This is a genomic window from Silvania confinis, from assembly GCF_025564085.1.
Lineage (GTDB): Bacteria > Pseudomonadota > Gammaproteobacteria > Enterobacterales > Enterobacteriaceae > Enterobacter > Enterobacter confinis.
In genome coordinates, this window is the sequence record NZ_JAMGZJ010000077.1 from 690,388 (window position 1) to 748,058 (window position 57,671).

Here is a 57,671-nt window from a genome sequence, read left to right on the forward strand (position 1 = left end):
CTGCTTCAGCGCTGCGCGATCCTCTTCGGTGATATCCAGCTCAAAGCCGCGACGGGCAAAGTAGTTGAGCAGATGCTGCGGATACGCACCGCGCACGTGCACGTCAGTGAACCAGTAACGGCGGTGCATGGCGTTCATCGCCATCATGATGTCGTTCGGCGCACAGCTCAGCGGATAGATCGGGCACATCGCTATCATGCAGCCAATCTGCAGCGACGGGTTGATCTCACGTCCGGCTTTTACCGCCAACGCGCTGGCGACCAGCTCGTAGTGCGCCGCCTGGAACATCACCGGCTCACGATCTTCGCCCGGCTGATACTTCAACCCGGAGTTGGTGAACGGGGCGAAATCTTCGTGGAAGTTAGCCTGGTTGTTGATCTCGTTGAAGGTCATCCAGTACTTCACTTTGTGCTGGTAACGTTCAAACACCACGCTGGCAAAGCGCACAAAGAAGTCGATCAGCTTACGGTTGCGCCAGCCGCCGTACTCGCTGACCAGGTGATAAGGCATCTCAAAATGCGACAGGGTGATAACCGGCTCGATACCGTGCTTACGGCACTCATCAAACAGATCGTCGTAAAACTGTAGGCCTGCTTCGTTGGGCTGCTGTTCATCGCCCTTAGGGAAAATACGCGTCCAGGCAATCGAGGTGCGAAAACATTTAAAGCCCAGTTCGGCAAACAGCTGGAGGTCTTCTTTGTAGCGGTGATAGAAATCGATGGCATCGTGATTGGGGTAGTTTTTGCCCGGCAGCACGCCGTCGGTAATTTCGCGCGGGACGCCATGTGCGCCAGCGGTCATCACGTCCGCTACGCTCGCGCCCTTCCCACCCTCCTGCCAGCCGCCTTCAAGTTGATGCGCCGCTACTGCGCCGCCCCACAGAAAACCTTCTTTAAATCCTGACATGCGATATCCCTCATTCAGCGTTAATTATCGGCAAAAAAGAGTACAGAAACCGGTTTCAGTGGAATGATGTGCATTCATCACAAGGGTTGCAAGAATAAGAATGTACCCGGTTTCATTTTCGTGAACGGGTTCAAGTTTGTGCAGCCATTCCCGATTTGGTGCCCATTTTTAGCCGCGTTGTTTTCTGTTGCAGAATGGGCTCGCAAACGTTTGCCTGGACTGTTAGAATTGCGCCGATTTTTCTTACTATCGCAATGCAATCGCGTGGGGACTCGAGCCGTGACCAACAAAACTTCTCTCAGCTACAAAGATGCCGGTGTTGATATTGACGCAGGTAATGCGCTGGTCGACCGTATCAAAGGTGTGGTGAAAAAGACCCGCCGCCCGGAAGTGATGGGAGGTCTGGGAGGATTCGGCGCACTGTGTGCGCTGCCGCAAAAATATCGCGAACCGGTTCTGGTCTCGGGCACTGACGGCGTGGGCACCAAATTACGTCTGGCGATGGATCTGAAGCGCCACGACACCATCGGCGTTGATCTGGTTGCCATGTGCGTTAACGACCTGGTGGTTCAGGGCGCTGAGCCGCTGTTCTTCCTCGACTACTACGCGACCGGCAAGCTGGATGTGGATACCGCTGCCAGCGTGATCACCGGCATCGCCGAAGGCTGTCTGCAGTCCGGTTGTGCGTTGGTGGGCGGTGAAACCGCCGAAATGCCGGGGATGTACCACGGCGAAGACTACGACGTTGCCGGTTTCTGCGTCGGCGTGGTCGAAAAATCCGAAATTATCGACGGCAGCAAAGTGACCGACGGTGACGTGCTGATCGCGCTGGCTTCCAGCGGCCCGCACTCTAACGGCTATTCGCTGGTGCGCAAAATTGTTGAAGTGAGCGGCTGCGACCCGCTGACCACCGAGCTGGAAGGCAAACCGCTTGCCGATCACCTGCTCGAACCGACCCGCATCTATGTGAAATCGGTGCTGGATCTGATCGCCAACGTCGACGTTCACGCCATCGCCCACCTGACCGGCGGCGGTTTCTGGGAGAACATTCCGCGTGTATTACCGGATAACACCCAGGCCGTGATTGACGAATCCTCCTGGCAGTGGCCAGCAGTGTTTAACTGGCTGCAGGATGCCGGCAACGTCAGCGATCACGAAATGTATCGCACCTTCAACTGCGGCGTGGGGATGGTTATCGCCCTGCCTGCCAGTGAAGTTGAGAGCGCCCTCGCGCTGCTGAACGCGAAAGGTGAAAACGCGTGGAAAATCGGTACTATCAAAGCATCTGATTCCGAAGAGCGTGTGGTCATTGCATGAAAAATATTGTGGTGCTTATTTCCGGTAACGGAAGTAATTTGCAGGCCATCATTGATGCCTGCAAACAAAAGAAAATTAGCGGCACCATTCGTGCAGTATTCAGTAATAAGGCCGGTGCATTCGGCCTTGAACGCGCCCGCGAGGCCGGTATTGCCGCGCATGCGCTCGAAGCCTCCCAGTTTGTCAGCCGCGAAGCGTTTGACCGCGAGCTGGTGCAGGAGATCGACGCCTACGCGCCAGACGTGGTGGTGTTGGCCGGTTATATGCGGATCCTCAGCCCGGCGTTTGTCGCGCACTATGCCGGGCGTCTGTTGAATATCCACCCTTCCCTGTTGCCAAAATATCCCGGCCTGCACACCCACCGTCAGGTGCTGGAAAACGGCGATGAAGAGCACGGTACTTCCGTCCATTTCGTTACTGACGAACTGGACGGCGGCCCGGTGATCCTGCAGGCGAAGGTGCCGGTATTCGAAGGCGACAGCGAAGAGGACGTTACCGCCCGGGTGCAAACCCAGGAACATGCCATCTACCCGCTGGTGGTGGGCTGGTTTGTCGACGGACGGCTCGGGATGCGCGATGGCGCGGCCTGGCTGGATGACGTCCTTTTACCCCCGCAAGGCCACGCAGCAGAAGAGTAGTCTTTCACCCGGCGGCACTGCGCCGCCGGGCAATCCCTTACCTCATTCCAACTGATTAATAACCCTCATAAAATAATTTAACTGTCATACTTTTCTGACACAGTTGGACATATTGTGGAAATGCTCGCCATAATAAGGGCGAGACGGATTTACCACGTCCTGTGATTGAACTGGAGTGTGAGCAGTAATGGGTCAGGAAAAGTTATACATCGAGAAAGAGCTAAGCTGGTTAGCATTCAACGAGCGTGTACTTCAGGAAGCGGCTGACAAAAGCAACCCGCTGATTGAGCGCATGCGTTTTTTGGGTATCTACTCCAATAACCTGGATGAGTTCTATAAAGTTCGCTTCGCTGAACTTAAACGGCGCATCATTATTAGCGAAGAGCAGGGGTTAGTCTCGAATTCACGCCATTTGCTGGGCAAGATCCAGTCCCGCGTGCTGAAAGCCGATCAGGAATTCGACGGCCTGTATAATGAACTGCTGCTGGAGATGGCACGCAATCAAATCTTCCTGATTAACGAGCGTCAACTCTCCGTCAACCAACAGAGCTGGCTGCGCCACTACTTCAAGCACTATCTTCGCCAGCACATCACCCCGATTCTGATCAACCGCGAAACCGACCTGGTGCAGTTCCTGAAGGATGATTACACCTATCTGGCGGTCGAGATTATCCGCGGCGACAGCATTCGCTACGCTCTGCTGGAGATCCCTTCGGATAAAGTGCCGCGCTTCGTCAACCTGCCGCCAGAAACGCCGCGTCGCCGCAAGCCAATGATCCTGCTGGATAACATTCTGCGCTACTGCCTGGATGATATCTTCCAGGGCTTCTTCGATTACGATGCGTTGAACGCATACTCGATGAAGATGACCCGTGACGCCGAGTACGACCTGGTGCACGAGATGGAAGCCAGCCTGATGGAGCTGATGTCGTCGAGCCTGAAGCAGCGCCTGACCGCCGAGCCAGTCCGCTTTGTTTATCAGCGCGATATGCCAGATGCGATGGTTGAGATGCTGCGTGAAAAGCTGAACATCTCGCGCTATGACTCCATCGTGCCGGGCGGTCGTTATCACAACTTTAAAGATTTTATTGGCTTCCCGAACGTGGGCAAAGCCAACCTGGTGAACAAGCCGCTGCCGCGCCTGCGCCATATTTGGTTCGATAAGTTCCGCAACGGTTTTGACGCGATTCGTGAGCGCGATGTCCTGCTCTACTATCCGTACCACACCTTCGAGCACGTCCTGGAACTGATGCGTCAGGCATCGTTCGATCCCAACGTGCTGGCGATCAAAATTAATATCTACCGCGTGGCGAAAGATTCACGCATCATCGATGCCATGATCCATGCCGCGCATAACGGCAAGAAAGTGACCGTGGTGGTAGAGCTGCAGGCTCGCTTTGATGAAGCAGCGAACATCCACTGGGCTCGCCGTCTGACTGAATCGGGCGTGCATGTTATCTTCTCCGCGCCAGGGCTGAAAATCCACGCCAAGCTGTTCCTTATCTCTCGTAAAGAGGGCGAGGATGTGGTGCGTTACGCCCACATCGGCACCGGTAACTTTAATGAAAAGACGGCGCGCATTTATACCGACTACTCGCTGCTCACCGCCGATGCGCGGATCACCAACGAGGTGCGCCGGGTGTTTAACTTTATCGAGAACCCGTATCGCCCGGTCAGCTTCGACTACCTGCTGGTTTCTCCGCAGAACTCGCGCCGCCTGCTGTACGATATGATCGATAAAGAGATCGCCAATGCGCAAAACGGCCGCCCAGCCGGGATCACGCTGAAGATCAACAACCTGGTGGATAAAGGGCTGGTCGATCGTCTGTATGCGGCCTCCAGCTCCGGCGTCATCGTCAATCTCCTGATCCGCGGCATGTGTTCCTTGATCCCCGATCTTGAGGGCATCAGTGAAAATATTCGCGTCATCAGCATCGTTGACCGTTATCTTGAGCACGATCGGATCTATATTTTTGAGAACGGCGGCGATAAGCGAGTGTATCTCTCTTCCGCCGACTGGATGACGCGTAATATAGACTACCGAATTGAAGTGGCGGCGCCGCTACTCGATCCGCGCCTTAAACAACAAGTTCTTGATATTGTTGATTTACTGTTAAGCGACACCGTGAAAGCACGCTATGTCGATAAAGAACTGAGTAACCGCTATGTGCCGCGCGGCAATCGCCGTAAAGTGCGCGCGCAGCTGGCGATTTACGACTATATCAAATCACTCGAGCAACCCGATTAACCTATGCCGATAAACGACGATAAGACCCCACGACCGCAGGAGTTTGCCGCGGTCGACCTTGGTTCTAACAGCTTCCACATGGTCATTGCCCGTGAAGTGGATGGCGCAATGCAGATCATCGGTCGTCTGAAGCAGCGCGTCCATCTGGCCGATGGACTGGGCGCAGACAACATGCTCAGTGAAGAAGCAATGGAGCGCGGGCTGAGCTGCCTGTCGCTGTTTGCCGAACGCCTGCAGGGTTTCACCCCGTCAAGCGTCTGCATTGTCGGCACCCATACGCTTCGCCAGGCATCGAACGCGACAGAATTCCTGAAACGCGCAGAAAAAGTGATCCCCTATCCTATCGAGATCATTTCGGGTAACGAAGAAGCACGTTTGATTTTTATGGGCGTGGAACATACCCAGCCGGAAAAAGGCCGTAAGCTGGTGATCGATATCGGCGGTGGATCCACCGAGCTGGTGATTGGTGAAAACTTTGAACCGCATCTGGTCGAAAGCCGTCGGATGGGCTGCGTTAGCTTTGCTCAGATCTACTTCCCTGGCGGCGCCATCACCCGCGAGAACTTCCAACGCGCGCGCATGGCAGCAGTACAAAAGCTGGAAACGCTCGCCTGGCAGTATCGTCTGCAGGGCTGGAACGTGGCGCTCGGCGCCTCCGGTACTATTAAAGCAGCGCATGAAGTGCTGGTTGAGATGGGCGAAAAAGACGGCTTTATTACCCCGGAACGTCTGACGATGCTGGTGGAAGAGGTGCTCAAGCATAAAAGCTTTGACGCCCTGAGCCTGCCGGGACTGTCAGAAGAGCGCAAGGCGGTGTTTGTGCCAGGGCTGGCGATCCTCTGCGGCGTGTTTGATGCGCTGGCTATTCGCGAGCTGCGTCTGTCTGACGGTGCCCTGCGCGAAGGCGTGCTGTATGAGATGGAAGGTCGTTTCCGTCATCAGGATATTCGCAGCCGTACCGCACAGAGCCTGGCTAACCAGTACAACATCGACCGCGAGCAGGCGAAGCGCGTGCTGGAAACCACCACCCATATTTACGATCAGTGGGAGGCCCAGAATCCGAAACTGGCGCATCCGCAGCTGGCCGCGTTACTCAAATGGGCGGCGATGCTGCATGAAGTCGGGCTGAACATCAATCACAGCGGAATGCACCGCCACTCGGCGTATATTCTGCAAAACAGCGATCTACCGGGCTTTAATCAGGAACAGCAAACGATGATGGCCTCGCTGGTGCGCTACCACCGTAAAGCCGTCAAGCTGGACGACATGCCGCGCTTTACGCTGTTCAAGAAAAAACAGTTTATGCCGCTGATCCAGCTGCTGCGCCTGGGCGTGCTGCTGAACAACCAGCGTCAGGCGACGACTACCCCGCCAACTCTGACGCTGACCACGGATGATAACCACTGGACCCTCAGCTTCCCGCACGACTGGTTCAGCCAGAACGCGCTGGTATTGCTGGATCTGGAAAGAGAACAGCAGTTCTGGAGCGCCGTCACTGGCTGGTGCTTAAAAATTGAAGAAGAGCGTTCCCCGGACGTGGCCGCATAGCCTCATACTCAGGCGCTCTTATTGAGCGCCTCATTTTTTAGCAACGTGTTCAGCGGTTCCGGTTTACCAATCAAATACCCCTGCAGGTAATCAATCCCCAGCGCCAGTACAGCGGTGCGGATCTCTTCGCTTTCGACATATTCCGCCACCACCTGCATTTTCTTCATCCGCGCCAGATGGCAAATCGAGGCCACAATCTGGTAATCCAGGCTGTTACTGACAATGTTACGAATAAAGCTGCCGTCGATTTTGAGGATATCTGCATCCACGCTTTTCAGGCGCGCATAGCTTGCATAGCCGGTACCAAAATCGTCAATCGCGATGCGACATCCCATCTGCTGCAATTGATTGACCGTCTGATTCGCCAGCCCGGCGTTGCCAAAACTGCTGCTCTCGGTGATTTCAAAAACCAGCTGCCAGGTTTCAACTGCATACTTGTGTAACAGGCGGTTGACCTCCAGCGGCAGCTGCGCCCGACAGACGGAAGTGGGCGAAAGATTGATGGCAAAGCGCAGCGCTGGCAGGGTCTCGCGATTGTCAGCCATAAACTTTAGCGTCGTTTCCAGTACCCACAGATCAATGCGCGACGAGAGGCCAAACTCTTGCGCCACGGGCAAAAACGTATCGGGCGAAATCAACTCCCCATCATCATTTTGCAGGCGGATCAGCACCTCATAATAGTTATCGCCCCGCACACCCAGCACCCGCTGAGCCATCAGGGTAAATTCGTCCTTTTCCAGCGCTTGCTGCAGGCGATTCATCATCGCCACTTTATCTTTAAGGCCGCGCTGCAGATTTATGGCGCCCCGCTGCAGCAGGTTTTCCGGATGATTCGTCGACAGAGAGAGATCCGCAATCGTACTCAGTTCGCCCAGCAGCAGATAAAGGTGCACCACGGGAGAGGTGACATAGCAGTAGCTCACCCCCACCTGCGGCTGGAGCGGCATCCCGTCCCAGTAAAAGCGGAAGTTTTTAATGTGCTGATCCAGTTCATCCATTCGCGACTGATGCGCTTCGGTATTCAGCCGCAGCACCAGGTCGTGCCCTGAAAGCTGGTATACGCACTCGTCAGGCTGTAAATAGTCGTTCAGCCACGCTGCCAGCTTCTGCTTATACTGGATACGCAGCAGTACGCCATAGTTGCGCCCAAGCACCTCCAGCTCCGGGATGCGTAAGAAACAGAGCACCGACCACGGCTTTTTGCCCAACGCACGGCTGAGGGCGCGCAGGTTCGGCATATGCACCACCGGGTCAAGAAACGCCAGCCGGCTGGCGCGCTGGGTGATTGCCCGCTGACGCGTCGCCAGCACCGCCATGTAGACCACCACGAAGGTGAAAACCAGATAGCTCGATGAGGTAATGGCGAGCTGCATGTCATAGCCCTGAGTCCAGGGAATATAACGGTAGAAGTAGTTGATGGCGATAATCAGCACCGGCGTCCAGATGAGCGACATCAGCCGGTAGCCATAGCGCATCGACCCCCAGAGCATCACCGGCATCAGGAGCGACAACGTATAGTTGGTGCTAAAGATGGTGCTGTTCTCGTTAATTGGCCACAGCAGCAAGGCCAGCAGCGCGCCGTTGACCAGCATCCAGACGACAATTTCGATAATCGTGACCTTGCGGTCTATCTGGATCAGGATCTGTGACAGCAGGCTGCGCAGATAGCGAGGATGGCGGATGATACGGATCAGCAGATAGCAAAACGGCACGCCGGTCAGACACCCGACCAACAATCCCTGATAGTTGATTAACGCACGGATACCCGGTTCACTGATGCCCGCCAGATTAAAGCGTTTTTCGTAGACACCCAGATAAACGGCAAACTGGAACAGCAGCAGAAAAAGGGTCGCCGGGCAGAGCATCTGCCAGATCAAGCGTTGCGCCATCAGCTGCCCGTCACCGTAGGAGATCATATTGCGTCGTGGGGAAAAGACCCGGTATCCCCCCCAACTGAGGATTATCGGGATCAGAAAGTGGCCGATCGCCACCGCCGTTTCGTAACCGCCAAGCGTGGGAAAATAGTGCAGGAAGAGCGCAATAATGATGCCGGGAACCGCCGCCATTCCGAAGAACAGCATCAGCGACAATAGCAGCGCCAGCGGCATGTAATACAGCACCACCAGACTTCCCTGAACCTGAGTGTAGGTGGTGGCAATGTGCGCCAGCGGTAACATAACGCCAGGCAGGATCAGCGGAAGTGCCCACCAGCGATCTTTATGTTTTTGGTAGAACGATAAGATAGTCATAGATGCCATAGTTAACCCACTCATCCAGGGGTAGTTCAGACAGGCATCCAACCTGACAACGTTGCCGTGCAGACGTAATACGGATTACACGAAGTGGAGCAAAGATTTTAGTGAGCAACGGCTGGCAACAGTTGACTTAAATCAAACATATTAATAACGAGAAAAGATAATTACATTTTTTAACCATACTTTTGTGCTAATTATCAATGGCGTAAATATTCTAATTATTATACATAACATTAAACTCATTAATCGTTGACGGAATTTTACATTACGAATAATTGACCCCTGTGCGCCCGTGTGCCTTAATGAGCCCATCGCCCGCAGGGCATTTCAGGAAATCCACAGTGAGTCAGGCCACACGTATGCGCAAACGACATCGGTTTAACACTCGAATGACGCGTATCATACTGCTAATCAGTTTATTCTTTTTCCTTGGCCGTTTTGTCTATTCCTCTATCGGCGCCTGGTATCACCATCAGGAAAAAAAACAGGCTCAACAGTCCGGCCTGTCTGTCGATTATGTCGAACCTTCCTCGCCGAAAATTAATTAGTGCATGAGTCATTAACCCATTCAATTAGCTGAGATTCTGTAAAAGTCGAATCACTTCTCCGATGCCCTTGCTCAAAATTTTATCCTGCCGCATCACTATCGCCAACTGACGCTGTAAAACCGGTGTAAGCGAACGCACGCACAATCCCTGGCGATCCTGCTCGCTGCTGACGGCCATCCGGGGAATAATGCTGTAGCCCAGCCCGACGCACACCATGCGTTTAATGGCTTCGATACTGCCTGACTGCATGATCGGAACGGCCTGCACGCCGCTGGCCTGAAACCAGCCGTCGATCATCAGTCGGGTGCTGCTGCCGGCACTGAACGCGATAAAGGGCTGTTGGTACAGATTCTCGGCGGTCAGCGTCGTGAACTGCTCCTGCTGATCCTCTGCGACGATAAACACAAACTCTTCCTCCAGCACGGGCGTAATCGCCAGCGCAGGCCCGGCGGCAGGTAACGTCACCAGCCCGAGATCGAGGCGGTTCTCCTCGATCGCACGGACAATATCAAGGGTATTGCCGGTCGTAACGCCTATCCTTAGCAGAGGGTGATCCTGACGAAGCTGCTGCAACAGCGGCGGTAAAAGATGGATGCAGGCCGTCGCCCCCATGCCGATCGCGAGCGTTCCGCTCACCTCATCACTGAACCCGGCCACCGTACGGATCGCTTCATCTACCGCCTGCTCAATTCGCTCGCCGTGCGTCACCAGCGCCAGCCCGGCGGCCGTGGCTTTGATCCCCCGCCCGGTGCGCTCGATTAAACGCGCCTGCAAAAATTGCTCCAGCTGACGGATCTGCAAACTGACCGCCGGCTGCGAAAGCCCCAGCACATCCGCAGCCGCCGAAAAACTCCCCCGCTGAACGACCAACCGAAAGGTCGCCAGATGTCCCAGATTGAGCGTCGTCATCGCAAAGTTTCTCTTATAGGAGTCATAAACATACAGGCCTGCCAGCACCATACCGCGCAGGCTATGCTCAGGACAACTCTCTAACGGAATGAAAAATAATGACATCCCCGGTCCTGACACGCGCGATCCCCTTTACTCTCGGCTGTAATCAGCTTATCAACTGGGGGATTTCATTTTATATGCCGGGCACATTGGCCCGCGCGCTGGCGGCCGACACGGGCTGGTCGTCACCTGAAATCTATTCTGGCCTGACGCTCGCCATGCTGGTAATGGCCGCCCTCTCCCCGCTTGTCGCACACTTACTGGCACTTATCGGCGGGCAGCGCACGGTGATGATCGGTACGCTGCTGATTGCTACCAGCTGCGTGGCGATGGCGTATTGTCAGTCGCTGGTGGGCTGGTATCTCGCCTGGGCAGTAACCGGGATCGGCATGCGCCTGTCGCTGTATGACGCGCTGTTCGCCGCGCTGGTCAATCTCTACGGTCAGCAGGCGCGACGGACAATTTCCCGCGTGACGCTGGCGGGCGGGCTGGCCTCGGTGGTGTTCTGGCCGCTGGGCGAAGCGCTGCTGACGCTGATGAGCTGGCGTGAGGCGCTGCTGGTCTATGCCCTGTTTGGTTTGCTAAGCGCGGCGCTGACCCGCTCGCTGCCTAACCAGACCCTTCCGGCAGTGAGTAAGCACCAACCCACTGCGCCTGTCGGGGTCAAAACCCGGCGTAACGGCTGGCTGTATGCGGCGTTTATCGCGCTGATCACCTTTGTCTCTAACGGCACCTCCACGCACCTGCCGGAGTTTATCGCAAGCGTTGGTCTGCCGGTGGCCATCGGTATGTTGTGGGGAATTGGGCAAACGGGGGCTCGTTTTCTGGAAGTAGTGGCAGGCAACGGACTCACGCCGCTGCGCCTGGCCCTCGTCACAGCCCTGGCGATGCCGGTCTGTTTTTTGCTCGGCCTGAGCAGCTCGTTTTACCTCTGGTCGGCAGCCGGTTTTGTACTCGGCTATGGGGCGATAAACGGGCTGGTGACGATAGTCAAAGCCACCCTGCCATTACAGCTGTTTGCGCCGGAAGAGTACGCGAAGCGCACCGGGGTATTACTGATCCCCGCTCAGTTGATGGCCGCAGCTTCCCCGCTGGCGTATGCATGGTTGAACCGGATATCAGGAACGATTGGCGCGATGTGGGTATCGTGGGGGCTGACGCTGGTGATTGCCGGACTGGCGGTGATGCTGTGGATGGGGCAGCGGGAAACAAAAAAGCCCCCGGAAGGATCCGAGGGCTTTATTTAACGGTCAGAGGGAGGTTATTCCCACTCGATCGTCGCAGGTGGCTTACCGCTGATGTCATACACGACACGCGAGATGCCGTTGACTTCATTGATGATGCGGTTAGACACGCGGCCTAAGAAGTCGTACGGCAGGTGCGCCCAGTGGGCAGTCATAAAGTCGATGGTCTCGACGGCACGCAGGGAGACAACCCAGTCGTACTTGCGGCCATCGCCCATCACGCCCACAGAACGGACCGGCAGGAACACGGTGAACGCCTGGCTCACTTTGTTGTACAGGTCGGCTTTGTGCAGCTCTTCAATGAAGATCGCGTCCGCACGACGCAGCAGGTCGCAGTACTCTTTCTTCACTTCGCCCAGCACGCGCACGCCCAGACCTGGACCCGGGAACGGGTGGCGGTACAGCATGTCGTACGGCAGACCCAGTTCCAGACCGATCTTACGCACTTCGTCTTTGAACAGCTCACGCAGCGGTTCAACCAGGCCCATCTTCATCTCTTTCGGCAGGCCGCCCACGTTGTGGTGAGATTTGATGACGTGCGCTTTACCGGTCGCGGATGCCGCCGATTCAATCACGTCAGGATAGATGGTGCCCTGTGCCAGCCACTTCACGTCCTGCAGACGCAGCGCCTGCTCGTCGAACACTTCGACGAACACGCGACCGATGATTTTACGCTTGGCTTCCGGATCGTTCTCGCCTGCCAGCGCAGTCAGGAAACGCTCTTCGCCTTCAACGTGAACGATGTTCAGACCGAAGTGGTCGCCGAACATGTCCATCACCTGCTCCGCTTCGTTCAGACGCAGCAGACCGTTATCCACGAAGACGCAGGTCAGGTTTTTACCGATGGCACGGTGCAGCAACATCGCGGTCACGGAGGAGTCAACGCCGCCGGACAGGCCGAGGATGACTTTATCGTCACCGACCTGCTGACGAATACGCTCGATGGCGTCGTCGATGATTTTTGCCGGGGTCCACAGCGCTTCGCACTGGCAAATGTCACGCACAAAGCGATCCAGCATGCGCATACCCTGACGGGTGTGGGTTACTTCCGGGTGGAACTGCACGCCGTAGAAGCGTTTCTCTTCGTTGGCCATAATCGCAAACGGGCAGGTCTCGGTGCTGGCGACGGTGACAAAGTCGGACGGGATAGCCGTCACTTTATCGCCATGGCTCATCCACACGTCGAGCAACGGTTTGCCGTCGGCGGTCAGGGAATCTTCGATACCGCGGATCAGGGCGCTGTCGGTCTGCACTTCGACCTGTGCATAGCCAAATTCACGTTCGTTAGAGGCTTCAACGTGGCCACCCAGCTGCATCGCCATGGTCTGCATACCGTAGCAGACGCCGAATACCGGAACACCGGCTTCGAACACATACTGCGGCGCGCGCGGGCTGTTGTTCTCGGTGGTGCTTTCCGGGCCACCGGAAAGAATAATGCCGCTTGGGTTGAATTCGCGAATTTGTGCTTCCGTGACATCCCATGCCCACAGCTCGCAATAAACGCCGAGTTCACGTACGCGACGTGCAACCAGCTGAGTGTACTGCGAACCAAAATCGAGGATAAGAATGCGATGTTTATGAATATTTTCCGTCATTGACGCTAATTCCGAGGCAAGTGAAACAAAATCGCCCGGCATGAAGCCGGGCGTGGAAATTATCAGGAGCCCATGCGGTAGTTCGGGGACTCTTTGGTGATGGTCACGTCGTGGACGTGACTTTCCTGAATACCCGCACCGCTGATACGTACGAATTCCGCCTTAGTACGCAGCAGGTCGATGGTACCACAGCCGGTCAGACCCATACAGGAACGCAGGCCGCCCATCTGCTGGTGAATGATCTCTTTCAGGTAGCCTTTATAGGCCACACGACCCTCGATCCCTTCCGGTACCAGTTTGTCAGCTGCGTTATCGGTCTGGAAGTAACGGTCAGACGACCCTTTGGACATCGCGCCCAGCGAGCCCATCCCACGATAGGATTTGTAAGAACGGCCCTGGAACAGTTCGATCTCGCCCGGGGACTCTTCGGTACCGGCCAGCATGGATCCGACCATCACCGCTGCCGCACCGGCAGCAATCGCTTTAGCGATGTCACCTGAGAAGCGGATACCGCCATCGGCGATAACCGGAATACCTGTGCCTTCCAGCGCTTCAACCGCGTCGGACACTGCGGTGATCTGTGGAACGCCCACGCCGGTCACGATACGGGTGGTACAGATGGAGCCAGGACCGATACCGACTTTCACCGCGCTGCAGCCGGCTTCTGCCAGCGCGCGCGCGCCGGAGCCCGTCGCCACGTTGCCGCCGATGATTTGCAGATCCGGGTATTTAGCACGGGTTTCACGAATGCGTTGCAGCACGCCTTCGGAATGGCCGTGAGAGGAGTCGATCAGCAGTACGTCAACGCCTGCGGCAACCAGCGCATCAACGCGCTCTTCGTTGCCCGCACCTGCGCCAACCGCCGCACCGACGCGCAGACTGCCATGCTCGTCTTTACAGGCGTTCGGTTTACGTTCTGCTTTCTGGAAATCTTTAACGGTGATCATGCCGCGCAGGTGGAAGCCGCTGTCGACAACCAGTGCCTTTTCAACGCGCTTTTCGTGCATCTTCGCGAAGACCACGTCGCGGGATTCACCTTCACGTACGGTCACCAGACGCTCTTTTGGGGTCATGTAGACGCTAACCGGCTGGCTGAGGTCGGTAACGAAACGCACGTCACGGCCGGTAATGATGCCCACCAGTTCGTTATCCGCAGTCACAACCGGGTAGCCTGCAAAGCCGTTACGCTCGGTCAGGGCTTTCACTTCCTGCAGCGTGGTGGTTGGCAGAACGGTTTGCGGGTCGGAAACGATGCCAGATTCATGCTTCTTCACGCGGCGAACTTCTTCCGCCTGGCGCTCGATAGACATGTTTTTATGGATAAAGCCAATGCCGCCTTCCTGCGCCAGAGCGATAGCCAGACGCGCTTCAGTCACGGTGTCCATTGCCGCGGAGAGCATAGGAATGTTCAAACGAATGGTTTTAGTCAACTGGGTGCTGAGATCGGCAGTATTCGGCAGAACGGTGGAATGAGCTGGAACAAGGAGGACGTCGTCAAACGTCAGTGCTTCTTTAGCGATACGTAGCATGGGCAATATCTCTGACCTGGGTGGTTAAATATTGCCGTGGCATTATACAGAGCGTAACCGATTGCATCTACACTTTTTTATAAAAAATGCTTGCGATTGCCTCTCATCAGGTTACTATCGACTGAATAACTTGCTGATTTAGAATTTGATCCCGCTCACATGTTATCCTCTCAGACCCCCTCAATTTTTACCGTTAGCCGCCTTAATCAAACGGTTCGTTTGCTGCTCGAGCAGGAAATGGGACAGGTTTGGATCAGCGGTGAAATTTCTAATTTCACGCAGCCGTCGTCCGGCCATTGGTATTTTACGCTGAAGGATGACAACGCCCAGGTGCGCTGCGCGATGTTCCGCAACAGCAACCGCCGGGTGACATTCCGCCCTCAGCACGGGCAGCAGGTGCTGGTTCGCGCCAATATTACCCTGTACGAGCCGCGCGGTGATTATCAAATCATTGTCGAGAGCATGCAGCCCGCGGGTGAAGGCCTGCTACAGCAGAAATACGAGCAGCTTAAAACAGCGCTGGCCGCCGAGGGCCTTTTCGATCAGCAGTTCAAAAAACCCCTTCCCTCGCCTGCCCGCTGCATCGGAGTGATCACCTCCAGAACCGGTGCCGCGCTGCATGACATTCTGCACGTGCTGAAACGCCGCGACCCTTCCCTGCCGATCATTATTTATCCGACGGCAGTTCAGGGCGATGACGCACCGGGGCAAATCGTGCGCGCCATTGCGCTGGCTAACGCCCGCAAGGAGTGTGATGTGCTGATCGTCGGACGCGGTGGCGGCTCGCTGGAGGATCTGTGGAGTTTTAATGATGAGCGCGTGGCGAGAGCGATTTTCGCTAGCCTCATTCCGGTCGTCAGCGCCGTCGGGCACGAAACAGACGTTACCATCGCCGATTTTGTTGCCGACCTGCGCGCGCCTACTCCATCAGCCGCCGCCGAAGTGGTGAGCCGCAACCAACAGGAGCTGCTGCGTCAGATTCAGAACGGTCAGCAGCGCCTCGAAATGGCGATGGATTACTTTCTGGCCAACCGCACGCGGCGCTTTACCCAGCTCCACCATCGCCTGCAGCAGCAACATCCCCAGTTGCGTCTGGCACGCCAGCAAACCGTGCTGGAACGTCTGCGCCAGCGGATGAACCTGGCGGTGGATGCTCAGCTTAAGCGGGCGGGGCAGCGCCAGCAGCGTACGACCCAGCGCCTGAATCAGCACAACCCGCAGCCGCGTATTTATCGCGCACAAACGCGGATCCAGCAGCTGGAGTATCGTCTTGCCGATAACCTGCGTGCGCGACTTGGTGCCACGCGCGAGCGTTTTGGTAATGCGGTCACCCATCTGGAAGCCGTCAGCCCGCTCTCGACGCTGGCACGCGGCTACAGCGTCACTACCGCCACCGACGGCAGCGTGCTGAAACAGACCAAACAGGTTAAAGCCGGGGATGTGCTCACCACCCGGCTGGCCGACGGCTGGGTCGAGAGTGAAGTAAAAGGCGTCACCCCCGCCAAAAAAACGCGCAAGAAAAAGCCGGTCTAAACCGGCACAAATTCCACGCGTTTTTTCGAAATCAATCCGTGGCCGTTCTGGCAAAAGTAATCGACTGCACCGCAGGCTTTTAATACCTGGAGTGGCTTATGGCACTCCGGGCAGCGCGGCTCAAGCGGAAGGTCCTTATTGCAGGTCTCGCAGTGTGCCAGTCCGTTTTGCGCTACCAGCGGTGCCTGACAGTCCGGGCAAGTAATCGACATGGTGACTCCTTTTCTGCAAATTGATGAATACGATAATTTTACACGATGCGCTCAGTGCGGGCCACGCAGCTGCTGCTGTAGGGTCAGCAGCAGTTCGACCTCTTCAAGCCTGCGCCGGGTCGTGCGGGGAACCTCCTGTGGGTCGCGCTCAAACAGACTTTTCGCCCCCAGAATATGTTCCGTTAGACAGCGCTCATAGATCGTGCCAGGGATGTGCCAGCGTTCGATAGCCTCGCCCTTAATCCGCTCCAGCACATCTTCTGCACCCTGTCTGTCGTGGCTGATGATTGTGCCATCGCGCAGGGACAGCCGGAGCCCTTTTTGCCCGCCTGACGGTCCCGCATATTTGTTGAGCCAGATGTCCACCGGCACGCCGCTAATCCGCCCCTGAAGGTGTGCTTCACCTTCTGCGGTGATCAGGTCACCTTTGGCAATATCCTGCCCCAACCGGTCTTTGGCGGTCATCACCTGCAGGTCCATCTCGTCGCTACCGCCCATAAAGCGCATCGTTTCACGCAGCATCGCCAGCACATGCGTACCGATATCCAGAATCACGCCATCAGGGTGGCGAAGCGTGCGCGTATCTGGCTCGCCGGTGGCAAAGTTCAGGGCGATGGGCTCACCCGCAGCGTTAAACCCGCTCGGCTCCTGGAGGAACCCTTCAATTTTTACGATGTCGGTGACGTTATCGACTTGGGCCAGTTGCACTGTACCGAGGCGTGCCATCCAGTGATCGAGCGCCAGCACGCGGGCGGCAACGTCGGACGCTGTCAGCAGGGTTTTCAGTGTTGCGATTTGCGAAAGCGTCGCGACGATGGGTTTTTCCACCACAATGCGGGGAATCGAGCTACTTATCGCCTGTTCAAGCACCTCAAGATGCTGCAGCGATGCCGTAGTGATAAACAACGTGTCCAGGGGCTGTGCGAGGAGTTCTGCCAGCGAAGCACAGCGGGTGACGCCCGCCAGCGTCCTTTCCGGCTGAATATCAAACCCGACACAGCTAAGTGAAGGGCCAAAGGTGCGTTGTAATGCGGGTAAGTACGCCGTTTCCACCACCGCGCCCAGCCCGACAAAGCCAATCTGCATGTGTTTACCTCGTTCGTTGCATTACCGTGATAATCGTCATTTACTCGGTTCAGACATAAAAAAAGCCCGCGACAGGCGCGAGCTTTCCAGGCAATCAGCAAAAATTACTTGCCTTTCTTAATGTGTTTAATCAAACGCTTACGCTTACGCATCTGGTTCGGGGTCAGGGTGTTACGCTTGCCAGCAAACGGGTTTTCCCCTTCCTTAAACTGGATGCGGATCGGCGTACCCATCACGTCCAGCGATTTACGGAAGTAGTTCATCAGGTAGCGTTTGTAAGAATCCGGCAGATCCTTCACCTGGGTACCGTGGATAACCACGATTGGCGGGTTATAACCGCCGGCGTGGGCGTATTTCAGCTTCACGCGACGACCGCGCACCAGCGGCGGCTGATGGTCTTCTGCCGCCATGGTCATGATACGGGTCAGCATCGCGGTACCGACACGGCGGGTCGAGCAGTCGTAGGCTTCGCGTACGGATTCGAACAGATTACCTACGCCGCTACCGTGCAGGGCAGAGATAAAGTGAACGCGGGCAAAGTCGATGAAGCCCAGACGGAAGTCCAGCATCTCTTTGACCTGCTCACGCACTTCATTACTCAGGCCGTCCCACTTGTTGACAACGATAACCAGTGAGCGCCCACTATTGAGGATAAAGCCCAGCAGCGAGAGGTCCTGATCGGAAATGCCTTCACGGGCATCAATCACCAGCATCACCACGTTGGCGTCTTCAATCGCCTGCAGGGTTTTGATCACCGAGAACTTTTCGACCACATCTGTGATTTTGCCGCGCTTACGCACCCCGGCAGTATCGATCAGAATGTATTCGCGCTCGTCGCGCTGCATCGGGATGTAGATGCTGTCGCGGGTGGTGCCCGGCATGTCGTAAACGACCACGCGATCTTCACCGAGGATACGGTTAGTCAGCGTGGACTTACCCACGTTCGGACGACCGACGATGGCCAGCTTGATCGGCAGATCCTGCGGGTTGAAATCGTCTTCAGGCTCTTCTGCGCCCTCTTCGCTTTCTTCGAACTGCGCCCAGTATGCCGCATCTTCATCGACTTCTTCTGGCGGGTTGATCTCGTCAACATATGGCAGCAGTGCGGTTTCCAGCAGGCTGGTGACGCCGCGACCGTGAGAAGCAGCGATCGGGTAGATATCACCCAGACCCAGCGACCAGAAGTCGGCTACCGCCTGATCGGCATCGATGCCGTCAGTTTTGTTGGCGACCAGGAAGGTGGCTTTTTCACGCGAGCGCAAGTGCTTGGCAATGGCGGTATCCGCAGGCATCAGGCCCGCGCGCGCATCAACCATAAACAGCACAATGTCTGCCTCTTCGATCGCCAGCAGGGATTGTTCCGCCATGCGAGTTTCGACGCCGTCTTCTGTCCCATCGATACCACCGGTATCAATACAGATAAACTCGCGACCTTCCACTTCTGCACGACCGTACTTACGGTCACGCGTGAGCCCCGGGAAATCCGCAACCAGCGCATCTCGGGTGCGTGTTAAACGGTTAAACAGAGTGGATTTTCCAACGTTCGGGCGCCCGACAAGCGCGACCACAGGTACCATGATTAAAGCCTCATAAAATTCGATATCACGTCGCGTTTGCGGCGTTTTTTAAAAAATCAAAACGGCCCCTGAAGCAACAGGAGCCGTTGAGTATACTACAACCGCGGTGATTAACGCGTGATCGCGTACAGCGTGCCGTCTTTTGCCTGAATCAGCAGTTTACCGTCAGCCACCACCGGATCGGTCAAGAAACCAGAGCTGTCGACTTTTTCCTGCGCAACAAAACGACCGTTGGTCGGGTCAATCCAGTGCATGTAGCCTTCGCTGTCACCGACTACCAGGCTGCCGTTATACAGCACCGGAGCGGTCAGCAGGCGGTGCAGCAGATCGCTTTGCGTCCACAGCGTCACGCCACCGTCGGTGCTGAGCGCCAGCAGGCGGTCGTTCTGGTCAACCAGGAAGATGCGGTTACCTTCAACCACGAAATCATTGACTGAACCCAGCTCGCGTTTCCACATTACCTGGCCGCTACGCAGATCCATCGCCGTCATGTTGCCATTGTAGGCCAGCGCATACACAACGCCATTGGCAATGACCGGCGTAGTGTCCACATCGCTCAGACGGTCGATTTCGGTCGGACCGGTTGCCTGAGAGATACGCTGCTGCCAAATCAGCTGGCCCTGCTGCATCAATACGGCACTCACACGACCGTTATCACCGCCGACAACAGCCGCACCAAACGCGATAGCCGGGGCAGATTCGCCGCGCAGGGAGAGCGCAGGCATATCCAGGTTGACGGTCCATTTCACTGCACCGTCAGCTTCATTAAGCGCCTGCAACTGACCGTTCGCCGTATGAATCAGCACCATGCCATCGCTGACAACCGGACGTGAAAGGGCTTCGCCTGCCACGCGGGTTTGCCATGCAATAGAGCCATCGCTGGTGTTCAGGGCATAAACCTGCGCCTTCTCGCTGCCCACGTACACATGGCCGCCAGCAACGGTCAGGCCACCAGAGAGCAGTGCAGGCGTGCGGGAGATCCAGCCGCTTTTTTCAGCGAGGTTTATCGACCACACTTCTTTGCCGTCGTCCGCATTTACCGCTTTGACGGTACCTTTACGGTCAGCAGCATAGACAACGCTGTCAGCAAACGCCGGATGCAGGTTGGAATAAAAATCACCAATACCACCGCCGACGGAGGTGCTCCAGGCGGTGGACGGTGCAAACTGATTTTCAACCGTTGGCAACGGTGACATGGTGACAATATCTTCTTCACCATTAAACAGTGAACAGCCACTCAATAACGTAACGGAAAGCAGTCCTGGCAGAAGTAATTTACGCAATTGCATTGGGTCCCTCTCAGACGGACAAATTATTTATTTTCATCTGCATCATTTCGCTCAGTGCGGGTGAGGCGTTGCTTTTCACGCCCGCTTCCCATGCGCTGCGCGCGCCTTGTTTGTCGCCCTTGCTGAGCAGTGCTTCACCGCGCAAGTCGGCCACAATCGAGGCAAAACCTTCACCTTTCACGGTCTCCAGCGTTTTCAGTGCTTCATCAGTTTTCTTCTGCTGAACCTGAATACGGGCGAGACGCAGGTTAATCACCGCTTTGAGGTTGGCGTCTTTTGTTGCGGCCAGCCCCTGCTGCAGCTGTGCTGCCGCTTTATCCAGTTCGTTCTTATCAACGAACTGCTGAGCCACTTCAAGCGAGGCCAGTGCGCCATAGGTATTTTTGGTTTCTGCCGCAAATTTCTCTGCCGCCGCCAGCGTTTGTGGCTGATCGGCACGAATAGCGCTCACCGTATTTTCATACTGTAAAGAGGAACCGCGCGCAGAGTCGACCTCATGACTGTTCCAGTAACGCCAGCCCATCAGCGCGCCAATACCTAAAACCACCCCGACAGCCAGCGCTTTGCCGTTTTCAGCAAAGAAGCGTTTAACCGCGTCGACCTGGTCGTTTTCGTTCTCGTACATTTCCACGCTGTCTTTCTCCTTAGCCCAGTAGAGTGCGCAAGTGCGCCGCAACGCCGTCCTGCGTTACCGTTGTTTGCTCACCAGAGCGCAGATCTTTCACTACTACTTCGCCGTTAGCCACTTCTGACTCGCCAAGTACCAGTGCGACACGCGCGCCCCATTTATCGGCACGCGCAAACTGTTTTTTAAAGTTGCCGCCGCCATGGTTGGTCATCAGCTTAGCGTCCGGCAGCGCATCGCGCACGCGTTCGGCAAGCTGCATTGCCGCAGACTGCGTTTCCGCGCCTGAGGCCACCAGGTATATATCGACAACAGGATCGGCTTTAAATTCCGGATTAACTGCCTGAACTAACAAAACAAGTCGTTCAAGGCCCATCGCAAAGCCAACCGCAGGTGCTGCGCGACCGCCTAACTGTTCGACCAGGCCGTCGTAACGACCGCCCGCACAGACCGTACCCTGCGAACCGAGGCTGGTGGTAACCCACTCAAACACGGTGCGGTTGTAGTAGTCCAGACCGCGAACCAGGCGCTGGTTTACTGTATAGGCAATGCCTGCGGCTTCCAGCTGCTTGCACAGACCGGCGAAGTGTTCACGGGATTCTTCGTCCAGATAATCGCCGAGGGCTGGCGCATCATTCAGCAGAGCCTGCACGTCCGGGTTTTTGGAATCCAGCACGCGCAGCGGGTTGCTGTACATGCGACGTTTGCAGTCTTCGTCCAGTTTATCCTGATGCAGTTCCAGGAACGCCACCAGCGCATCGCGATAGTTCGCGCGCGCGTCCAGAGAACCGATAGAGTTCAGCTCCAGCGTGACGTGTTCAGAGATGCCCAGCGCACGCCACCAGCGGGCGGAGAGCATAATCAGCTCGGCGTCGATGTCAGGTCCTTGCAGACCAAACACTTCCACACCCAGCTGGTTAAACTGGCGATAGCGTCCTTTTTGCGGACGTTCGTGGCGGAACATTGGACCGATATACCACAGGCGCTGCTCCTGATTGTACAGGAGACCATGCTCGATGCCGGCGCGTACACAGCCCGCCGTACCTTCCGGACGCAGGGTCAGGCTGTCGCCGTTGCGGTCCTCAAAGGTATACATCTCTTTTTCAACCACGTCGGTGACTTCACCGATGGCGCGTTTGAATAACGGGGTCTGCTCTACAATCGGCAAACGGATTTCGCTGTAACCGTAACCGCCGAGCACCTGCTTCAGGGTGCCTTCAATGCGTTGCCAGATGGCGGTCTCGCCAGGCAGGTAATCGTTCATGCCGCGAATGGCTTGAATGTTCTTTGCCACGTTTGTTCTCTTTCTATAGACAAAAATGAACCCTGGGGTTCATTAACCGAAGGGTTCAATCATACACAGGAAGCATACCGCTTCCCATCACGTTATTTTTCTACTTGTAGCACGCTGATGCGCTTCGCTTCATCCAGCATCGCTGCTTTGGCGCGAATACGGGCTTCAAGCTGATCGATCATGTCGTTATTATCCAGACGATCTTTGCGGACACCATCTTCATAGAGACCACTTTTCTTGTTGCCACCGGTAACGCCCAACGTCGAGACCAGCGCTTCACCCGGACCGTTCACCACACAACCGATAATCGAGATATCCATCGGCGTGATGATATCTTCCAGACGCTGCTCGAGAGCATTGACCGTACCGATCACGTCAAACTCCTGACGCGAACAGGTGGGGCAGGCGATAAAGTTGATCCCGCGGGCACGAATGCGCAGCGACTTCAAAATGTCAAAACCGACTTTGATCTCTTCGACCGGATCGGCGGCCAGCGAAACGCGCAGGGTGTCGCCAATGCCTTCATTGAGCAGCAGACCGAGGCCAATCGCCGATTTCACCGCACCGCTGCGGGCGCCACCGGCTTCGGTGATCCCCAGGTGCAGAGGTTGATCGATCTGCTTCGCCAGCAGACGATAAGACTCAACGGCCAGGAAGACATCAGAGGCTTTAACGCTGACTTTGAACTGATCGAAGTTCAGGCGATCGAGATGATCCACATGGCGCATGGCGGATTCCAGCAGCGCCTGGGGCGTCGGCTCGCCGTACTTTTCCTGCAGATCTTTTTCCAGAGAACCGGCGTTGACGCCGATGCGGATGGGAATATTTCTGTCGCGGGCACAATCCACTACCGCGCGGATACGCTCTTCACTGCCGATGTTGCCGGGGTTAATGCGCAGGCAATCTACACCGTATTCCGCCACTTTAAGTGCGATACGGTAGTCGAAGTGAATATCGGCAACCAGCGGAACAGAGACCTGCTGTTTGATGAGTTTGAACGCTTCTGCCGCATCCATTGTCGGCACGGAGACGCGGACGATGTCTGCGCCAACGCGTTCTAACGCTTTGATCTGATTGACCGTCGCCGCCACATCGGTGGTGCGGGTGTTGGTCATTGACTGAACGGCGATAGGGGCACCATCGCCAATCGGCACATTCCCGACGTAAATACGTTTCGATTTTCTACGTGGAATAGGAGCCTGGTTATGCATGAAAAATCTCCCGCGTTGCCTGACTGTTACTGTGCTGCTGATTGTTCGGCATTGAGGGTCAGACGCGCAACCTGGTTAGTTCTGATAAAACGGCTCAGATCGACAGGTTTTCCCTGAAATTGAATCTGCACCGCTGACGGAGCACCAATCTTAAGTTTATACGGTGCCTGGCCTGCCAGATTTAAGCTGCCATCTTTACGCTGCAGACCACTGAACAGTTTTTTGCCGGTCGCGTCGGTCACTTCAAGCCAGCAATCGGCAGAGAAGTTCATCACCAGCGCATTGGGATCGGCAGGGGTAGCAGACACGCCAGCCGGATCGGCTGGCAGCGACTGGGCGGCGTTATCCGCCGTGACCGCGGGTGCGGTCTCGACGTTAACCTGAGAAGGTGAAACAACGGCGTTATCGGCAGGCGCTTGCGCAGTCTGGCCGGCAACAGGCGCGCTATTTTGCGCCGTGACCGCATCAGGCGTATCGCTGGCAGGTGCCTGCGGTTCGTTCGCAGTGACGGACTGGTCCGTATTCAACGGGATGCTCTGTGCGCCATCGCCCGCCGAGCCGTTCAGCTCAGCGGTGGACTGGTCGGCCATGGTGGTGATCTCTTCCTGCTGCGCTTTGTGGTTTTGCCACCACCACGCGCCCGTCAGGCCAATCACCACAAACAGCACCAGCCAGGTAAAGCTCATCAGCCAGCCATCTCGTTTTTTACGGCGTTTACCCAGCGAAAAACTCTGCATCGGTGCGACTTTCGCCGGTCTGACCGGTGCCTGCTTTTCCATCATCGGCAGCAGTTCATTTTCGGGGATATGCACCAGTTTCGCATATGAGCGGATATAGCCACGCAGGAACGTCGAAGCAAGATCGGCAGGAGCCTTATCCTCTTCAATATCGCGGACCGTGGAAACCTTCAGACATAAGCGTTCAGCAACATTCTGCTGGCTCAGGCCGAGTTGTTCACGGGCGTTGCGAAGACGAACGCCAGTGGAAAGTGCTGCATTTTGGTCGTGAGTGGCTTCAGTATTCATTCGCTACAACTACTGGTACGTGAGAATTGAGGATCCAGGCGCCGGTGAATCACAATGCGCCTGCACCGCGAAACTTCTGGTCAGTTAACCTTAGTAAAGCAGCACATAACTGTCAGCTTTTCATTTGACAGAATCGGCTTGTCAGTAAGGCTAAACTGTTGTTGCGTCGCTACATACTGCCTTAAAGTCATATAAAACGCACCGTAATTATTACCCATACCACAGTGCTTTGACTTTTTATTCGTGCAATCAGCAGCAACGGTGCAGATTACGCACCGCAGCGGCATAAAAATCACACGGTCTTGACGTCGATTGCCTCGCCCTGCATACGTTTACGCAGCGTGCGCTTGGTACGGTCGATGACCTCACCCGCCAGCTGACCACAGGCGGCATCAATATCGTCGCCGCGGGTTTTACGCACAATCGTGGTAAAACCGTAATCCATCAGAACCTTGGAGAAGCGGTCGATACGGCTGTTAGAACTACGGCCATACGGTGCGCCCGGGAACGGGTTCCATGGGATCAGGTTGATCTTACACGGCGTATCTTTTAACAGCGCGGCCAACTCATGCGCGTGATCGGTGCCATCATTAATATGATCCAACATGACGTACTCAATGGTGACGCGACCCTGATTAGCGTTGGACTTCGCAATGTAGCCCCGCACCGAGTTCAGGAAGGTCTCGATATTGTACTTCTTGTTGATTGGCACGATTTCATCGCGAATCGCGTCATTCGGCGCATGCAGAGAGATCGCCAGTGCCACGTCAATCATGTCGCCCAGCTTATCCAGCGCAGGAACAACGCCTGAGGTGGACAGGGTTACGCGGCGTTTGGACAGACCGAAACCGAAATCATCAAGCATGATTTCCATCGCCGGAACCACGTTAGTTAGGTTCAGCAGCGGTTCGCCCATCCCCATCATCACCACGTTGGTGATCGGACGGGTACCGGTCACTTTCGCCGCACCGACGATTTTCGCCGCGCGCCATACCTGGCCAATGATTTCTGAAACACGCAGGTTACGGTTAAAGCCCTGCTGCGCTGTTGAGCAGAATTTACACTCCAGCGCACAGCCTACCTGAGAAGAGACGCACAGCGTGGCGCGGTCTTCTTCCGGGATATAGACGGTTTCAACGCGCTGATCGCCCACGGCAATCGCCCATTTGATGGTGCCGTCAGCTGAACGCTGCTCTTCCACCACTTCCGGGGCGCGAATTTCAGCCACTTCTTTCAGCTTATTGCGCAGAACTTTGTTGATATCAGTCATGTCATCAAAGTCGTCGCTGCAATAGTGGTACATCCATTTCATCACCTGATCGGCACGAAACGGCTTCTCGCCCATATTGAGGAAGAACTCACGCATCTGCTGACGGTTCAGATCCAGCAGGTTGATTTTACCGTTTTTATTCGCAACGACAGGAATGACAACTTCGGAGGTGTTTACTAATTCAGACATAATAGATTCCGGCCTCGTTGTTACACGTTATGGCCCCTGGAGGGTTAAAAAGAAACGCCCCGGAAAGCAGTCGGCTCATCCGGGGCGTTGCATTGTACAAAGTCTGGCGCATTGATGCCACGTCTGCACGTGGCATTTACGAAATAAAGTGTAAACCTGCGCGATTAGCGCTTACGGGCACACACTTCGCCTTCTGCGAAGAAGAAAGCGATTTCGCGGGCAGCAGATTCCAGGGAATCGGAACCGTGGGTGCCGTTCTCGGTGAAGCTGTCTGCGTAGTCAGCGCGCAGCGTACCGGCCAGGGCATTAGCCGGGTTGGTTGCACCCAGCAGATCGCGGTGACGCTGAACAGCGTTTTCGCCTTCCAGGACGGATACCACGATTGGGCCAGAGGTCATGAACTCAACCAGACCATCAAAGAACGGACGACCGTCGTGTTCTGCATAGAAACCGCGCGCCTGCTCAACGGTCAGGTGCAACATTTTGGTGCCGACAATCTGGAACCCTGCCGCTTCAAAGCGAGCAAAGATGCTGCCAATAACGTTTTTTGCCACCGCATTCGGCTTGATGATGGAAAAAGTACGTTCAATAGCCATGATAACCCCTGTGATTTGTTCTGTTGTTTTGCATAACTGCGAAATATGGCGCGGATTATAATGAGCATTCCGGTCATTGCCTATGGATGTATGTAACATTTTTTTAAAATAAGACGAATATTAACAACAGATCGGCGCTGGATCGTGTTTTCTATTCTGGCAACGCACTATTGCAGCAAAAAGTTAACCGTTGCCACCTGTCCCACCTCATCCATCACCAGCAGTTGATACTCTCCAGCCCTGTCGAGCCGCAGCGTATATGCCCGCCCCTCTGCATTCAGGGGTTCGCCATTGAGAAACCACCAGCGCACGCCATCGCTACCACTGGCCACCAGCGGCAGTGACACCTGCGATTCACCCGGCAGACGCCGGATGACCGCCCCTTCGCGGATCCCCGAGAGGATCAGCGGTGCCGGGAAAGCCTGACTCAGTGGCGGGCAGGTTTGAGACGCGGGCGGGATCCGCGCCGCACGCCGTTCTGCCTGCGGCAGCCACGGTTCCAGCGGTAGCGGCCACACTTCAACAGTCGTTTCTTTCGCCACCGGGCAGTCGGGCGCCACGCGTTGACCGGCGTTATCGAGCCAGACGGGGAAGCGAAGGCCGCGGATCCCTTCCTGCTCCGGCAGCAGTAAAGTTGGCGGCTGGCTACCGTCGAGCAGCCAGGTCGAGAGCCGCCTGCGGCAATTGGTATCGCCTTGTGGCAACGATTGCCCGCCCGGCCAGCAAATCACGCCGCGCCCCACCGATGCCGGGCGCGGGTCACGAGGCAGACGCGCCTCGTCCACCGCCGATCGCGACTGCAGCAAATTGTTAACCTGATTGAGCAGCGGCACGGCGCTGGCAAAACCAAACTGCCCTGCCACCGGGGTGCCGTCAGGCCTGCCGGTCCAGATGCCGATCACGTAGCGCGCATTCAGCCCTATCGCCCAGGCATCGCGATAGCCGTAGCTGGTGCCGGTTTTTATGGCCAGCGGGACCACCTGCGTCAGCGCGCTGTCCGGCAGCGGCTGCGCTTCATTGGCGAGGATGCGACGAATAATCCACGCCGCCCCCGGCGATAACAGCGGGCGTTCAAGCAGCGGGTCATTGGGCTGCAGACGCAGCTTGCCCACGTTGCCGTGTCGGGCGAAGGCGCTGTACGCGGCAGCGATATCCTCAAGACGTGCCCCGGCACCGCCCAGAATCAACGAGAGATTGGGCTGGGCACCCGCCGGAAGCAGCAGCGGTAGCCCGGCGTTACGCAACATGCCGGCAAATTTTTTCGGCCCATAGGCCTCGAGCACCTGAACTGCGGGCAGGTTCAGCGAGCGAACCAGCGCTTCGCTCATGCCGATCGGCCCGTGAAAACCGCTGTCGAAATTGCCGGGACGATAATCCCCCGTCCGCCGGGGAACATCCTGCAGCAGCGATGCCGGGTGGATCAGCCCGTCATCCATCGCCATCCCATAGATAAAGGGCTTCAGTACCGATCCCGGGGATCGGATCGCTGAGATCATATCCACGTGGCTGAACCGGGTATCGTCGTGGATGTCGACGGAACCGACCCAGCCGCGCACTTTCATGTCGGTGTGATCAACGACGATCATCGCCAGCGAGCTGCGCGGCGCTAGCCGTGACTTCCAGTTGAGGGCCAGCTCTTCAAGCTGACGTTGCAGGGTGGCATCCAGGGTAGTGACCACTTTGCTGTCGCGGCTTTTACCCAGCATCATGCGTGAGAACAGCGGTGCCAGCTGCGGCATTTGCCGGGGTGCCAGCCACACCGGCTCTTCCCGCGACTCGCGAACCTGGCTGACTTCCCAGACGCCCTGCGAGGCCATCCTGTCGAGGACTTTGTTGCGCGCCGCTTCTGCACGCTGAGCCCAGCGATCCGGACGCAAACGACTCGGGGCCTGCGGCAGGACGGCCAGCAGCGCGGCTTCGGAGTAGCTCAGCTGCGCGGGCGCTTTGCCCAGATAAACCCAGCTTGCCGCCCCCACCCCCTGTAACGTGCCGCCAAACGGCGCGCGGTTCAGATAGAGGGTGAGGATTTCGCGTTTGGACAGGTGCCACTCCAGCTGGAGCGCCCGCCAGAGCTGACGCACTTTACCGCCGAGCGTGCGGGGATGGGGATCCAGCAGGCGTGCCACCTGCATGGTGAGGGTACTGCCGCCGGAGATGACCTTTCCGGCGCGAAGATCCTGCCAGGCCGCACGCAGCACGGAAAACGGGTTGACTCCGGGATGTTCCCAGAACCAGCGATCTTCGTACTGGATCAACGCCTCAAGATAGCGGGGGGAGACCTCTTCGAGGGTGACCGGATAGCGCCAGATGCCCTCCTGGTCGGCAAAACGCCACAGCGGGGTGCCGTTTTCATCCACCACCACCCGCGCGGGATTGACCTCCTGCAACGGTAGCGGCCACAGCCGATCGGCCGCAACCACCATTCCCCACAGGATAAGCAGCGCGCCCGCCAGCCACCACAGCCAGCGGGCGCGCATCAGACGTAAACCTCGCACGTTACGGCACGACAATCAGCGGGCCGCTGGCCGCACCTGTTGCCCGCCATTGCGGAACGTACATCGATTCCACCATCGGCACCGGCACCGTATAGGTCCCCGGCGTCACGGCGCGCGCCAGATAAACCAGCGTCACCGGCTGGCCTTCGTTCACCGGCACAGCGGCAACAAAGCGATCGTCGCGGAACTCCATATGCTGAATATCCGCCTGCTGCATCTGGTTAAGCAGGTTTTGCACTTCTGCTCCACTCTCCTGCAGGCTGGCGCTGCTGCTGGCGAGGTTCTGGTTTTCCAGCTCCAGCCCGGCAGGCAGTAAATCCACCACCAGCGCATCCGGCACGTTTTGACTGGCCGTCACTTCCAGCCAGACCAGCACCAGTTCGCCGCTCTTCAGTGAAGAGAGTGACTTGCTGCTGCCGTCCGTCGCCAGGATCTGACGGTTGATTTTCAGCACATTGGATGCAGGCTGCGGAGCGTATTGCGGGTATCCGCTACTGTCGAGGCGCACCCACAGCGGCGCGGTCCCGGTATTGGTCACCTGCAGCGCGGCCAGCTGGTCGGCATTCAGGTTTTGTACCTGCGGTTTGTCACCGCGCAGCCCTTCACCCGCGAGGCTGGTCGTCGCCTGCCACGCCCCGGAAAGGGTCTGCAGGGAACGGCCCGCGAGGAACAGGGCATTGCTTTCCTGAGTTGAGAGCCAGCGCTGGCTGAATGCCTGCTGCGACAGGATATTCAGCAGGGTGTTTTGCGCATTCGGCAGCAATTTATTCTCTTCCAGCAGGCTGAGCATCATCGCGTTATCGCGCAGCGGGCTGCCGTAATCGGCCATCCAGCCTTGCGAGTCGCTGCGCGGAGTGTTGATCGCCAGATCCAGCGCCTGCTGGCTGCGCGGCGCGTCCCCCATCAGCTTCAGGGCCAGCCCCAGCTGCATAATCGGCAGGCCGGATTTGGCCTCAGCGTGTCGCTGCCAGATCTCGCGCAGCGCACCCAGCGGCGCTTTTTGCTGACGCGCCAGCACCAGCGCGGCATACGCCTGCACGGCAAACTTGCTGGCCTGCGTCTCTTCGCTGTAGCGTACGGAAATCATGCCAGGGTCCTGCAGGTAGCGCAGCAGGCGGGTATTGGCATTGTTAATGGCTTCAGCAGAGACGCTGTAACCTTGTTCCCCCGCACGCACCAGGAAATCGGTGACGTAGGCGGTCAGCCAATACTCTTCCGGGCCATTTTTATCCCACAGCGCAAATCCGCCGTCACTGCGCTGCATCTGCAACAGGCGAGAGATGCCAATCTCCACCGCCGCCCGGCGTTTATCATCGCTGTCGCCTTTAATGCCGAGAGCGGCCAGCTGAGCGGAATTAGTATAGAGCGACGGGAACAGGCCGCTGGTAGTTTGCTCCAGACAGCCATACGGGTAGGCCTGCAGTTCACGAATATAGCGGGCCAGGTTGAGCGGCGGCTTGCCGCTGAGCAGCAGCTGCCCTTGTAACGTCACCGGTGAGAAATTAGCGAGATGCTGTTCCGGCGCATGCCAGCTTTCCCCCGGATTCAGCATCGTGCCGGTATTGACGGTCTGCGCCGGGAATGCCGGACGGACGCCAATTTTCCAGCTCTTTTGCTGTGGAGCGAAGGTTTCACCCGGCAGCGTAAGACCGCTGACCTGGGCGGCAATTTCACCCTCGCCGTAGCCGTCCAACGCCCGCACCGGGATAAACAGCGTGGCGCGAGCGCCCGCAGGCAGCTTCACCGGCTGCGGCTGCGCGCCCTCCAGCGCCAGATTGCCTCCGGCGGTCAGGGCCACCGTCAGGGTCTGCGGCTGGTCGGTGAGGTTGGTCAGGTCCAGCGTCAGCCGGGCGTTATCATTGCTTGCCAGGAAGCGCGGGGTGTTCAGTTCGGCGATCACCGGCGCGGCGACGATAATTTTGCTTTCGCTGCTGCCAAAATCGTCCTCTGTCCAGGCCTGCGCCATCAGACGCAGTTCGCCGTTGAAGTCGCCAATCGGTAACGAAACCGTACCTTCACCGTTGGCATCCAGCGTCACCGGCTGCGCCTGTTGCGCGATAATGGTGACATGGTTGACCGGCGGTTTGCCGCCACGCTTGAGCTCATCACCATCGCCACCAAAGCGCAGCGATGCCAGTCGGCCCTGGCCTTCAATCACCTGGCCGTAAATATCGTAGATATCCGCGCCATAGCGCTTCTGGCCAAAGAACGCCTGCCACGGATCGGGGGTGACGTAGTCGGTGATGTTCAACACCCCGCTGTCCACCGCCGACACCAGCACATTCACTTTTTGCGGCACAGCGCCCTCTTTCACGCTGGCCTTCACTTTGACGGTCAGCGTCTGGTTCGGACGCATTTTTGGCGGGTTTTCCAGCGCCAGGCTCAGACGGCGATTTTCATCCCCCATCGGCAGATGCAGTAAGCCCACCGCCCGTTTTGGCGTTGCCGATTTGGATTTGTCTCCAGGACGCACCACCAGCGTGGAGAGATACAGATCGTGTCGCTTCCAGGCCTTATCGACCGGAATGGTCATCTCCAGCCCGTCTGCCGGGACGTCGATCTCTTTCCACCACAGCGGCCCTTCGCTGGATTCGATCATCGCATAGCCTTTCCCTGCCGCCGGGGCGGCAATGTGCAGCTTGATGGTATCCCCAGGCTGATAGGACGGTTTATCCAGCTTCATGGTGACGCGATCCGGGCGGGCCGCGCCGGTGCCGTCGCTGTTATCCTGCCAGCTGTAACCGGCCCAGAAGCGCAGGCTGCTGACCGTCTCATTCGGGGCTTTGACCTCCAGACGATAAGAGCCCCATTCAACCGGGAAGCTCACTTTGCCGGTTTCATCCGCGGCCAGATTCAGGATCTGCTCGCCTTCGACCAGATCTTTTTGATCGAACTGCGACTGCCAGCCCTCGCTCTCTGACCAGTTCCACGCGTAGTCGCGGCGCTCACGGATCAGGCGTACCTGCAGATCTGACACCGCCTTTTTCGCCCCTTGCGCATCGGCATAGACAATATCGAACCCGGCCAGGCTGTTCTCTTCGACAATGGGCTGGTTAACGGTGGTATCGGTGCGGTAGTCGTATACCGCTTTACTGGCGAACTGCGCCCGGATACCCGGCAGCGTAGCCGCTGGCCATACCGCCTGCTCCACCCGGCGGGTGATCGGACGCCCGCCGGACTCCAGCAGGCTGGCCTGCAAAATCACCTGCAGCGGGGAGTGAGCCTCTTTCCACTGGCTTTCGGTGGTAATTTGCCCGCGCCCCTTTTCGTTCAGCGTCAGTTGCACTTCATCCAGGCTGCGGCTCAGGTTCTCTTCGGCAATGTCACCGAACTGGAAGCCAGGCAGTGCGGCCACGGCTTCACGCAGTGGGCGCAGGAACAACTGCCCCTGCAGGTTGTTGCCGTTGGCGGGCGCACCGTACAGGTAATAGCCGGTCACGTCGAAAGCGACGTCATCCGCTGGCGCAATCGGTGTTTTTTGCGCGCTCAAATTCAGCGCCATCCGCTCGGGCATAAAGTCTTCGACGTGGAAATCCCACAGCCGCTGCTGGTTATCGCCGGTGCTGGCACGAACGTGCCACATGCCCGTTTTTGCCCCGCTTTCAAGCGGGTAGTTAAAGCGGTAGAGACCGTTTTGCGGCTGGCTGACCACCGTACGCGCCACCTGGCCGTCCGGGCGGAGTACCTCCAGCTTGACCGGTTGATCCGGCAGCGGTTTGCCGTCGCTGTCGCGCAGCAGCCCGTTCAGGATCAGGGTTTCGCCCGGGCGATAGAGATCGCGCGGGCCGAACATAAAGAACTGTTTGCTAAAGCCTGGCGCGCCGCTGATAGCAAACTCCGCCAGGTCCAGCGCCGGGAGGGTAAGGTCCAGCAGCGTGGTTTGCCCATCCTTGCGGGCCAGCAGCAGCGCGGCTTCTTTGTCGGTTTGAAGCGTGGCGTGGCCATCTGCGTCGCTGGTGCCCTGCGCCAGGGTCTGCCCTTTGTCGTTGAGCAGCATGATGTCGATGGCAGACTGCGCCGCGCCGTTTTCCAGGCTCTGGGTAAAGACATCCAGCCGGTTATGGTAGCGGTGTGCGGACAGACCAATATCACTGAGGGTAAACAACGTGGCCGCATTGCTATAGGTGTAATGCCCGGCCTGATTCATCACCGCGATATAGACCCCCGCCTGCTGTAACGGCTTGATATCACGCAGCGGCAGGAGCAGCTTTTCGCGGGTATTGCGCGCAGGATTAAGGTCGAAACGACCGGTGTACACCAGCTCCGCCAGCTTCAGCAGATTGTCGGATTCCCAGTTAGTGAGGGAACTGCGGTACTCCCACTGGCTGATAAACGCGGCCAGCGACTCGGGTTTAACGCGGAAAAAGTTCACGTCGACGTTATTGACGTTCAGCGCCATCACCGGCAGCCCTTCGACGACCTTACCCGGCAGCAGCGAGCCGCGGCTGGCAAAACCGACGCTTGGTTGGATGTCGCGCGTGTCGATTGTCTTTTCGTAATCGATACCAAAGGTACTTTTGTTCAGCCCCAGCAGGCCGCGCTCGACGGTCACCACCAGGTTACGGTTTGGCTCCAGATGGCGCAGGCGCAGCTCTTTCAGGTTGGGCGCCAGCTCCCATGCCCCATCGACCTTGCCGCTTTTTTTGTCTACCACATGCACGGTATGTGCAAAGTCCTGTTTCGGATCGAGCGGCACAGAGAAAGTCAGCACCAGCGCGGCCGCGCCGTCGAGCTGAATTTCCGACGCATCCAGCAGGGTCAGCGCTTTGCCCTGGCTAAGCGCAGCCAGTTTCGCAAGCGTAGCGTCGTCCGGTTTGGTCGCTTCAGGCTTTTTGGCGGTAATTTCGGCAGCCGCAGCGGGCGCCTTTGTGCTGGGTTTATCGTCGCTGTTGTCACAGCCGACAAGTGCCATGGTGGTAAACAGCGCTATTGAAAGCGCGGCAAGGCGAAACGGTTTCATCCTTTATCCCTGGCCTCACGGGCCTGTTGATCGTCGTCGGGGTAATTATTATCCGCAACGTTCATTAATACAAAAGAACAAAAGTCCAATGTGAGATTCCGGACAGTGCCTCGCAAATCTGCCTGTCATGCACGATACGCCCTGTTACCCGGATCACAGCCTGAAACGTTACATGTTACCTTTTACGTCATTTGTTTTTAAAACAATAAGATAGCTGGATAAGGCGTCGCTTGACCTGCTAATTTTAATGCTGAGACGCACCCTGAGTGCGCGGTTCACTAAGAGAGAACGTCATGAAACGAGCCGTGAACGCCCTACAAAATTTTGGAAAATCCCTCTACGGACCGGTCCTCATTCTACCGATTGTCGGTCTGTTCATCGCCTTTGGTAATGTGTTGGGTAACGGTGCCCTTGCCGGGTATCTGCCGTTCCTCGGTCATCCCCTGATCCAGAGCATGGGTCTGCTGATATCGAAGTCAGCCGTCTCGGTGCTGGTCAACCTCGCGCTGGTATTTGCCGTGGGCATCCCCATCGGTCTGGCAACGCGAGACAAAGGTTACGCCGCGCTGATCGGTCTGGTGACCTTTGTGGTGTTTATCAACGCCATGAACGTCACGCTCCAGCTACAAGGCGCGCTTGCCCCGGCAGACCAGATGAAGGCCGCCGGGCAAAGCATGGTACTGGGCGTGCAGGTGCTGGAGATGGGCGTATTCGCCGGGATCCTCACCGGGGCGCTGTCAGGCTATCTTTATAACAAATACTCCAGCGTGCAATTCAACGGGGCGATGGCGATCTACTCGGGCCACTGCTTTGTCGCCATCATTATGCTGCCGGTTTCAATGCTGCTGGGCGTAGTGATGAGTGAACTGTGGCCATTTGCTCAGCACGGGATCAGCACACTGGCGCTCGCCATTAAAGGCTCCGGGCCGTTTGGGGTGGCGATTTACGGCTTCCTCGAGCGCATCCTGGTGCCGACCGGTCTGCACCATCTGGTTTACACCCCGTTCCTGTATACCGAACTGGGCGGCACCCAGGACGTCTGCGGCGCAACGTACCAGGGCGCGCGCAATATCTACTTTGCCGAGATGGCCTGCCCGGACGTGAAGCAGCTCAGCAGCACCGTGGTCTGGGATGCGCGCGGCATCAGCAAAATGTTTGGCCTGCCGGCGGCGGCACTGGCGATGTATGTCACCGCCAAACCGGAACGAAAAGCCGCAGCCAAAGCGATTCTGATCCCGGCGGCGCTCACCTCGCTGCTGGTGGGCGTCACCGAGCCAATTGAGTTTTCCTTCCTGTTCGTTGCCCCGCTGCTATTTGTGGTGCATGCGGTACTTACCGGGATTGGCATGATGCTGTTCTCTCTGCTGGGCGTTCACGCCATCGGGGCTAACGGCATTATCGATTTCATTCTGTATAACCTGCCGCTGGGCACGGAAAAGTCCAACTGGCCAATGTACATCGTGGTCGGGCTGATTATGTCGGTGCTCTACTTCGTCATCTTCCGCTTCCTGATCCTTCATTTCCGCATGAAAACGCCGGGCCGCGAGGAGGACGATCAGGAGACGCGTCTGTACAGCAAGCAGGAGTATCAGGCGAAAGGCAGCAATGACGGATTAGGCGAGGCGATCGTCGTCGGTCTGGGTGGGCGCGACAACATCGAGGTCGTGGATAACTGCTACACCCGCCTGCGCGTCACAGTCAAAGATGTCGCGATCGTCGACGAGCCACGGCTCAAAGCGACGGGCGCGAAAGGCATTATCAAGCAAGGTAACAACGTTCAGGTGGTCTACGGGCTGCACGTCAAAAAAATGCGAGAAGCCGTTGAGACGATTCTCTGAAGGAGACAAACATGTTTACACCCCCCTTTATTCTCTCTATCGCCGGTGGCGGCAGCACCTATACGCCGGGCATTGTGAAAAGTCTGATGGTGCAGCTGGACAAGTTCCCGCTGGCAGAAATTCGCCTCTACGACATCGATGTAGCGCGGCAGAACACCATCGCGCCGGTCGTCGAAAAGGTCATTCGCGATCACAGCCAGAGCATTAAATTTACCGTCACCGGCGATCCGGAAGTGGCGTTCAGTGGAGCCCATTTCGTCTTCGCTCAGATGCGCGTCGGTCAGTACAAAATGCGCGAGCAGGATGAGAAGATCCCCCTTCGCCACGGCGTGGTCGGCCAGGAAACCTGCGGCCCCGGCGGGCTGGCGTACGGCTTGCGTACCATTCTGCCGATGGTCGAGCTTATCGATATGGTTGACCGTTATGCCCACGAGAAAGCGTGGATCGTCAACTACTCCAACCCGGCGGCGATTGTTGCTGAAGGCGTGCGCCGCCTGCGTCCTGATGCCCGGGTGCTGAATATTTGCGATATGCCGGTGGCGGCGATGCGCAATATGGGTGCCATTCTCGGCGTGGATCGCCACAAGCTGGAGGTGGACTACTTCGGTCTGAACCACTTCGGCTGGTTTACCCGCGTGCTGGTGGACGGCGTTGATCGCCTGCCGGAACTGCGTCGTCATATCGCAAAATTCGGCCTGTTGACCGAAGATGCCGCCAAAACCGATCCGCAGCACTCGGATCCGTCGTGGGTGAAAACCTGGCGCAACATCAAGCCGATCATGGATAACTTCCCGGAGTATCTGCCGAACCCGTATCTGCAGTATTACCTGATGCCAAACCAGATCGTGGAGCATCAAAACCCGGACTATACCCGCGCCAACGAAGTGATGAACGGCCGCGAGAAAAAGCTGTTTGCGGCGGCGGAGGAGTATAAAAAGACCGGAATTTTATCAGACGCCTTCCACGTGGGGGTCCACGGCGAGTTTATTGTGGATGTGGCCCGCTCGCTGGCGTTTAACCTGCGTCAGCGCCATCTGGTGATGGTCGAAAACCGCGGCGCAATCGTCAATCTGCCCTATGACGCAATGGTTGAGGTACCGGCATATATCACCAGTGAAGGGCCAGAGCCGGTCCGCATCGGCAAGGTGCCGCTATTCCATCAGACCCTGCTGCAACAGCAGTTGGCTTCTGAGCAGCTGCTGGTGGAAGCCACCATCGAAGGGAGCTACGAAAAAGCGTTGCAGGCATTCACCCTTAACCGCACCGTGCCGACCATGGAACACGCCAAAGCCATTCTCGACGAGATGATTGAGGCCAACCGTGATTACTGGCCAGCGCTGCAGCAGGCGTGGCGAGACGGGGAAGCAGTGAAAAATTAGGCGACGGCTCGCGAGTTGGACGTGGTTTGCTTGTCGATGTCAGAAAAAACATCGACAATCCATTGATGATTTCATTGCTGGAGGCAACCATGTCCACCTCATATTTTGTCGCAGCCGACTGGCTGACTGAACACGCGAACGATCCTGAAGTGCAACTCCTCGATGCGCGCATGGCGCCACCGGGCCAGGAGCATCGTGACGTACCCGCTGAATACCGCGCCGGGCATCTGCCGGGGGCGGTTTTTTTTGATATCGAAGCCCTCTCCGATCACACCTCTTCCCTGCCGCACATGATGCCGCGTCCCGAGTCGTTTGCCGTGGCAATGCGCGAGCTGGGGATTAGCCGCGATAAGCATCTGGTTGTTTACGATGAGGGCAATCTGTTCTCCGCCCCGCGCGCGTGGTGGATGCTGAAAACCTTCGGCGTCGAAAACGTGTCGATTCTGGCGGGCGGGCTGGCAGGCTGGCAGCGCGCTGAACTGCCTCTCCAGCAGGGAAATGTTGACCTGCCGGAAGGGGATTTTGACCCAAGCATCGACGCCAGCGCAATCAGACGCCTGACCGACGTGCTGCTGGCAAGCCATGAACAGACTGCGCAAATTATCGATGCCCGCCCTGCCCCGCGCTTTAATGCCGAGGCCGACGAGCCGCGCCCTGGCCTGAAGCGTGGACATATTCCCGGCGCGCGCAATGTCCCGTGGGGGGATCTGGTGTTTAACGGCGAGCTGAAAACCGCCGACGAACTGCGCGAGATTTTCGCCCGCCAGGGTGTGGATCTGCACCAGCCCACCATTACCAGCTGCGGCTCTGGCGTCACCGCCTGCGTGGTGATTCTGGCGCTGGCGACGCTCGGTAAAACCGACGTGACGCTGTACGACGGGGCATGGAGCGAATGGGGCGCACGCGACGATCTGCCGATTGAACCGGCGCATTAATGGATAACCGACTGGCAACTTTGCTGACGCGCGGGGAGTCACTGACCCGCGCAGAGTATCGCGTGCTGGCGCATCTGACCGAGCATCCGCTGCTGGTGGGGAACATCACGGTGCGGGAGCTGGCGCAGGCCACGTTTGTCTCTACCGCCACCATTATGCGCCTGTGCCGTAAACTGGGGTTCAGCGGCTTTAGCGAGTTCACCTGGCACTGCAAGCAGTTGCTGTCCGATACGCCGCACATTGCCGCCGAAGCCAGCCCGTCAACTGAATTACCGGCGCTATTTAACCAGTTTATCGCCAACTATCAGCAAACCCTGCAGTGGGCGACGGCGGAAAAACGCCGCCGCTTTGCCGATCTGCTGCGTGAAAAAGAGCACTTTTTTCTCTACGGGGCGGGCTTTTCCTACCTGTTTGCCGAGTATCTGACTAAAAAATTACAGGTGCTGGGTAAGACAGCGTTTATCTCCGGCCCCGGCGATAGCCGCAATATTTTTCTCAGCAACGCCTCGCGCTATCAGGTGTTTATTGCGGTGTCGCGCAGCGGCGAAACGGAACAGGTACTGGATAAGGCGCGCATCGCGAAAAACGTGGGGATGACGGTGGTGGCGTTTACCCGCGCCTCGGCCAATACGCTGGCAGGAATGGCAGATCTGCATTTTGCCTTGTACGACGAAGCAGTACATTTCGCCGCCGAAGCCGCCGGGGTGACGTCTTTTGAGTCGAACCTGGTGTTGCTGATGGATTTACTGCTGCTGGAAGCGACGGGGTGAAGCCTCACCCCGTCAGCGTCAGATAATGCGGTTGTTTTTGAAATCGCGCAGGAAACCACCCCAGCGACGTTCATAGAACGGCGTGATGTGTTCGGTGAGAAAGTGGCTGACGCCCTTCTCGCCTTTGATCACCCTGCAGATATCAATCGGCTCATCGCCCGGCAGGGTATCGGTTGCTACACTGCCTGTCGCCTGAATGATCTCGTCGATCTCACCATCCGCTTCGATGCCGATCAGCAGCACCGGCTGTTCGTCAGCCTGCTCTTTGATCGAACACAGAAACGCGCGTTTCACTGGCTTGATGGTTTTAAAAAGCTGGGTCAGGGAGTCGATCATCTGCGCCGGAGGTTCGGCCACTTCCGACAGCAACAGTGACGCACCGCCCTCCAGCACCTCCTGGGTGCTGAGTGGATTCCCCTCTTCCCCGATCAGATGGCTGATTTCACGCGGGGTGAACTCTTTGCCGGTCGGCAGTTTGGCATTCAGAAACAGGGTTTCGCCGAGCGTCATTTCAAACAGCGTGCGCACCGGCATCACCACGAACGCCTGCTCATCTTCAACAGCCTGCTGCAACGTTTCAAGGGAAGAGAAAAACGGGATCACCGAGGTGCCGTCATCTTTTTCCCAGTGCAGCAGATCCAGCGCGCTGTCATCCACAACCTGTTCGCCTTCGGCGGCGGTGCCAAGCACCCAGACGGTGGACTCCAGCAGAGTGCGGAAAAATGCCGGACGATGGGCGGGTTCGTTCGCCGCTTTCTCCAGCAGGGTTTCTAATTCGTTTTTGGTTTCAGACATAATTTCGCTACTTCAAAAAAGGCCGGGTGGCGCTTCGCTAACCCGGCCTACAAAACCCGTAGGCCCGTGCAAGCGCAGCGCCGCCGGGCAAACCCATTACTCAGCCGTCAACAGATTGGCAATCGTGCGCACGCCCAGACCGGTCGCGCCTGCTGACCACTGCTCAACGGCAGATTTACGGTAGGTTGCTGAACAGTCGATGTGCAGCCAGCCTTCGCGGTAGTTGTCAACGAAATGCGACAGGAATCCAGCAGCCGTGCTGGCCCCCGCCGGATAGGTGGCGGGAGCGGTATTGTTCAGCTCGGCAAAGTTAGACGGCAGCTGGCTGCGGTGGAACTCGGCCAGCGGCAGACGCCAGAACGGCTCGTTTTCTGCCGCCGCGCTGGCCATCAGTTTACCTGCCAACTTGTCGTCGAAGCTGAACAGTGCGTGATAGTCGTTACCGAGCGCCGTTTTCGCAGCCCCGGTCAGGGTTGCCATGTCGATAATCAGCTCTGGCTTTTGTGCAGAAGCGTCGATCAGGCCATCGGCCAGCACCAGACGGCCTTCGGCGTCGGTGTTCATCACTTCAACATTCTTGCCGTTGCGGTAGCGAATGATGTCGCCCAGCTTGAACGCGTTGCCGCTGACCATGTTGTCCGCACAGCACAGGTACAGCTTCACGCGCTTGTTCAGGCCACGGGTGATGGCAAACGCCAGCGCGCCAGTAATGGTGGCCGCGCCGCCCATGTCGGATTTCATCGAATCCATAAAGGCGCTCTGCTTCAGGCTGTAGCCGCCGGTATCGAAGGTAATACCTTTCCCGACCAGGCAGGCATAAACCGGAGCCTGTTTGTCGCCGGTTGGGTTGTAATCCAGCGCCAGCAGAACCGGCGGACGCTCAGAACCGCGACCCACAGTGTGCAGACCCATATAGTTCTGTTCACGCAGATCTTCACCTTTGGTGATGCGGTAAGAGACCTTCTCGCCGCCCACGCCGTTCAGCAGATCCACCGCGCGCTGCGCCAGCTGCTCCGGGCCTAACTCTTCTGCCGGGGCGTTAATGGTGTCGCGCACCCAGTCGATAATTTTCAGACGGCTTTCGAGCTCTTTCTTCGCGTCGGCATCCAGATCAGCCCACTCAACCTTGCGCGTGCCTTTCGGGCCTTTGTAACCCGCCCAGAACGCCCAGCTGTTGTCAGTGTTCCAGCCTTCTCCGGCAAGTAACACATGCTTAATGCCTAAACCGTCGATTTTACGCGCCGCACGCTGAATCAAACCGGTATCGTCGCTGCCGTTCAGGTGCAGGGTTATGCCGTCGTTATTAATGCTGTAAGTGGCTTTTTCGCCCCAGCGCGCATCCGCAGGCTGAGTAGTAAGCGTAATCTTCATCGCTTCGGTCATTTTATTTATCCTTATTAGCAACAAGCAAACGGGCCGCCGAAGGCAGCCCGTTACATTAACTATTCTGCTTCATCTAACCAGACTAGCAGAATCGCCTCCAGAACTTTTTCATTGGAGGCGTTAGGATCGTCATCAAACTCTTCCAGATCGCAAATCCACTGATGCATATCGGTGAACCGTACGGTTTTCGGATCGAGATCCGGATTGGCGTCGTACAGCGCCTCGCCGATTTCACGGCTGTCTGTCCACTTCAGTCCCATATCAATGCTCGCGTGCGTGGTTGAGGGTATAACGCGGAAGTTCGATCACCAGATCTTCATCGGTGACGAGCGCCTGACAGCTCAGACGGCTTTCCGGCTCCAGACCCCATGCTTTATCCAGCATGTCGTCTTCATCTTCCGTGCTCTCCACTAAAGAGTCGAACCCTTCGCGGACGATACAGTGACAGGTTGTGCAGGCACAGGATTTTTCACAGGCGTGTTCCACTTCGATACCGTTACGCAGGGCAACGTTAAGGATGGTTTCGCCGGTCTCAGCTTCCAGAACTGCGCCATCCGGACAGAGGTCCGCATGTGGCAGAAAAACAATCTTTGGCATATTAAACCTCGTCCACGGAGTGGCCTTTCAGCGCAGAGCGAACCGACTGGTCCATACGGCGAGCGGCAAACTCCTGGGTTTGTTTATCAACGTTTTTAATCGCTTGTTCTATGGCGTCAGCGTCATCGCCGTCCGCTACCTCGCGCAGTTGCGCGATGGCGTCGTCAATGGCCTGACGTTCAGCGGCGCTTAACAGCGCGGCATCGGCAGCGAGCGCGCTATGCACACTTTCCAGCACGCGAGCCGCTTCGACTTTCTGTTCAGCCAACATACGCGCCTTCACATCCTGCGCGGCGTAGCTCATTGAATCCTGGAGCATGGTGGCGATTTCGCCATCGGTCAGACCGTAGGACGGTTTCACCTGAATGGAGGATTCGACACCGGTTGATTTTTCCATTGCCGTGACGCTCAGCAGGCCGTCCGCATCCACCTGGAAAGTGACGCGAATATGCGCCCCACCGGCAGGCAGTGCCGGAATACCGCGCAGCGCAAAACGCGCCAGCGAGCGGCAGTCCTGCACCAGCTCGCGCTCGCCCTGCAGCACGTGGATAGACATCGCCGTCTGGCCATCTTTGAAGGTGGTGAACTCCTGCGCGCGCGCCACCGGAATGGTGGTGTTACGCGGGATAACCTTCTCGACCAGTCCGCCCATGGTTTCGAGCCCCAGCGAGAGCGGGATAACATCGAGCAGCAGCATCTCGCTGTCCGGCTTGTTGCCGACCAGAATATCCGCCTGGATAGCGGCGCCAATGGCGACCACTTTATCCGGATCGATTGCGGTCAGCGGCGTGCGGCCAAAGAAGTCGCCCACGCGTTCACGCACCAGCGGCACGCGGGTTGAACCGCCCACCATCACCACTTCCAGCACCTCTTCTGCCTCGACGCCCGCATCTTTCAATGCGCGGCGGCAGGCCAGCAGGGTACGTTTAACCAGGGGGGCAATCAGTTCATTAAACTGGGCGCGGGTAATGTCGCCCTGCCAGCCCGCAACCGTCACGCTGACGGACTGCGCATCGCTAAGGGCGATTTTGGCGGCCACAGCTGCATCCAGCAGCTCGCGCTGCAGGCGTGCATCACGACTGCCGCTGATCCCGGCTTGTTCACAGATATAATCTGCCAGCAGATGGTCAAAGTCGTCGCCGCCGAGGGCAGAGTCGCCGCCGGTCGCCAGCACTTCAAACACCCCGCGGCTTAAGCGCAGAATCGAAATATCAAAGGTGCCGCCGCCGAGGTCAAAGACCGCGATCGTCCCTTCTTTGCCGGAATCCAGCCCGTAGGCAATGGCGGCAGCAGTCGGTTCGTTCAGCAGACGCAGCACGTGCAGCCCAGCCAAACGCGCAGCGTCTTTGGTGCCCTGACGCTGTGCATCATCGAAATAGGCCGGAACGGTGATCACCACGCCGTCCAGTTCGCCTTCCAGCGTCGAGGTGGCGCGGGCCGCCAGCGCTTTCAGGATATCGGCAGAGATGCGAATCGGGTTTAACAGCCCGGCGGCCGTGGCGATCATCGGCAGGCCGTTAACGCTTGCCTGCAGCTGATACGGCAGATGCGGGTAACGGGTCTGGATGTCCGCCAGCGAGCGGCCCATCATCCGTTTTACCGAACTGATGGTGTTGACCGGATCCTGCGCGGCATTGGCGCGGGCGTGATAGCCCACGCTGTGGCCCTGCGGCTGATAGTGGACCACAGACGGCAGCAGGTGCTGACCGTCAGCGTCGGGCAGCGTTTCTGCCTGACCGCTGCGCACGGTGGCGACCAGCGAGTTGGTGGTGCCTAAGTCAATGCCCACCGCCAGACGACGCTGGTGCGGCGCGGCACTTAAGCCAGGCTCACTAATTTGTAATAAGGCCATAATTGCTTCCGAAATTAAAAATCGAGCAGCTTTTCTTCGAGTTGTTCAGCACTGCTTCGCAGTTTATCGAGAAAACACAGCTTGCGCACAGTGTCCGCAGCCACGTCCCACGTCTCGTTATTCAATTGGGTCACCATCTGCTGATGACGGGAATCGAACATCCCTTTTACACGCTGGATAAAACCTTCCAGACGCGCTTCGTCTTTCGCCTGTTCAATCTCATCCAGCTCTTCACGCAGTTCCAGCTGTTCCATCAGGAACGCGGTATCGCGGACGGTGTGTTGCTCGCTTGAGAGATCGAAACCGTGGCGCGACAGCAGATATTCTGCCCGGCTCAGCGGATTGCGCAGGGTTTGCCACGCCTGATTGATGGTCGCAGACTGCTGTACCGCAGCCAGCTGCTCCGCCTGCGTGCCGCTGGCGAATTTATCCGGATGATACTGACGTTGCAGATCCTGGAAACGGGTCATCAGCGCCTGAGTATCAATCTCATACCCGGCGGATAGCCCAAAGAGGGTGAAGTAATCCATAACAATCTCAGGGTTAGCTGATTAAAGCAAACCCCACGCGCAGACGGGCTGCGGTGGGGTTAACAGGTGATACGCAATTAAACCTGGAAGCTTTCGCCGCAACCGCACTCGTCTTTCACGTTAGGGTTAGTAAATTTAAACCCTTCGTTGAGGCCTTCTTTCACGAAGTCCAGCTCGGTGCCGTTCAGGAACTGCAGGCTCTTGCCATCGATCACGACCTTCACGCCTTTGTCTTCGAATACGGTATCTTCCGCCGCAGGTTCGTCAACAAATTCCAGTACGTAAGCCATACCGGAACAGCCGGAAGTGCGCACACCAAGACGCAGGCCAAATCCTTTGCCACGGTTTGCCATAAAGGCATTTACTCGCGCGGCAGCGCTGTCGCTAAGGGTAATCGACATAACAACCTCAACTAATTATTTTGCGTCACGTTTGCTTTTGTAATCCGCAATTGCGGCTTTGATCGCATCTTCCGCCAGGATAGAGCAGTGAATTTTCACCGGCGGCAGTTCGAGCTCATCAGCAATATCGGTATTTTTAATGGCCTGCGCTTCGTCCAGAGATTTGCCCTTCACCCATTCGGTGACGAGGGAGCTGGAGGCGATTGCGGAGCCGCAACCGTAGGTCTTGAAGCGGGCGTCTTCAATAATACCTTCATTGTTGACTTTAATCTGTAACTTCATCACGTCGCCACATGCCGGTGCGCCAACCATGCCGCTACCAACGCTCGCGTCGCTGTTGTCAAAAGAACCCACGTTACGTGGATTTTCGTAATGATCGATGACTTTTTCGCTGTATGCCATGTTGAATTCTCCTTACAAACCGATTAGTGATGTGACCATTCAATGCTGTTCAGATCCACGCCTTCTTTGAACATGTCCCACAGTGGGGACAGGTCACGCAGACGGCCAATGGAGTTGCGAACCAGATTGATGGTGTAGTCAATCTCTTCATCGGTTGTGAAACGACCTAAAGAGAAACGGATAGAGCTGTGTGCCAGTTCGTCAGTCATGCCCAGGGCACGCAAAACGTAGGACGGCTCGAGGCTTGCGGAGGTACACGCAGAACCGGAAGAGACGGCCAGGTCTTTCAGCGCCATGATCAGCGACTCGCCTTCAACATAGTTGAAGCTGACGTTGAGGATGTTAGGTGCGCCCTGCTCAAGGGAGCCGTTAAGATACACTTCTTCCATATCTTTCACGCCTTCCCACAGACGGTTGCGCAGCGTGCGCAGACGCGCCATCTCGCCTTCCATCTCTTCTTTAGCAATACGGTAGGCTTCACCCATGCCGACGATCTGGTGCACAGGCAGAGTACCGGAACGCATGCCGCGCTCGTGACCGCCGCCGTGCATCTGAGATTCGATACGAATACGTGGTTTACGACGCACGTACAGCGCACCAATGCCTTTAGGGCCATAGATTTTGTGGCCGGAGAAGGACATCAGATCGACTTTCAGCTGGCTCAGATCGATAGGCAGTTTGCCCACGCTCTGGGTTGCATCTACGTGGTAGATGATGCCACGCGCACGACACAGTTCGCCGATGGTTGCGATATCCTGCACCACGCCGATCTCGTTGTTGACGTGCATGATGGACACCAGAATGGTGTCGTCACGCATCGCCGCTTCGAGGGCTTTGAGGTCGATGATACCGTTACGCTGAGGCGCCAGGTAGGTGATTTCAAAACCTTCACGCTCGAGCTGACGACAGGTGTCGAGCACGGCTTTGTGTTCGGTTTTGCTGGTGATGATGTGCTTGCCTTTTTTCTGATAGAAATTGGCCGCACCTTTGATCGCCAGGTTATCGGATTCGGTCGCGCCGGAGGTGAAAACAATTTCACGCGGATCGGCACCAACCAGCTCGGCAATCTGATTACGGGCGATATCTACCGCCTCTTCAGCATGCCAGCCAAAACGGTGAGAACGGGAAGCTGGGTTACCAAAGTTTCCGTCCAGGGTCAGACACTGCATCATTTTCTCGGCAACACGCGGGTCCACCGGCGTGGTTGCGGAGTAATCGAGATAGATCGGTAATTTCATTGCTCTATAGACTCCGTACATCGCTTCAATGCAAGGAACCAGGCGGCGGGTCGGATGTACAACCCGATCATCGGGGCGAATAAACGCCCCGGCCTGATTCTAAAATTCTTATCGTTTTACTAAGCGCGTAACTTAACGTCGATTGCGTCTTGTGCGCGGGTATTGCGTTGGGACTCATGCGAATGCTGACGGCCAGAGACGTCCAGCACTTCCTGGTTGTTAACCAGTTCACCAATGGTGATGTTGTTCAGGAAGCCGGTCAGACGGTCGCTCAGATCGCGCCACAGCGCGTGGGTCAGGCATTTATCGCCGCCCTGACAACCGCCTTTGCCCTGGCAACGGGTCGCGTCGACGGATTCGTCAACTGCGCTAATCACTTCGCCAACGGCAATACTGCCCGCGTCTTTACCTAACAGATAACCACCGCCTGGACCGCGGACGCTGGAAACCAGGCCATTTTTACGCAGTCGGGAGAACAGCTGTTCCAGATAAGAGAGGGAAATTCCCTGACGTTCAGAAATATCAGCCAACGGAACCGGGCCCGATTCGGAGTTGAGCGCAACGTCCAGCATCGCGGTCACGGCGTAACGCCCTTTAGATGTCAGTCTCATGTCTTACTTAACCTCAAACTCGCCCCTGCCCGGGGTTTTTATTGTAAAGTGGGGGGTATTGCATAGCAGGGCTGAGTCTGACATTCCCGACTAAATTGGTCAACTATTTACTTGACTGTTTTAGTCAGGTATTTAACCTTCTGTGCTGTAATGTTATTACCGGGCGGCGCTTCGCTGAGGTGCGGCCTGATGCCCTCTCCCACAGGGAGAGGGCGAAAACCACACTACGGTTTATTCTTCTGCTCAATCGACGCCAGAATACCGCGCAGGATGTTTAGCTCCTGGCTTTCCGGGCGCGCACGGGTAAAGAGGCGACGCAGTCTGTTCATCACCTGACCCGGGTGGTCTGCACGGATAAAGCCGGTCGCGAGCAGCGTCTGCTCCAGGTGGCCATAGAAACGTTCCAGGTCATCGACCAGCGGATACGGGGTCTCTTCCGGCTGTACAGTGGCCTCTTTTTCCTGAGTTGCCAGCCATGCCATACGCACTTCGTAGGCGATAACCTGCACGGCCATCGCCAGATTCAGTGAGCTGTACTCCGGGTTGGCGGCAATCGCGACATGATAATGACACTTCTGCAGCTCGTCATTGGTCAGCCCTACGCGTTCGCGGCCAAACACCAGCGCGACGGGCGCATGTTCGGCTTCGCCCACGCTTTTCAGCCCGCATTCACGCGGATCGAGCATCGGCCACGGCAGGGTGCGCGAGCGAGCGCTGGTGCCCACCACCAGGCTGCAGCCGGCTAAGGCTTCGTCCAGGGTATCCACGATCTGGGCGTTGCCGATCACGTCGCTGGCACCTGCCGCGAGAGCAATGGCCTGGGAGTCAGGTTTGACCAGCGGGTTAACCAGCCAGAGATTGGTTAAGCCCATGGTTTTCATAGCACGGGCAACGGAGCCCATGTTGCCGGTATGCGAGGTTTCGACCAGCACGATTCGGATATTTTGCAGCATAATTTTTCTGAGTTTGAAGAATATTCAGCCATGCTACCATAAACGGAAGACAGAATCCGATCCCACTGCTATACTCTGCGCCGTTTTCGTTTCCCTGTTCTTTAACATCCAGTGAGAGTAACCGATGCAACATCCTATGTTGACCATCGCCGTGCGCGCAGCGCGCAAGGCGGGTAATGTAATTGCCAAACACTACGAAACACCTGATTCTGTAGAAACCAGCCAGAAAGGCAGCAATGACTTTGTGACTAACGTCGATAAAGCCGCAGAAGCGATGATTATCGAAACCATTCGCAAATCTTACCCGCAGCACACCATCATCACCGAAGAAAGCGGTGAACATGTAGGCGAAGATCAGGATGTTCAATGGGTTATTGATCCACTGGATGGCACCACCAACTTCGTTAAACGTCTGCCACACTTCTCTGTTTCTATCGCCGTACGCATCAAAGGTCGTACTGAAGTGGCGGTGGTTTACGATCCAATGCGTAACGAACTCTTCACTGCCTCCCGCGGTCAGGGCGCACAGCTGAACGGCTACCGTCTGCGCGGCGCTACCGCTCGCGATCTCGACGGCACCATCCTGGCGACCGGTTTCCCGTTCAAAGCCAAACAGCACGCCCCTGCTTACATGAAAATCATGGGCAAACTGTTCACCGAATGCGCTGATTTCCGCCGCTCGGGCTCCGCTGCGCTGGATCTGGCCTACGTTGCCGCTGGCCGCGTGGATGGTTACTTTGAAATTGGTCTGAAACCGTGGGACTTCGCTGCTGGCGAACTGATTGCTCGCGAAGCAGGCGCACTGGTGTGTGATTTCACCGGTGGCCACAACTACATGCTGTCCGGCAACGTGGTTGCAGGTAACCCGCGCGTAGTGAAAGCGATGCTGGCGAACATGCGTGACGAACTGAGTGAAGCGCTGAAGCGTTAATTCTGTTTTGCCCGGTGGCGTTAACGCTGACCGGGTTGTCCCCCCTCTCCCTGTGGGAGAGGGCCGGACTCGACTAAAACGGTCTAATCCCTCGCCCCACCGGCACCGCACTGATCCACATCATTACCGCTGCTACCAGCAATACCATCCCCCCTGCCAGCGCAAGCGTTGTCCAGCCAACCTGTCGCCACAGTACCGGCGTTTTATTGCCGCTGAGTCTGACCGCCAACTGTCGAAAACTGTGTACCAGCAGCGCCAGCGATGAAATGGTTAGCGCCGTGCCTGACGCCATCGCCAGCGCCGATGCCACGCCCCAGCTAAACACACCGATGACCTTACTGAACAGCAGCACCATGATCGCCCCGGAACAGGGTCGCATTCCCATCGACAGGATAATCATTAACCGTGCGCGCCAGTCGTCTCCACCCTCAAGCTGCGCCTGAGTGGGCAGATGCTGATGACCGCAGCCGCAATGCTGGTCATGAACATGCTGCGGGGTAAAGGAGATGAATGTAGGCTTACGCAGTAGCGCGCGCAGTTTTTTTAGCGCCCTGACGCTCAGGATCAACCCCAGCACCCCCACCAGCGCATAGCTGCCCTTCTCCAGCCAGAAACTGCTCATGTGCAGTTCCCGCGCCGGAAGTTGCAGCAGCGTGAGCACGACCACCACCAACCCGACCGCCACGCAGCCCTGCAATAATGAAGAGGCCAGCGTCAGGCCAATACTCGATTTCAGCTTTGAAGGATGGGTGGCAAGCCAGGTGGTGATCACAATTTTGCCGTGCCCCGGCCCCAGAGCATGCAGCACGCCATACAAAAAACTGAATGCCAGCAGGGAACCGCCCGCCGCGGTTGGATTAGCGGCCACCGCTTTCAGTAAACCGCTCATCTGCTGGTTCACGTCCCGCTGCCAGAGAATGCTCTGGCGCAACACCTGCGGCCACGCCTGCCAGAGCCAGATCGCGCCCAATCCCGCGACCCCTAAAAATAGCGCCAGCGGCCACAGGTGCAGCCAGCGACGGGTGCGATTTACTGGCATTGTAGCGTCACCGTCTGGGCAAACTGCTTGCCGAGATCCATGTCTTCCGGCGGGGCATCGTCTTTATCCAGCGCGCTGGCAAAGTTGAGCGTCTCGTCGCTCGGCTCCGGCGTATCCATCTTAATCGAGCACGTCGCGTTCAGGCCGGCAGGCAGCGAGGCATCATTGTCTTCGGCGTAACTCATGTCCACGTAGTACGAAGGATCGAACGTGGAAAAGGTGTATTTCTGCCCGGCCAGCGGCTGGGGTTCTGCCAGCGGCAGGACAAAAGTCAGCACCGCCTGATGATCCTGGCGAGTCATGCCATACTCGGTTGGCCGGTTAAGGAATTTCACCTTCTGCCCGTTATGCCAGAACTCGGTAAAATAGTGCTGGCCCAGCACGTTGGCCATCACTTCTGCCGCCAGCTTTTTCCAGATCTCATCCCCCGGTTTCGCCTCCCCGGCATCATAAAGCAGGTCGGCCGAGGTTAGCTCATCCATCGTCCAGCGCATCTTAAGGCCGGTCAGCTGCGAATCTTTCACCATGATTTGCGTTTTCAAGGTGATAAAACTGTGAGGATGCGCGGCAACGGCAAAAGATAAAACCGCCAAAAAAAGCGCGGTCGCGCTGTGTTTAACTATTTGCATCTGTTCCTCACGTCAAAAATTCTGTGATGTTCGCCAGCATTCCTGAAGGAAAGACCTTCCGGTGCGCTTTCTGGCGGGCATCCTTTAGCTATTCTTATCAGACACACTTACTGGAACCCGACAGATGATGATGACTCTCGAAATGCCATCTGCACTTTCCAGTTCGCAGCGTCGCTGCCAGGTTCTGTTAATGCTCTATATTCCGGGCTTCAGCGCCACCGTGCAACGCATCGGTGAAATCAATGGCGTTGATGGCACTCTGACCCGGCAGGATATTGCCGAGACACGCATTGAGATCCAGCGCTATCACCGACTCGACATTGCGACACACCCTGATGGCAGCTACCGGATTGAAGGCACCCACCTCGACCAACGTCTATGCCTGCTGCACTGGCTGCGCCGGGCGTTACGCCTGTGCCCGCACTTTATCGCGCAGCAGTTTACCCCATCTCTGAAGACCACGCTAAAGCAACTCGGCATTGCGCGAACCTTATATGACGATACCAATCTGCGCGCGCTGATCAATTTCTGCGCCCGTCGCCTGCAGCGTCAGTTTGAGTGCCGCGACGTGCAGTTTTTACAGCTCTATTTGCAGTACTGTCTGCTGCAACATCATCTGGGCCAGACTCCGCAGTTTTCGCCGGTGCAGCGCAGCTGGACCGAGTCGCGCGGCGAATACCTGATGGCGCAGGAGATCGTCCGCCACTGGCAGCGCCGCGTGGTATTGCTGCCCCACGTCGATGAGCAACCGTTTCTGACCCTGCTGTTTATGATGCTGCGTACCCCCGACCCCGTGCGCGACGCCCATCAGCAGGATGAGCGCCTGCGCCGCACCATCGCCCGGATGATCGCGCGCTTTCGCGGGCAAACCGGGATGCATTTCAGCGACGAACAGGGGCTGACCGACCAGCTGTATATTCATCTGGCCCAGGCGCTGGATCGCTCCCTGTTTGGCATTGGCATCGACAACAGCCTGCCCGAAGAGATCACCCGCCTCTACCCGCGGCTGATGCGCACTACCCGGGAGGTGATGTTTGAGCTGGAAGCCGAGTTTGGTCTGCGCTTTTCCGAAGAGGAGTCGAGCCTGGTAGCGGTGATTTTTGGCGCGTGGCTGATGCAGGAGAACGATCTGCATGAAAAGCAGGTGGTGTTACTGACCGGGGGAGATAAAGCCTGTGAGGAGTTGATTGAACAGCAGCTGCGGGAGTTGACCCTGCTGCCGCTCAACATTCGCTATGTGACGTTGCAAACCTTCCAGAAAGAGGGCGCGCCGCGCGAAGCCGCGCTGGTGATCACCCCCTACGCCACCGCCCTGCCGCTGTTCTCGCCGCCGCTCATTCATGCCGTTGAGACCCTGAATGCGCAGCAGCAGGAACATATTCGCGTAATGCTGGAGTCTTAGCGCGCTGCGACCTGCGGGCGCAGCAGCATCGCGGGCAGCGCCACCAGCGCCATTACCCAGAAGACACCGTGACCGAGATGCTGATACAAGAACCCGGCAAAAACGGTCATGATCGCAATGCTGCCGCCCATTGCCACCGCAGAGTAGACGGCCTGCAGGCGGATCACCTCACTGCCTTCCCGCGCAGAAATGTAGCGCATCGCCGCCAGATGGCACACCGTAAAGGTGCCGCAGTGCAGAATTTGCGCCACTATCAGCCACGGCAATTCATGCGTCCAGCCCATAATCCCCCAGCGAAGCACGCCGCAGACGGCTGACAGCAGCAGCAGATCCCGGGCACTGAATCGGCGGAACAGCCGGTTGCTGAGGGCAAAAATAATCACTTCTGCCACCACGCCAAGCGACCACAGGTAGCCCACCGCCGACGCCGAATACCCCACGCCCTGCCAGTAGATGGCGCTAAAGCCGTAGTAGGCCGCATGTGCGCCCTGCAGCAGGCAGACGCAGGCGAGAAAACGCCAGCTCTGTGCCACCAGCGCACGCCAGGCTGGCCAGCCTGCGCTCTCCTGCTGACGGGTTTCCCCCTGCGGCATCACCGAAGGGCGCAGCAGCATCCCGAGCAGCATCGACAGAAGCCCCACGCTCAGCAGCGCCAGTATGGCCTGATAGTCATACAGGCTCACCAGTTTACCCACCAGCGCCGAACCAATCACAAAGGCAATTGAGCCCCACAGCCGCACCCGGCCGTAGTCCATGGTGATCTGTTTTTGCCAGGTGTTGGCCAGAGCATCCGTCAGCGGCACCAGCGGCGAGAAAAAGAGGTTAAAGCCGACCATCACCACCACCAGCCAGGCGAACTGCTGGCTGACCCAGAAGCCCGCCGCAAACACCAGTGTGAGCAGCGCCAGCACGCGCACGGCGTTGATCAGTAACGCGGGATCGCTGACACGCGGGGCAATCAGCAGGCTGCCGAGAAAACGCGCCACCAGGCCGGAGCCCAGTAGGATGCCGATCATCTCCGGGGTGAGGCCGATTCCCGCGAGCCAGACGCTCCAGAAAGGCAGAAAAATACCGTAGCTGAAAAAATAGGTGAAGTAGCTGAGCGCCAGCCAGCGTGTGGAATGCAAAACCATGAATCCCTCCCGTTTTGGAGGCGCTAGTCTGGCGTTTAAACAGGGCTGGCGCAAGCGGGTATTAACCGCGTTTTAACATCCCTGGGCTGCGGTTTCGACCGCAATTTCCATCGCCAGATGGGTGCTCTCTTGCGGGCCCAACGCCACCAGTCCAGGCTGTCCGGCCATCTGATGGGCGTTGACCGGATGGCTCTGCGGCTCAAGGCACAGGAACGATCCACCCGACATTCGAAACAGCATTAACCACGGAGTTTGCGCTGCAATTGTGATATTCATCACATCGCGCGCTATCGTCGCCACGCCATTCCAGCCGGAATAGCCGATATTCAGCCAGCGATCGCCCCCGTGCTGTGCGCGAGTGAAATCGATATCGGGCGGGATGTCGCCCTGCCACGCCAGCGGTAAATGGTGCTCGCCTTCCGGCCAGAAACCGCTCGCACCAAATTGCACCCGGCTGTGCGCATCAAAACAAAACCATGGGTGAAATCCCAGGCCGTACAGCATGGGTTGCTTGCCAAGATGGGTGAGCGTCAGCTCCGCGCGCAAAACCTGGTCACGCAACTGATAATGCAGCCTGGCCTGGTAATCAAAGCCGCAGGGATGCTGGCTGCGCACCGTGAGTACGCAACCGGTCTGCGTCAGCGAGGCCACCTGCCAGCGCTGAAGCCAGCCATCACCGTGCAAAAAGAAGCGCGCATCAACCGGGCTTTTCGGCAGCACAATCTCCCGCCCCCGAAACGCAAAGCGATTCCCGGCGACCCGGTTTGCCAGCGGCAACATCGGGAACAACGCGCTGTCGCCCCCGTCCCATAAAACGGGCTGCCCGTGCGTAAGGGAATCCAGCGACTGCAATCCGCCTCCCTGCGGATTGACGCGCATCCGCAGATGCGCGTTTTCTATCACCAGCAGACAGGACATCAGTGCACGCGCCCGGCATCAGGGTTGGCAGCCGTTTTGCTGTGCTGTTTTTCCAGCTGCTCCTCCAGCGCTTCCAGCGTCACGCCTTTGGTTTCCGGGACGTTACGCAGAATATAGAGATACCCCGCGGCACAAATCACGCCGTACAGCAAGAAGCTGCCCGCCGCGCCCAGCCCTGCATTCAGCAGCGGGAAGGTGTAGGTCAGCAGGAAGCAGGCAATCCACAGCGCCAGCGTCCCCATCGACATCGCCAGCCCGCGCACGCGGTTGGGGAAAATCTCCGACAGCAGCACCCAGGTCACCGGGGCCAGCGTCAGGGCATAGATGGCAATCGCCGCCAGCACCAGCAGCAGAACCGGCCAGCCCATAATGTTCATCGCGTAGGCGCTGGCGATCAGCACGTAGATGACCGTTAAACCCGACGCGCCCAGCAGCATCAGCTTGCGGCGGCCGATGCGGTCCACCAGCGGCAGCGCGGCCAGGGTAAAGATAAGGTTGATGATGCCGGTAGCGACGATCGATTTCAGGGTGTCGTTGATATCAAACCCGGCGGAGGCAAAGATCTCCTGCGCATAGTTGAAGATGACGTTGATCCCACACCACTGCTGGAACATCGCCAGCACCATGCCGATGATGACGATCGGTTTAACCTGTGGCTGCAACAACGTCGAGAACGCCACCTTCTGAGTATCTTTTTCCAGGGTGTGAGCAATCTCTTTTAAGGTCTGGCTGGCGTACTCCGGCGAGCCAAGGCGTTCCAGCATCGCGCGCGCACGTTCCGGCTTTCCGGCCTTCATCAGCCAGCGTGGTGATTCCGGGACAAAGAACATCAGCACCAGAAACGCCAGTGCCGGGACCAGCTCGGCACCAAACATCCAGCGCCAGCCGGTGTGTCCGTTCCAGGTATGGACGATGGTCTCCTGGGTTGCCCCTGCCGCCACCGGCTCGGCAATCATCAGGTTGATCAGCTGCGCCGCCAGCACGCCAATCACAATGGTTAACTGATTAATGGCCACGAAACGACCGCGTTTTTCCGCCGGGCTGACCTCGGCGATATACAGCGGGCTGAGCGCGGAGGCCAGGCCAATCCCAACCCCGCCGACGATGCGATACACCACGAACATATCAAAACTGGTCGCCACCGCCGTGCCCCACGCCGATGCGCTGAACAGCACCGCCGAGAGGATAAGCGGACGTTTACGGCCAAATTTGTCGGCGCACCAGCCGGAAATCAACGCCCCAAAGATACAGCCCACCAGCGCGGAACTCATCGCCCAGCCAGACTGCGCCGGATCGGTAATCGAGAACCAGGCCTCATAGAAGGGCTTGGCCCCGCCAATCACGACCCAGTCGTAGCCAAACAGTAATCCACCGCAGGCGGCGACCAGACAAATTGTCCAGACGTAGCCCATTTTCAGTTGTGTCTGCGCGCAGTTATTCATGTTGATTCCTCTTTAAGGGAAACGCAGGGTACAGAGGGTTAACAGGTGAGTTCCCCCACCTGTCGGGTCAGTTAATGGAAAATGCCTGCTGCTTGCGCATGCTGAATCAGATGCGCTTTGTCATGAGCCGGATGCAGCGCCAGTAAGGCACCGAGCAGGCGTGAACAGGCTGCGCTGTCGCCGCATCCGGCCTGGCCCAGCGCTTCGATGAACAGGCAATGCTGCTGATGCTGCTGCCCGGCGGGCGTATCCAGCACCACCAGGTCCGGCAGCGAGACAGCAAAGAAATCGGCCTCCGGGACGTCGTCGCGATGGGCTTGTACCCAGGCGAGGAACCCCTCGAAGTGACGCTCAGCCGCCGCGCTGTCGCCCAGCTGGCGTAGCGCCATTCCCTGCCAGAACAGATAATCGGCAGGCTGATCGTTGTAGTAGCGCCCCGCGTCAAGCGTTGTGCCGCCCTGCGCCGCACGGGTAAAGCAGCGCTGCGCCTCGGCCTGACGGTCGCAACGGGCGTGGCAATAGCCCAGCAGATACCAGATATCGTTATCGGTTTGCCCCGGCAGCCGCCCTTCCCCCAGGTTATGCGGATAGCGCAGTGCCGACTGCAGCAGCGCAATGGCATCGTCATACGCGCCGCTGGCGATGTGCTGTAACGCACGATGCTGCTGATTGAGCAGATACTGACCGGTCACTTTGCCTTCACCGCCTTCCCATGGGTGGAACTGGCGGGCGCTAAGCACCTCGGCGGCACTGCTGTACTGCCCGGCGCAGTGCCATAAACTCAGCAGCTCAGCGGTCAGGTCATCGCGCTTGAGCGCCACCTTTTCTCGCACAGTGAGCCGCTCCAGCCGTGTCGCCACCGGTTGGCCGGTGAGCTTATTGAGGTAGTCGAGCTCAAACAGGAAGCGCGGGTTGTCTGGCTCCAGCGCCACGGCACGTTGCAGATACCGCTGCGCCTGCGCCAGATTGTGCTGTTTGTTCCAGGCGTAGATCCCCAGCAGGCGGTGTGCAGGGGCAAACTGCGGCTCGTGCTCAAGGGTGGATTGCCAGCAGCTCACCGCCTCGTCGTAACGGCGTTTGCTGTACCAGAAGCAGCCCAACAGATAGCGGGCGAACGGATCGTCCTGCAGGCTTTGCAGCATTTGCACTTCATCCAACGCGTTCGGGAAACGCACCCGGTTGGGCTCGCAGCGTCGGGCGGCCGCAATAAAGCGCGCACGTTCAGCAGGCTCATGGCTGAGCGCGGCGCGCCACAGCTGCGGCAGGGTTTCCTGGCTGTCGATCACATCCAGCATCGCACGCGCGGCATCGCCCATGCCCATCGAGGTCAACCAGCCCGCCAGCACACAGGCATTCGCCCCGCGGCGTCCGGTAACTTGCACCAGCTTGTCGCGCGACGCCGCATCCTGGCTTATCGCCCAGCGTGCGCAGTGCAGCGCATAGCTGAGGGGATGACTGAGCAGGCAACCCTCAATGTAGGTCAGCGCCGCCTCTTTGCCGCCCACCTCAGCCAGCGCAAGCGCCTTCAGCCCCATCGCCAGATTGTTGCTGGCATTGATTCCCAGGCTGACGTCGACTTTTTCCAGCGCATCGGCATAATTGCCGCGCTTCATCGCCAGCCGCGCCAGCGACCAGAATGCCGCATCACGGCAGTTCCCGCTCCACGAGGCTTTGTAGTAGTGATCCCACGCGGCGTCGTCTTTCCCCTGACGCTCCAGCGCCGTCGCCAGCAGCTGGCTGGCTTCACCATCGCGCGGGTTCTTATTCAGATGATGGGCGCGAACCAGCGCCGCCTCGGCACAGCGCTGCGCCAGCGACCAGTCGGCGCGGTTAAGTGCCAGCGTACCCAGCGCCACGTTGTTACGATAGTCGTGGGCGTCCAGCGCCAGCGCCCGGCGGTAGTAATCTTCTGCAGAGCGGCTGGCGTGGTTGTACTGCTCCAGATGCTGACCAATAAAATAGAGCTCATCGCTGTTGCTGATGTTTTCTGCCAGCGCAGGTGCGCTCGCGGGATCGGGCAGCGGCGTCTCCTGCGCAATATGCTCCAGATAATGCAGCAGGGTGCGGCCCGCTGCGTCTTTGACCGTCAGGGTTAAACACTGCGGGCCATTGTCGGCAAGCTGATGCTGCCAGCTTTCCCCCGGTTGCAGGGTCAGTTCGGTTTCCCAGACGGGCTGTCCGTCGGCGGTCAGTTCGAGGCGCACGGCATTCAGCGGTGCGATGGCGTAAAGGCCAAGATGAAGCTGCTGCTCAGCGCGCTCCAGCTTGATCGCCAGTTGGGTGTTGGCGTTCTGCACCCTTCCCAGCTCGCTGTATGGCAGGAAGTTCTGCACAAAGATCTTCTCTTCGTAC

General features: G+C 57.5%; 47 protein-coding genes (2 of these 47 only partly in view). 13 read left to right on the forward strand and 34 right to left on the reverse strand.

Annotated features, from left to right (window positions below; genetic code table 11):
• On the reverse strand, window positions 1–906 hold the 5' portion of the coding sequence (locus tag M8013_RS17255) for a 6-phospho-beta-glucosidase (protein WP_271269008.1). It extends 525 nt beyond the left edge of the window; only the first 906 of its 1,431 coding nucleotides appear in the window; it begins with the start codon at window positions 904–906; its stop codon lies off the left edge, out of view.
• A gap of 279 nt (window positions 907–1,185) precedes the next feature.
• On the opposite strand from M8013_RS17255, the gene purM reads away from it, so the two are divergent.
• The 4 genes from purM (at window position 1,186) to ppx (ending at window position 6,657) form a co-directional block, all read left to right on the forward strand.
• On the forward strand, window positions 1,186–2,223 hold the full coding sequence (gene purM, locus M8013_RS17260; protein ID WP_271269009.1) for a phosphoribosylformylglycinamidine cyclo-ligase: 1,038 nt from the start codon (window positions 1,186–1,188) through the stop codon (window positions 2,221–2,223).
• Entirely contained in the window at window positions 2,220–2,861 is a 642-nt protein-coding gene (purN, locus tag M8013_RS17265; RefSeq protein ID WP_271269010.1) for a phosphoribosylglycinamide formyltransferase, read from the forward strand. The genes purM and purN overlap by 4 nt, the downstream gene beginning before the upstream one ends.
• Window positions 2,862–3,048: 187 nt before the next feature.
• On the forward strand, window positions 3,049–5,109 hold the full coding sequence (gene ppk1, locus M8013_RS17270; RefSeq protein WP_271269011.1) for a polyphosphate kinase 1: 2,061 nt from the start codon (window positions 3,049–3,051) through the stop codon (window positions 5,107–5,109).
• A 3-nt stretch (window positions 5,110–5,112) separates the two neighbouring features.
• Window positions 5,113–6,657: an exopolyphosphatase gene (gene ppx, locus M8013_RS17275; RefSeq protein WP_271269012.1), complete on the forward strand. Its 1,545-nt coding sequence runs from the start codon at window positions 5,113–5,115 to the stop codon at window positions 6,655–6,657.
• 8 nt (window positions 6,658–6,665) lie between these two features.
• Here ppx and M8013_RS17280 read toward each other — a convergent pair whose 3' ends face one another.
• Window positions 6,666–8,906: a sensor domain-containing phosphodiesterase gene (locus tag M8013_RS17280; protein ID WP_271269108.1), complete on the reverse strand. Its 2,241-nt coding sequence runs from the start codon at window positions 8,904–8,906 to the stop codon at window positions 6,666–6,668.
• Window positions 8,907–9,253: 347 nt separating this feature from the next.
• Between M8013_RS17280 and M8013_RS17285 the strand changes: the two genes are divergently transcribed.
• Entirely contained in the window at window positions 9,254–9,460 is a 207-nt protein-coding gene (locus tag M8013_RS17285; RefSeq protein ID WP_271269013.1) for a YfgG family protein, read from the forward strand.
• A gap of 24 nt (window positions 9,461–9,484) precedes the next feature.
• Here M8013_RS17285 and M8013_RS17290 read toward each other — a convergent pair whose 3' ends face one another.
• The gene (locus tag M8013_RS17290) at window positions 9,485–10,369 is read right to left on the reverse strand and encodes a LysR family transcriptional regulator (RefSeq protein WP_271269109.1); all 885 of its coding nucleotides are present in this window, start codon (window positions 10,367–10,369) and stop codon (window positions 9,485–9,487) included.
• Window positions 10,370–10,467: 98 nt separating this feature from the next.
• Here M8013_RS17290 and M8013_RS17295 point away from each other — a divergent pair, with 98 nt between their 5' ends.
• Window positions 10,468–11,658 (forward strand): MFS transporter, encoded by a 1,191-nt coding sequence (locus tag M8013_RS17295; protein ID WP_271269014.1) that lies wholly within the window; start codon window positions 10,468–10,470, stop codon window positions 11,656–11,658.
• A 14-nt stretch (window positions 11,659–11,672) separates the two neighbouring features.
• Here M8013_RS17295 and guaA read toward each other — a convergent pair whose 3' ends face one another.
• Complete coding sequence (gene guaA / locus M8013_RS17300; RefSeq protein ID WP_271269015.1) at window positions 11,673–13,250, reverse strand: glutamine-hydrolyzing GMP synthase; 1,578 nt, start codon at window positions 13,248–13,250, stop codon at window positions 11,673–11,675.
• Between the two features lie 62 nt (window positions 13,251–13,312).
• Window positions 13,313–14,779 carry an IMP dehydrogenase gene (guaB, locus tag M8013_RS17305; protein ID WP_271269016.1) on the reverse strand — a complete coding sequence of 489 codons (1,467 nt, stop codon included), beginning with the start codon at window positions 14,777–14,779 and terminating at the stop codon, window positions 13,313–13,315.
• 159 nt (window positions 14,780–14,938) lie between these two features.
• On the opposite strand from guaB, the gene xseA reads away from it, so the two are divergent.
• Window positions 14,939–16,312 (forward strand): exodeoxyribonuclease VII large subunit, encoded by a 1,374-nt coding sequence (xseA, locus tag M8013_RS17310; protein WP_271269017.1) that lies wholly within the window; start codon window positions 14,939–14,941, stop codon window positions 16,310–16,312.
• Here the strand turns inward: xseA and M8013_RS17315 are convergent.
• The 12 genes from M8013_RS17315 to M8013_RS17370 form a co-directional block, all read right to left on the reverse strand.
• Complete coding sequence (locus M8013_RS17315) at window positions 16,309–16,524, reverse strand: zinc ribbon domain-containing protein (protein WP_271269018.1); 216 nt, start codon at window positions 16,522–16,524, stop codon at window positions 16,309–16,311. The two genes, xseA and M8013_RS17315, sit on opposite strands and share 4 nt — an antisense overlap.
• Before the next feature lie 51 nt (window positions 16,525–16,575).
• On the reverse strand, window positions 16,576–17,610 hold the full coding sequence (locus tag M8013_RS17320) for a Gfo/Idh/MocA family oxidoreductase (RefSeq protein WP_271269019.1): 1,035 nt from the start codon (window positions 17,608–17,610) through the stop codon (window positions 16,576–16,578).
• Between the two features lie 104 nt (window positions 17,611–17,714).
• A complete protein-coding gene (der, locus tag M8013_RS17325; RefSeq protein ID WP_271269020.1) occupies window positions 17,715–19,187 on the reverse strand; it encodes a ribosome biogenesis GTPase Der in 1,473 nt (490 codons plus the stop codon).
• Window positions 19,188–19,297: 110 nt separating this feature from the next.
• A complete protein-coding gene (bamB, locus tag M8013_RS17330) occupies window positions 19,298–20,476 on the reverse strand; it encodes an outer membrane protein assembly factor BamB (RefSeq protein WP_271269021.1) in 1,179 nt (392 codons plus the stop codon).
• Between the two features lie 10 nt (window positions 20,477–20,486).
• A complete protein-coding gene (locus M8013_RS17335; RefSeq protein WP_271269022.1) occupies window positions 20,487–21,107 on the reverse strand; it encodes a YfgM family protein in 621 nt (206 codons plus the stop codon).
• Between the two features lie 13 nt (window positions 21,108–21,120).
• A complete protein-coding gene (hisS, locus tag M8013_RS17340; protein ID WP_271269023.1) occupies window positions 21,121–22,395 on the reverse strand; it encodes a histidine--tRNA ligase in 1,275 nt (424 codons plus the stop codon).
• Window positions 22,396–22,487: 92 nt separating this feature from the next.
• Window positions 22,488–23,606: a flavodoxin-dependent (E)-4-hydroxy-3-methylbut-2-enyl-diphosphate synthase gene (ispG, locus tag M8013_RS17345; RefSeq protein ID WP_271269024.1), complete on the reverse strand. Its 1,119-nt coding sequence runs from the start codon at window positions 23,604–23,606 to the stop codon at window positions 22,488–22,490.
• Between the two features lie 26 nt (window positions 23,607–23,632).
• Window positions 23,633–24,631, reverse strand: a complete 999-nt coding sequence (gene rodZ / locus M8013_RS17350) for a cytoskeleton protein RodZ (protein WP_271269025.1) — start codon at window positions 24,629–24,631, stop codon at window positions 23,633–23,635.
• 292 nt (window positions 24,632–24,923) lie between these two features.
• The gene (gene rlmN, locus M8013_RS17355) at window positions 24,924–26,090 is read right to left on the reverse strand and encodes a dual-specificity RNA methyltransferase RlmN (protein ID WP_271269026.1); all 1,167 of its coding nucleotides are present in this window, start codon (window positions 26,088–26,090) and stop codon (window positions 24,924–24,926) included.
• 164 nt (window positions 26,091–26,254) lie between these two features.
• Window positions 26,255–26,686, reverse strand: a complete 432-nt coding sequence (ndk, locus tag M8013_RS17360; protein WP_271269027.1) for a nucleoside-diphosphate kinase — start codon at window positions 26,684–26,686, stop codon at window positions 26,255–26,257.
• 167 nt (window positions 26,687–26,853) lie between these two features.
• The gene (gene pbpC / locus M8013_RS17365; protein WP_272501651.1) at window positions 26,854–29,163 is read right to left on the reverse strand and encodes a peptidoglycan glycosyltransferase PbpC; all 2,310 of its coding nucleotides are present in this window, start codon (window positions 29,161–29,163) and stop codon (window positions 26,854–26,856) included.
• Window positions 29,164–29,182: 19 nt separating this feature from the next.
• Window positions 29,183–34,141 (reverse strand): alpha-2-macroglobulin family protein, encoded by a 4,959-nt coding sequence (locus M8013_RS17370; protein ID WP_271269029.1) that lies wholly within the window; start codon window positions 34,139–34,141, stop codon window positions 29,183–29,185.
• Window positions 34,142–34,434: 293 nt separating this feature from the next.
• On the opposite strand from M8013_RS17370, the gene M8013_RS17375 reads away from it, so the two are divergent.
• The 4 genes from M8013_RS17375 to M8013_RS17390 all read left to right on the forward strand — a co-directional run bounded on the left by M8013_RS17375 (window position 34,435) and on the right by M8013_RS17390 (window position 39,063).
• Window positions 34,435–35,979 carry a PTS transporter subunit EIIC gene (locus M8013_RS17375; protein ID WP_271269030.1) on the forward strand — a complete coding sequence of 515 codons (1,545 nt, stop codon included), beginning with the start codon at window positions 34,435–34,437 and terminating at the stop codon, window positions 35,977–35,979.
• A gap of 11 nt (window positions 35,980–35,990) precedes the next feature.
• Complete coding sequence (locus M8013_RS17380; protein ID WP_271269031.1) at window positions 35,991–37,358, forward strand: 6-phospho-alpha-glucosidase; 1,368 nt, start codon at window positions 35,991–35,993, stop codon at window positions 37,356–37,358.
• Window positions 37,359–37,447: 89 nt separating this feature from the next.
• Entirely contained in the window at window positions 37,448–38,293 is an 846-nt protein-coding gene (gene sseA / locus M8013_RS17385; RefSeq protein WP_271269032.1) for a 3-mercaptopyruvate sulfurtransferase, read from the forward strand.
• Window positions 38,293–39,063 carry a MurR/RpiR family transcriptional regulator gene (locus M8013_RS17390; protein ID WP_271269033.1) on the forward strand — a complete coding sequence of 257 codons (771 nt, stop codon included), beginning with the start codon at window positions 38,293–38,295 and terminating at the stop codon, window positions 39,061–39,063. The genes sseA and M8013_RS17390 overlap by 1 nt, the downstream gene beginning before the upstream one ends.
• 18 nt (window positions 39,064–39,081) lie before the next feature.
• Here M8013_RS17390 and sseB read toward each other — a convergent pair whose 3' ends face one another.
• The 11 genes from sseB to trmJ form a co-directional block, all read right to left on the reverse strand.
• Complete coding sequence (sseB, locus tag M8013_RS17395; RefSeq protein ID WP_271269034.1) at window positions 39,082–39,858, reverse strand: enhanced serine sensitivity protein SseB; 777 nt, start codon at window positions 39,856–39,858, stop codon at window positions 39,082–39,084.
• A gap of 96 nt (window positions 39,859–39,954) precedes the next feature.
• Window positions 39,955–41,241, reverse strand: coding sequence for an aminopeptidase PepB (gene pepB, locus M8013_RS17400; RefSeq protein ID WP_271269035.1), 1,287 nt, complete (start codon window positions 41,239–41,241; stop codon window positions 39,955–39,957).
• Window positions 41,242–41,300: 59 nt separating this feature from the next.
• Window positions 41,301–41,501 carry a Fe-S cluster assembly protein IscX gene (iscX, locus tag M8013_RS17405; RefSeq protein WP_106994595.1) on the reverse strand — a complete coding sequence of 67 codons (201 nt, stop codon included), beginning with the start codon at window positions 41,499–41,501 and terminating at the stop codon, window positions 41,301–41,303.
• A gap of 1 nt (window position 41,502) precedes the next feature.
• The gene (fdx, locus tag M8013_RS17410) at window positions 41,503–41,838 is read right to left on the reverse strand and encodes an ISC system 2Fe-2S type ferredoxin (protein WP_271269036.1); all 336 of its coding nucleotides are present in this window, start codon (window positions 41,836–41,838) and stop codon (window positions 41,503–41,505) included.
• Window position 41,839: 1 nt separating this feature from the next.
• Complete coding sequence (hscA, locus tag M8013_RS17415) at window positions 41,840–43,690, reverse strand: Fe-S protein assembly chaperone HscA (protein ID WP_271269037.1); 1,851 nt, start codon at window positions 43,688–43,690, stop codon at window positions 41,840–41,842.
• Between the two features lie 14 nt (window positions 43,691–43,704).
• Entirely contained in the window at window positions 43,705–44,220 is a 516-nt protein-coding gene (hscB, locus tag M8013_RS17420) for a co-chaperone HscB (RefSeq protein WP_271269038.1), read from the reverse strand.
• Window positions 44,221–44,297: 77 nt separating this feature from the next.
• A complete protein-coding gene (iscA, locus tag M8013_RS17425; RefSeq protein ID WP_271269039.1) occupies window positions 44,298–44,621 on the reverse strand; it encodes an iron-sulfur cluster assembly protein IscA in 324 nt (107 codons plus the stop codon).
• 15 nt (window positions 44,622–44,636) lie between these two features.
• Window positions 44,637–45,023, reverse strand: a complete 387-nt coding sequence (gene iscU, locus M8013_RS17430; protein ID WP_271269040.1) for a Fe-S cluster assembly scaffold IscU — start codon at window positions 45,021–45,023, stop codon at window positions 44,637–44,639.
• Window positions 45,024–45,046: 23 nt separating this feature from the next.
• Entirely contained in the window at window positions 45,047–46,261 is a 1,215-nt protein-coding gene (locus M8013_RS17435) for an IscS subfamily cysteine desulfurase (RefSeq protein WP_271269041.1), read from the reverse strand.
• A gap of 119 nt (window positions 46,262–46,380) precedes the next feature.
• The gene (gene iscR / locus M8013_RS17440) at window positions 46,381–46,872 is read right to left on the reverse strand and encodes a Fe-S cluster assembly transcriptional regulator IscR (protein WP_225758286.1); all 492 of its coding nucleotides are present in this window, start codon (window positions 46,870–46,872) and stop codon (window positions 46,381–46,383) included.
• 224 nt (window positions 46,873–47,096) lie between these two features.
• The gene (trmJ, locus tag M8013_RS17445) at window positions 47,097–47,825 is read right to left on the reverse strand and encodes a tRNA (cytosine(32)/uridine(32)-2'-O)-methyltransferase TrmJ (RefSeq protein ID WP_271269042.1); all 729 of its coding nucleotides are present in this window, start codon (window positions 47,823–47,825) and stop codon (window positions 47,097–47,099) included.
• Between the two features lie 124 nt (window positions 47,826–47,949).
• Here trmJ and suhB point away from each other — a divergent pair, with 124 nt between their 5' ends.
• A complete protein-coding gene (gene suhB, locus M8013_RS17450) occupies window positions 47,950–48,756 on the forward strand; it encodes an inositol-1-monophosphatase (protein ID WP_271269043.1) in 807 nt (268 codons plus the stop codon).
• Window positions 48,757–48,829: 73 nt separating this feature from the next.
• Here suhB and M8013_RS17455 read toward each other — a convergent pair whose 3' ends face one another.
• Window positions 48,830–49,795, reverse strand: a complete 966-nt coding sequence (locus tag M8013_RS17455) for a nickel/cobalt transporter (protein WP_271269044.1) — start codon at window positions 49,793–49,795, stop codon at window positions 48,830–48,832.
• Window positions 49,786–50,424: a DUF1007 family protein gene (locus tag M8013_RS17460; RefSeq protein ID WP_271269045.1), complete on the reverse strand. Its 639-nt coding sequence runs from the start codon at window positions 50,422–50,424 to the stop codon at window positions 49,786–49,788. The genes M8013_RS17455 and M8013_RS17460 overlap by 10 nt, the downstream gene beginning before the upstream one ends.
• 124 nt (window positions 50,425–50,548) lie before the next feature.
• Between M8013_RS17460 and csiE the strand changes: the two genes are divergently transcribed.
• Window positions 50,549–51,826: a stationary phase inducible protein CsiE gene (csiE, locus tag M8013_RS17465; RefSeq protein ID WP_271269046.1), complete on the forward strand. Its 1,278-nt coding sequence runs from the start codon at window positions 50,549–50,551 to the stop codon at window positions 51,824–51,826.
• Here csiE and M8013_RS17470 read toward each other — a convergent pair.
• The 4 genes from M8013_RS17470 to M8013_RS17485 form a co-directional block, all read right to left on the reverse strand.
• On the reverse strand, window positions 51,823–52,959 hold the full coding sequence (locus tag M8013_RS17470) for a 3-phenylpropionate MFS transporter (protein WP_271269047.1): 1,137 nt from the start codon (window positions 52,957–52,959) through the stop codon (window positions 51,823–51,825). The genes csiE and M8013_RS17470 overlap by 4 nt on opposite strands.
• Window positions 52,960–53,031: 72 nt before the next feature.
• Window positions 53,032–53,877 (reverse strand): aldose 1-epimerase, encoded by an 846-nt coding sequence (locus tag M8013_RS17475; protein WP_271269048.1) that lies wholly within the window; start codon window positions 53,875–53,877, stop codon window positions 53,032–53,034.
• On the reverse strand, window positions 53,877–55,319 hold the full coding sequence (locus tag M8013_RS17480; protein WP_271269049.1) for a sugar porter family MFS transporter: 1,443 nt from the start codon (window positions 55,317–55,319) through the stop codon (window positions 53,877–53,879). The genes M8013_RS17475 and M8013_RS17480 overlap by 1 nt, the downstream gene beginning before the upstream one ends.
• A 71-nt stretch (window positions 55,320–55,390) precedes the next feature.
• Window positions 55,391–57,671, reverse strand: partial view of a DUF5107 domain-containing protein gene (locus tag M8013_RS17485; RefSeq protein ID WP_271269050.1) — the 3' portion only. The gene runs 995 nt beyond the window's last position; the window shows 2,281 of its 3,276 coding nt (coding positions 996–3,276); its start codon lies beyond the right edge, outside the window; the stop codon is at window positions 55,391–55,393.

Bases quoted from the DNA above. Each gene is read 5' to 3' on its own strand.
- rlmN (WP_271269026.1), bottom strand. From the start codon at position 26,090: ATGTCTGAATTAGTAAACACCTCCGAAGTTGTCATTCCTGTCGTTGCG.
- M8013_RS17295 (WP_271269014.1), top strand. From the start codon at position 10,468: ATGACATCCCCGGTCCTGACACGCGCGATCCCCTTTACTCTCGGCTGT.
- pbpC (WP_272501651.1), bottom strand. From the start codon at position 29,163: ATGCGCGCCCGCTGGCTGTGGTGGCTGGCGGGCGCGCTGCTTATCCTG.
- M8013_RS17460 (WP_271269045.1), bottom strand. From the start codon at position 50,424: ATGCAAATAGTTAAACACAGCGCGACCGCGCTTTTTTTGGCGGTTTTA.
- ispG (WP_271269024.1), bottom strand. From the start codon at position 23,606: ATGCATAACCAGGCTCCTATTCCACGTAGAAAATCGAAACGTATTTAC.
- M8013_RS17380 (WP_271269031.1), top strand. From the start codon at position 35,991: ATGTTTACACCCCCCTTTATTCTCTCTATCGCCGGTGGCGGCAGCACC.
- iscA (WP_271269039.1), bottom strand. From the start codon at position 44,621: ATGTCGATTACCCTTAGCGACAGCGCTGCCGCGCGAGTAAATGCCTTT.
- M8013_RS17390 (WP_271269033.1), top strand. From the start codon at position 38,293: ATGGATAACCGACTGGCAACTTTGCTGACGCGCGGGGAGTCACTGACC.
- bamB (WP_271269021.1), bottom strand. From the start codon at position 20,476: ATGCAATTGCGTAAATTACTTCTGCCAGGACTGCTTTCCGTTACGTTA.
- ppx (WP_271269012.1), top strand. From the start codon at position 5,113: ATGCCGATAAACGACGATAAGACCCCACGACCGCAGGAGTTTGCCGCG.
- M8013_RS17290 (WP_271269109.1), bottom strand. From the start codon at position 10,369: ATGACGACGCTCAATCTGGGACATCTGGCGACCTTTCGGTTGGTCGTT.
- M8013_RS17435 (WP_271269041.1), bottom strand. From the start codon at position 46,261: ATGAAATTACCGATCTATCTCGATTACTCCGCAACCACGCCGGTGGAC.
- guaA (WP_271269015.1), bottom strand. From the start codon at position 13,250: ATGACGGAAAATATTCATAAACATCGCATTCTTATCCTCGATTTTGGT.
- sseB (WP_271269034.1), bottom strand. From the start codon at position 39,858: ATGTCTGAAACCAAAAACGAATTAGAAACCCTGCTGGAGAAAGCGGCG.
- iscR (WP_225758286.1), bottom strand. From the start codon at position 46,872: ATGAGACTGACATCTAAAGGGCGTTACGCCGTGACCGCGATGCTGGAC.
- ppk1 (WP_271269011.1), top strand. From the start codon at position 3,049: ATGGGTCAGGAAAAGTTATACATCGAGAAAGAGCTAAGCTGGTTAGCA.
- hscB (WP_271269038.1), bottom strand. From the start codon at position 44,220: ATGGATTACTTCACCCTCTTTGGGCTATCCGCCGGGTATGAGATTGAT.
- csiE (WP_271269046.1), top strand. From the start codon at position 50,549: ATGATGATGACTCTCGAAATGCCATCTGCACTTTCCAGTTCGCAGCGT.
- M8013_RS17370 (WP_271269029.1), bottom strand. From the start codon at position 34,141: ATGAAACCGTTTCGCCTTGCCGCGCTTTCAATAGCGCTGTTTACCACC.
- M8013_RS17455 (WP_271269044.1), bottom strand. From the start codon at position 49,795: ATGCCAGTAAATCGCACCCGTCGCTGGCTGCACCTGTGGCCGCTGGCG.
- M8013_RS17475 (WP_271269048.1), bottom strand. From the start codon at position 53,877: ATGTCCTGTCTGCTGGTGATAGAAAACGCGCATCTGCGGATGCGCGTC.
- M8013_RS17280 (WP_271269108.1), bottom strand. From the start codon at position 8,906: ATGACTATCTTATCGTTCTACCAAAAACATAAAGATCGCTGGTGGGCA.
- pepB (WP_271269035.1), bottom strand. From the start codon at position 41,241: ATGACCGAAGCGATGAAGATTACGCTTACTACTCAGCCTGCGGATGCG.
- der (WP_271269020.1), bottom strand. From the start codon at position 19,187: ATGGTACCTGTGGTCGCGCTTGTCGGGCGCCCGAACGTTGGAAAATCC.
- M8013_RS17375 (WP_271269030.1), top strand. From the start codon at position 34,435: ATGAAACGAGCCGTGAACGCCCTACAAAATTTTGGAAAATCCCTCTAC.
- purN (WP_271269010.1), top strand. From the start codon at position 2,220: ATGAAAAATATTGTGGTGCTTATTTCCGGTAACGGAAGTAATTTGCAG.
- M8013_RS17320 (WP_271269019.1), bottom strand. From the start codon at position 17,610: ATGCAGATTGGCTTTGTCGGGCTGGGCGCGGTGGTGGAAACGGCGTAC.
- sseA (WP_271269032.1), top strand. From the start codon at position 37,448: ATGTCCACCTCATATTTTGTCGCAGCCGACTGGCTGACTGAACACGCG.
- ndk (WP_271269027.1), bottom strand. From the start codon at position 26,686: ATGGCTATTGAACGTACTTTTTCCATCATCAAGCCGAATGCGGTGGCA.
- suhB (WP_271269043.1), top strand. From the start codon at position 47,950: ATGCAACATCCTATGTTGACCATCGCCGTGCGCGCAGCGCGCAAGGCG.
- hscA (WP_271269037.1), bottom strand. From the start codon at position 43,690: ATGGCCTTATTACAAATTAGTGAGCCTGGCTTAAGTGCCGCGCCGCAC.
- iscX (WP_106994595.1), bottom strand. From the start codon at position 41,501: ATGGGACTGAAGTGGACAGACAGCCGTGAAATCGGCGAGGCGCTGTAC.
- M8013_RS17315 (WP_271269018.1), bottom strand. From the start codon at position 16,524: ATGTCGATTACTTGCCCGGACTGTCAGGCACCGCTGGTAGCGCAAAAC.
- rodZ (WP_271269025.1), bottom strand. From the start codon at position 24,631: ATGAATACTGAAGCCACTCACGACCAAAATGCAGCACTTTCCACTGGC.
- iscU (WP_271269040.1), bottom strand. From the start codon at position 45,023: ATGGCATACAGCGAAAAAGTCATCGATCATTACGAAAATCCACGTAAC.
- xseA (WP_271269017.1), top strand. From the start codon at position 14,939: ATGTTATCCTCTCAGACCCCCTCAATTTTTACCGTTAGCCGCCTTAAT.
- guaB (WP_271269016.1), bottom strand. From the start codon at position 14,779: ATGCTACGTATCGCTAAAGAAGCACTGACGTTTGACGACGTCCTCCTT.
- trmJ (WP_271269042.1), bottom strand. From the start codon at position 47,825: ATGCTGCAAAATATCCGAATCGTGCTGGTCGAAACCTCGCATACCGGC.
- M8013_RS17470 (WP_271269047.1), bottom strand. From the start codon at position 52,959: ATGGTTTTGCATTCCACACGCTGGCTGGCGCTCAGCTACTTCACCTAT.
- fdx (WP_271269036.1), bottom strand. From the start codon at position 41,838: ATGCCAAAGATTGTTTTTCTGCCACATGCGGACCTCTGTCCGGATGGC.
- M8013_RS17480 (WP_271269049.1), bottom strand. From the start codon at position 55,319: ATGAATAACTGCGCGCAGACACAACTGAAAATGGGCTACGTCTGGACA.